Raw genomic sequence first — 42,632 nt, 5'->3', positions numbered from 1 at the left:
ATGTTCAAAGTAAACATTTAAAAAGCACGGTTAAAGACCACCGTCAATTTCCCTTGGTAATTAGCGACTACGACAGAATCGCTTGGTAATTAAGATACGACAAAGTCGTTTGGTGTTCACACTCATTGTTATAACGACCTAGATATGACCACGCACCATTGGTCAATATTTGCCCATCGATGGAAACCACGCCATTTTCATAAGTCGACTCTAGATGCAGATTCCCCACCGTCACTTTGGCTTTTTTGGTTAACTTCAGTGCGCTGCCAGAAAAGGTTTTAAAACTCACGTCAGATTGACGGTCGCTGTAACGGAACGCATTATCTCCCGCAATGATCTGCACATCACCGTTTGATACCTCCAACGTGCCTGCTGGGTCAATTTCTTTGCGCTCTCTGTTAGCACGGGTCACTACGCGACCCTTCATATTAGTATCAAATGGACCATCAATCACGACTTGACTAGCGGCAATATCAACTAAACTACTTTGATTGGCTGAGAAGCCTTGTCCGGTAATGGTGATGACTCCTGACGCCATGGTAACTTGAGTTAGTTCACCGCTTTCATAAATGCCTTCGCCCGCCGCCAACGTGACACGCTCAGCATTCGTCACCGAACAACCGTCACAACGAATGCCTTTAGGAGCCAGCAAAACCACGTCCGCTGCTCGCCCTTCAACGCGAATTTCTTTAATGTCTGCCTGATGACGATTGTCCAACGCCAACACAATCGTTTGAGCTGGCGCCCCAGAGAGTTTTGGGTTGATTTGGTAAGAATTGGTTAAGACCAGCACTTTCCCTCGAGTATCTAGCTCACTCAGGCGGTTGATCGAAATACCATAGTCATTCGCTTTAGCAATATTCAGCAAATATTTACTCTGCGTCTTAATCACCTTGGGTTTATCTGCCCCACTGCCAAGTAAAGCACCTTTGACATCGGCCTGTGCATTAGATATGACCAGTCCAATAGACAAAGGCAGGAGAAAAATATGGAGCGAACGGCGGACCGCGGCCCGACTTATCGATAAGAATTGGATGTTCATTAGCCAGTTTTCGTTGTTTTAACAGACAATACGACATCAGCAGGAGACGGCCACTAAATTAACCGCGCTGATAAATCAATAGTTAAGTTAAGTATTAAAAGTGGCATGTATGATATGTAATTATTACATTTATTTAAACTATTTTTTAATCAAAAGGCAAGCGGACGCAATTATCGACTAAGCTTATGATTACAATAAAATAATACCCTCCAGATATACACTATAATCACAAGGCCATCTTGGCAGGGCGACCGCACGTGTGTTTAATATTTGAGCTAATAGATTAGCTTTCTTTTTAACGGTTCGACAAAAGAGATTACGGTGTTCAAATACCACTCACCCATTGATCAATATTTACACTCTAATTGAGCAAATAACGTTCATGCGTTCGCCCTGGCCATCTTGGCCCTTGAAATAGGTCACATTAGCAATGACTAAATTTATTGATTAACACTAAATTAACCCATTTCTTTATAAAGATAGTGTTTAACACCTACACATTGATTAAATTTATCATTAGAATCACCGCCCTTAGAAACATTCAGGATTAAAATAAAATAATGAAACTAAAACACATCGCAGTGGCGTGTCTTTCAGCGTTAGCTTTGAGCGCTTGCCAAACCACCAGTCTTCAAGAACTTAAGCCGACCGCCAGCCAAGAAACCATTGAGACTGCCAAACAAAACTTTGCTGACATTGAGAACTTCTCGATCTTAGACAGCGGTGTCATCTACTACTCCGATTACCTTTCTGGTCGTTACCGATGGAATAGAGTGCATATCAATGAGTTGAGTTATCGTTATGCCTGTGAAGACCTGCGCTGGTATGTGGATCGTGGCATGATTGTGCGGCTTGCTTTCCGGGGTAGAGACGGCGCCACCTACGATTACGATATGAATCGCTGTGAAACTGAAATTCCCACCAATATTTACGAATAAAAAAACCGCCACATTGTGTGGCGGTTTTTTTATTATGTTTATAGTCTGATGTTGTGCCTAGCCCTATTTACGACGACGCCACAGCCCTAGACCAAATAAAGAACCGAGTGCCATAAAGCCCAATGAACCTGCCATATTGAGCTCTAGTACCGCTGGATCGTGATCCGACGAGCGGTAGTGATCTTGGTATTTCGGCAAATCTCCGGAATATTGCTGGCTATAATCCATCAAGGTGGATTCGCCCCCATTGATGTGCCAATCGGTCGCGTCAACCACGTGATTCTTGAGGCTCGGGCTGATCAATAGGTGGTCAAGCGCACCGACTTCATCATTGTAAGAGAAGCTCCAGCTATCTGGGTGCTTTGCCGCCACCACATTAATATAGTTGTAGCTATGGTTAATGAGCTTGCCATTATCACCAAACTGCTCCACGCCATTAATATAGGTATTGCGCGCCGCTTTGATGGACTTGCCGTATTTCTTCTGCGAGTAGTCCGTCAATATCAGCATCGGATCTTCTTTACCGTAGGCGTTTAAATCACCCAAGATAATTTTGTGGCCTTTCATGTCTTTTAGAGCGTCACCCAACGCTACCGCCGCCGCCACTCGGAAGTTTTCACAAGCACCTTGTTGATCACTATCTTCGCCGTTTTGTCCCCCTTGCTCAATCGATGCCGCATCTTCCCAACACTTTGAGCCTTTTGATTTAAGGTGGTTAACTGCAACCGTCAGACTCTGTTTAGTTCCTTTGACCTTGAAGGTTGGAGCCAATGAATCTCGCTGGTAGTTCTTACCATCTTCAATCACCTTGCCTTGATCGTCGAACACCTCTGGCGCCTGCTGGCTCGGCATCGCAATCACACGATTTTGGGTCAACTTCACGACTTTTGGTCGATACAGAACACCTGTCGTGATCGCATCTGTGCCAATGTAGTCGTTTTCATCAATAACCTTATCGCCATTGCTGTCGACAGCGACAAACTCATAACGGTCTTTGGCTTTAGCTATACCGTGATTGAGTTGTTCGACAAGCTGACGGATCGCGCCACTACTGCCAAAGCCGTTGTTTTCAATTTCCATCAAACCAATGATGTCAGCATCAAGACGTAGGATGGCGTTCACAATCTTGGCTTGCTGTACTTCAAATTCTTCATAACTCTTGGCGCCGCGATTGCTGCCATGAGGGTTAGTGTCGCCACCAAAAGGAGAATTGAAGTAGTTGAGTACGTTGAAGGTCGCCACACGCAAATCACCTTTCTTAATCTTGATGGTGTCGGTGCGAGGATCGTTATGAATAAAGTTTTCGTTGGTCAGTGTATTGGTGGTAATCAGACGGTAATCACCGTAACTGTAACTCAGTACCCCTTCCAGACCCACCACGGTATCATCAATGCGGATGTAATCTTCTGTTGAACCATTCTGATCGATATCGGTGCGAGCAAACTGCGGGTAATAAGGGATAGAGCCATCGGGCGCTTTGACATCCGATTCTACAAATAGTCGACGCTGGGCGTTGTCTGTACTTTGTTGCTTGGCTTGTTCGGAGCCTGCGGCAAACTTTTGGTTAGGGTGCATATTGATGCGGCCCTGTGAAAGCACCATGTTGTTGCGACGCGCGGCATAGTCGCGGCCAAAGGTACGAGTCACTCGCATATCCAAGGCTTGTACGGTTTTCACTAACATGCCTTCGTAACGTTCTAATGTTTGGTCAAAATTAGCATCGCTCGCATGTATTTCGATCGCCGTTGCGGCTGGCGCAGCTTGTTCCCCTTGCTTGATCCACTGATTGTTTTCGACTTTCAGTTGTGTCAGGTTGTAGCTTTCTTCCACTTTGCCTTTGACGCACACCACATCACCGGGCTTGAGGTCCGAGCTTGACTGGCGAGTCGAAATAAACAGACCTTCTGAGGTGTTCGGGTTACCATCGTCGCTGAGCGCCTGAAGGTAAAAACCTTGGGTGAGATCGGTGGTCACCGCACTGACCACACCCTTGACGAAAAAGTCTTGCTCTGTGATGTAAGGGTAGCCATCAATATAAGGTGAAGTGTCTCCCTCTCCCTGAATCTCTTGAATCGAGGTAAACACGGGCTCTTGGCCATTTTGTTGGCACGCAAACGGCTCGGGTGCTTGTCCACCGTCAATCATGCCTAACCCTTCGATGTTGTCTTTCTCTAGCGATCCCCATTGACTCGGATTAAAGGTCGCAGAAGGAGTCATTGCATTGGCATGGCGAACCAAGGTGGTGTCTTTGGCAAAGTTTGATCCTCCCATGCTACCCAATACATCCTGAACGTTGCCGTCTTTGAGTAGGGCCAATGGGTCGTTGCCATTAAAGTTGGTGACCGAGTCATCCGGTATGTCAGTGACGGCTTTAATACCGTCATTGGCATTGGTGTGGCCCACAACCAGAACACTGTTGGCGGCAAGAACACGGCCATCCAGTGGTAGCTGGCTGGCCCACTCGCCAGCGCCATTGGCGGATTTAGCCAGCGCATAACCATCCAGTGACACAGCCGAGTCACTCGTATTGGCCAGCTCAATCGCTTTGTTGTAGCTGCTGCCTTCAACGTACTGAGAAATCACGATCTCCGCCGTAGCCGGCACAGATAGAACACTTGCGACCACTGCTGCAAGTAAAGTTGGAGTGAGTTTTTTTTTCATTATATCCACCTTGCCTCGCTTTCCATGTATGTAGGTTTTAGAAAGCGCGTTCAAAATCACCTTTCTTGTTGAGAAAAGACTTATAAAGCACGACAAGTGTTTATCTTTTTTGTGAAACAAAAAATAACATTCAATGACAATGAGATTTACATCTCATAGCTATGATGAATACTTAGAGGAAAATCAAAGTTTAAACATAAGATGAAACGGATTTTTCACGATTGAGCTTAATACTTTGATCTTATTTGAGTTTAAATAACCATGAGAAATAGTAGAAAACAATGAAATATCGTTCAAAAAAAGCGCTGTTTAGCGCCTTAAGAACGGAGGATTTTCACTCGACATAACTAGTTAAGACGATGGTCATCATCTTTGTCGTCTTTGTCGTCTGTGCGGTGGTATTCACCTTCAAAGGTGTTGTCACCGGACGGGTCAAAGTGACGCCCACCAAACTGCCCTCCTAAGGCCACTTTACGCATCAGAAGCGCTGCCAGAGCCGCACGTGGTGCAGGTAATAAAACCAACATCCCAAGCACATCGGTCATAAAGCCGGGCACCAACAGTAACACGCCAGCGGCGGCAAGCATGACGCCTTCAACGATTTGCTGAGCGGGTAATTCGCCTTGCTGTAAGCGATCTTGTACCGACATCAGGGTTTGTAAACCCTGACTTCGGACCAAAGACGCCCCAACAATCGCAGTGAGTAGCACCAAGCCAATGGTTGACCACACGCCAAGATACCCCCCAACAGAAATAAACAGACCTATTTCAATCAGGGGAATACAAATAAACATCAATAATATGATCAAAAACACACGCGCTCCTTTGTTTGGTTTAGTGTAAAGCCAAAGCTTGGTGAAGCTCAAACGAAAGCGTGAAAAAAGCACAACGCCCTCATGAGCGCCCCACTAGCCAGAGTCCTTTCTGCGCGTATTAATAACTTGCAAAACTTTCACCGTTCAAAAACAAAAAAGTTGATCAAGCTACTATTTTTATCCACGAAGTCACGTATTATGGGGCGCATAAGTCAGGACGGATTTTACAGCCAAAAATTCTGACGAATGGATTCTTACAATACAGAATGGCTAGCACTTTACTTTATCATCAGAATAATTATCTAAGGATCCTGTGATGGCTACCCTAACTGATACCCTAACTACAGTTACCTCTGCTACGCGTATCGAACATGACTTGCTTGGCGAGCGCCACGTGCCCGTCGACGCTTATTACGGCATTCACACTCTGCGTGCCGTTGAAAACTTTAATATTTCCAATGTGACCATCTCCGACGTACCTGAATTTGTTCGTGGTATGGTGATGACCAAAAAAGCCGCCACATTAGCAAACAAAGAATTGGGTGTTGTGCCTAAAGACGTCGCCAACTACATTGTGCAAGCTTGTGATTTGATCCTGGAAACAGGTAAATGTATGGACCAATTCCCTTCCGATGTTTTTCAGGGCGGCGCCGGTACTTCCGTTAATATGAATACCAATGAAGTGATCGCGAACGTTGCATTGGAGCTGATGGGCAAAGAAAAAGGCCAGTACGAATTTATTAACCCAAATGACCACGTCAACAAAAGCCAATCGACCAACTGTGCTTACCCAACCGGTTTTCGGATTGCGGTTTACAACAGTATCCATACGCTGATTGAATCGATTGAGTACTTAAAAGGGGCTTTTAAACTCAAGAGTCAGGAATTCAAAGATATTCTGAAAATGGGCCGTACCCAACTTCAGGACGCCGTACCTATGACGGTAGGTCAGGAGTTTCATGCTTGGTCGGTGACGCTCAATGAGGAAATTCGCGCGCTTGAGTACACGTCAAAGCTGTTACTTGAGATAAACCTAGGGGCGACTGCCATCGGTACAGGGCTCAATGCCGCACAAGGTTACCAGCAACTGGCGGTCAAACATCTCGCTGAAGTCACTGGTTTGGACGTCGTGGCTGCCGAAGATCTCATTGAAGCGACCTCTGACTGTGGTGCTTACGTGATGGCCCATGGTGCCCTCAAGCGACTGGCAGTCAAGTTGTCTAAGATTTGTAATGATCTGCGCTTACTGTCTTCTGGGCCCCGTTCGGGTCTAAATGAACTCAACTTACCTGAGTTGCAGGCGGGTTCGTCTATTATGCCCGCGAAAGTGAACCCAGTGATCCCAGAAGTGGTCAATCAGGTTTGTTTTAAAGTACTCGGCAACGACAATACGATTTCATTTGCTGCCGAAGGCGGCCAGTTACAGCTTAATGTAATGGAGCCTGTGATCGCGCAAAGCATGTTTGAGTCGATTTCGTTACTGTCGAATGCCTGTATTAACCTGCGTGACAAGTGTATTGATGGCATCACGGTGAATAAGGAAACCTGTGAGAACTATGTGTACAATTCGATCGGTATCGTCACGTATCTGAATCCGTACATTGGCCACCATGAGGGCGATATCGTCGGCAAAATTTGTGCTGAGACTGGCAAAAGTGTTCGCGAAGTGGTTCTTGAACGCGGCTTGCTTACCGAGGCGCAACTCGATGACATCCTCAACGCCGATAACTTTATGCATCCGCAATACAAAGCAAAACGTTACCAATAATAAAAGAGGCCCCAAGGGGCCTTTTTTTGGCCGCCAAACCATTAACCACGTTATCAATATGGCCTTATCCGTCTTTCAAAAAGCCACCTAGATATGTCCATCACTAAAGTTAACATTAAGAGGTCTCCATCATGCTTGTCGTTGAACTGGTCGTCGTACTGCTGTTTATATTTATTGGTGCAAGGATTGGAGGCATCGGCATCGGGTTGGCGGGTGGTGCCGGTGTCATGGTGTTGTCTCTCGTCCTCAGCGTACCCACCAGTCAAGCATTCATTCCTATTGATGTTATTTTGATTATTATGTCGGTGATCACCGCCATCGCAGCGATGCAAGTCGCTGGAGGAATGGATTGGCTGGTTCAGCTCGCCGAAGATTTTTTACGTAAACACCCTGAACGGATTACTTTCTATGCCCCGATCGTCACCTTTGTGATGACCTTGATGGCAGGCACTGGCCATACCGCCTTTTCGACCTTACCTGTCATTGCAGAAGTGGCGAAAGGCCAAGGCGTGAGACCCTCTCGGCCCTTATCGATTGCTGTGGTCGCATCGCAAATTGCCATTACTGCGTCGCCGATTTCTGCGGCAGTCGTCGCATTTTCAGCGATGTTGGCGCCGATGGGCGTCGATTATCTGACCCTGCTCGCGGTGTGCATCCCCACCTCGTTCATTGCATGTATGATAGGCGCTTTGGTGGCCAATTTTATCGGGCCCGAGCTCAGCCAAGATCCGGTTTATCAGCAACGATTGGAAAAAGGTCTCGTTACGCAGAGATCTCCCATGCAACGCACGCTGTTGCCCACCGCGAAAACCGCTACCTATTTATTTCTGGCGGCCATCGTGTTCGTTGTTGGCTACGCTGCTGCCATTTCGTCGTCTGTCGGTCTCATTACCGATCCCGCTCTGGGCCGAAATGAAGCCATCATGACAGTGATGCTGACCGCGGCCGCCGCCATTGTGGTGATCACAAAAATCGACGCCTCAGCCATTGCTAATGCCACCACCTTTCGATCCGGCATGACCGCCTGTATCTGTGTGTTGGGGGTCGCTTGGCTCGGGTCTACCTTCGTCAATGCCCATGTCGAAGAGATCAAGCAAGTCGCGGGTTCTTTGCTGACAGATTACCCTTGGATGCTGGCGATTATTCTATTTTTTGCTTCGATGCTGTTGTATTCACAAGGCGCAACGACCGTGGCTCTCATGCCAGCCGCTTTAGCCATTGGCGTTGCCCCTTTAACCGCAGTGGCGTCGTTTGCTGCCGTGAGTGCCTTGTTTGTTCTCCCCACGTACCCGACTTTACTCGCCGCCGTCGAAATGGATGACACCGGCTCCACCCGTATTGGTCAGTATGTGTTTAACCATCCATTCTTTATCCCGGGAGTGGTCACGATTGTATCGGCCGTCGCACTCGGCTTTACCTTTGGCGGTTTACTGATTTAAACACACGCCGTTCAGTGAGCCCACAAGAGGAAGTAGGTGTCGCCATTGCTTGCAATACTCACAATGTTTTGCCTGATCAACCTCGGCAGCCTGATCTGACCTTCCGTTTTAATAAACCGCCGTCGGCGGTTTTTTTATACCCACCAATCCTCATCCTCTCACACTCTCTTTGCTCAACGTCAATGTACTGCCTTGTTCAATTCCATCAGGGACACTGCTTCGCGAGCAAAATCTGTCTATACCAAGATAATCAACATATTCTCAAGTGGCCTCGTCCCGAAAACCCGCGCACCTTTTTCCACAACACTTGGCCTAAATCGATTCGGATATTTATGCTTAACTTTGGATAAATAACCAATAAAATTCAATATAAATAGAATTATCATCTGATTATTGACTAAATATGTGGTTTTTTATTTGGTGATTAGGCTCAAAAAGGCATATCTTATTTGCTGCTAATATATTCGACGAATCCAATCACTGAGGTTGTCCAAAGTGATGATTTTACGCTTTTCTGGGGCGGATAGAACATCGCTCCCCAGTGGTCAATATGAATGGTCTGTCGACCACGTTTTTTAGGAGTTTGCATGAGTGAGACTTTCAGCTCTACTTCGGTGAGTTACCCCAAAGATATTACCCTTACTTTAGCGTGTAAGCGCTTGCTGCAAAAACAGAGCTTCAGTACTCAAAACGACCTACGTGAAGCCTTAATCGGCATGGGCTTTCTCGGAGTCAGCCAGTCAACCGTTTCCCGATTGCTGTCTCAGCTTGGCGTCATTAAGGTACAAAATGGCTGCGGAAAAAAAGTCTATTGCATTACGGTAGAGACGGCACCCGTTCGGATAGAATCATCCATCTCGTCTCAGATTGAATTCATTACTCACAATCAGTCTATGGTCGTCGTCAAAACCCACCCAGGCAGTGCACAGCTGGTCGCTAGGCTGGTTGACATCGACCCTCATTCAGACATTCTTGCCACAGTAGGCGGCAATGATACCGTGTTGATCATTCCAGCCAATACTGATCATATCAACCAGTGTGAGCAGGTGGTTCGCTCACGCTTAGGGGTCTCGTAAATCACGTGACAGGCACGCCAGTAATTTGTGTGTTAGGTCTAACTTAACATTCTGAAGACACGATATTTGTCAGAGGGTGAAACTTATTCCCCCTTTCCCGTGTCTGATTGAGTTAAAATGACCCAAACTTAATTCAAGTGACTTTTCTATGCGTGCCATTTTTTCACTGTTGTTACTCTGTTTAGCCGTGAGCTCTGGGCCTGCGATGGCGTTGTTTGAACAATCAAGCACGACGCCAAGCTTCGCCCCGCAAGACAATAGCTTTGTTCCGGTGGATCAAGCCTTTGCATTCAATGCTTACCAAAGCAAGGATCGCGTTTATCTCGACTGGCAAGTCAAGCCAGGTTATTACCTCTATCAACATCGCTTGTCTGTCACTGGGGAACAAGTGACGGTCGGAAAACTTGATAAGGTTGATGGCCAGCCTTATCGCGATGAGTTCTTTGGCGATGTGAATATTTATACCGACCCGTTATTTGTCGAAGTGCCCATCGCAGATTACCGCCAAGGCGCTCGCTTAAAAGTTCAGTATCAAGGGTGCGCTAAAGCTGGCTTTTGTTATCCACCCGAAACACGCTTTGTCGAGTTAGCGCCTTTCGAAACCGATAAACCGTTCAATTCGGCATCGACCAATCAAGTTCAACAACAAGATACCGCTCCCTCGCCTCTGACTTCAGAGGATGCCAGTCTTGCCTCTAGACTCAGTGAAAGTGGTTGGACTCCGCTGTTGTTTCTTGCGCTTGGTGTGGGCCTCGCCTTTACCCCATGTGTCTTGCCCATGTACCCAATTCTTACCAGTATTGTACTTGGCAGCGGTAAGCTCAGTCACGCAAGAGCGCTGGGGCTTGCCTTTATTTATGTTCAAGGCATGGCGCTCACTTACACCTTACTCGGTTTGGTGGTCGCTTCCGCAGGTTTACAATTTCAGGCCGCGATGCAACATCCCTACGTTCTGATGGGGCTGAGTGTCTTATTTGTCTTGCTGGCCCTCTCGATGTTTGGCCTGTATACCATCCAATTGCCCAACACCCTACAAACTTGGCTCAATAACTTAAGCAATCAACAACGAAGCGGTAATACGTTTGGTGTGTTTGCGATGGGGGCGATCTCTGGACTGGTCTGTTCACCTTGCACCACCGCTCCCCTGTCGGGAGCGCTGCTTTATGTCGCTCAAAGTGGTGACTTACTGACCGGCGGTGTCGCGCTGTATGCTTTAGCCCTTGGCATGGGTATTCCCTTGATTCTGGTCGCGGTTTTTGGCAACAAGCTGCTCCCCAAAGCTGGCCACTGGATGGAACGTGTCAAAACCTTGTTTGGTTTTGTGTTACTGGCCGCACCCATTTTTTTACTTGAGCGTATCCTACCGGAAAGCTGGGCCATGGGTCTGTGGTCGGCGCTTGGCATTGCTGCATTTGGGTGGCTCTACCATGTCAAAAATGCACTCACGTTTGGCGGATGGAAACAGAGTATGTTGGGCATTATTGCGGTGCTGGGCTTACTCGGCTCGGCCCAACCCGCTCTGAATTATTGGTTAGACAACAATAAAGCACAGTCCAGTCCGCGTATCGAGTTTACACGCATCTCTGATGCCGCAGATCTTACCCACCAACTGGCGCTAGCCAAACAGGCAGGTAAACCGGTGATGCTTGATTTTTACGCCGATTGGTGTGTCGCGTGCAAAGAATTTGAAAAGTACACCTTTCATCAGCCTGATGTCGAAAACAAGCTTAAAAACTTTGTCCTGCTGCAAGCGGATGTGACCAAAAACCTGCCCGAAGATATCGCGTTACTCAAGCAAATGAAGGTACTGGGGTTGCCGACCATTGAGTTTTGGGATGCCAATGGCGAACCTGTGCCTAATGCCAGAGTCACGGGTTTTATGAAAGCGGAACCCTTTCTAGAGCACCTTAAGGCTCACAACCTTTGAGGGTAACATTCTCCAGCCTAAAGCCAGTCTCATGACTGGCTTTTTATTCGCTGAGATAGCACTAATTTAACGATAAAATACGATATAGTTCAGACTTTTATCCTGTAGACGTTGTCCATAATCTCAAAGGTGACAATAATTCGACTAACGTATGTTCAATCGCAGTAAACGTCATGGAATCGACCTACACCATCATAATCGCAGATGATCACCCTTTGTTTCGTAACGCCCTGTTTCAATCTGTACATATGGCGGTCAGTGGGGCCAATTTACTGGAGGCCGATTCTCTCGAGGCACTTTTTAGTGTGCTTGATAAAGAGATGGAACCTGATCTGCTGCTTCTCGACCTCAAGATGCCAGGAGCCAATGGTATGTCGGGCCTTATCCATCTTCGCGCACAGTATCCTGATTTGCCCATTGTGGTTGTCTCCGCTAGCGAGGAACCCGCCGTGGTGTCATTGGTCAAAAGCCATGGTGCTTTTGGCTTTATCCCCAAGTCGAGTGACATGCGAGAACTGATTGGCGCTTTGAATCAAGTATTAAACGGTGACCCTTTTTTCCCGATTGGTTCGATTACGAACAACGCAGCGTGTAATGATTTATCAGGAAAAATTTCCACTTTGACACCACAGCAGTACAAAGTCCTTGGAATGCTATCTGATGGTTTGCTAAATAAACAGATTGCCTATGAGTTAAGTGTATCTGAAGCGACGATAAAGGCACATATGACGGCAATCTTTAGAAAGTTAGATGTAAAAAGCCGTACTCAAGCGGTTATTTTACTTCAGCAGCTAGAATCTGAGACTTAATTTTCATTTTTTCCCCTAATTGACTCATTTCTCTGCTAAGATAGGTGAGTCCGCCAACAGATTGGCGTACTCAATCCCTCTGTTTCACTAACTCTGGGAGTCATACCATTGCTTAGCGTATTGATCACTCAATTTGTCGTTCTCTGGGCCGTTATCGACCCCATCGGGTCCGTTCCTGTCTACTTGTCTCAGACTCAGCACTTAACCGCTAAACAGCGCCGTTTAGTCGCCTTAAAAGCGGTCGGAATTTCAACGGGCGTCTTGCTGTTTTTCTTAATTGCGGGTCAAATTCTTCTTGATGCTATGCAGATCCCTCTGCCGGCCTTTCAAGCCGCCGGTGGTTTAGTGCTTCTGCTGTTTGCACTGACCATGATTTTTGGCGAGTCTAAGCCAGAGCAGGAAACGAAGATTTGTCGCGAAGTCACCCACTCTGATCTCGCAGACTTGGCTGTCTACCCGCTAGCGATACCATCTATCGCCTCGCCTGGGGCCATGATGGCAGTCGTCATGCTGACGGATAACCATCGCTATTCTCTCGTAGATCAAGGTATGACGGCGGCTGTCATGGTCGGTGTACTTGTCATTACTTTATTATTGTTGCTTGGAGCGACGCACATCCAGAAATGGATCGGCAACGTCGGAGCGGCTATTATCAGTCGCGTAATGGGCTTGATCCTTTCCGCTGTCGCTCTAAATAATTTGCTACTCGGGATTAAAGATTTTTATATTAGTTAAACACATTGAAAGATAAATCCTCTCTCTTAGACTTTTGGCTAATTTAACAGCCAACTAACATCACAAAAATCTATCAAAATGCCACTAAGCGCCTTATTAAGAGGCGCTTTTTGCGTCTTCTACCCGACTAAAGTTGAAAAGAGTTCTCGCCAACACCTTGCTACTGTAATTAACGGACCCTTCTATTTATCCAACACCGTTGATCAAGGAGGCGGCAATGGCATTTGAAAATCAAGAGCGCGCCAAGGCCTACTGGAACAAAAATGTAAAACTCATGATAAGCCTACTTGCAGTTTGGTTTTTCGTTTCTTTTGGCTGCGGCATTTTATTTGTCGACGTACTCAACCAATTCCGGATTGGTGGCTATAAATTGGGCTTTTGGTTCGCTCAACAAGGCTCTATCTATTCCTTTCTGGTGATTATTTTTTTCTACGCTTGGAAAATGCGACAGATTGATCGCGAATTTAACGTCGATGAGTAAGGAGTAGCCAGATGGATTTGAAAACAATTACCTACCTTGTTGTGGGGTCCACGTTTGCCCTTTACATCGGCATTGCGATTTGGGCTCGAGCAGGAACGACAAAAGAATTCTATGTCGCTGGCGGGGGGGTGAACCCGATCGCAAACGGGATGGCAACGGCCGCTGACTGGATGTCCGCGGCTTCTTTTATCTCCATGGCTGGCCTCATCGCCTTCATGGGGTATGGTGGCTCGGTCTTCTTGATGGGCTGGACCGGTGGCTATGTGTTGTTGGCCCTGTTGTTGGCCCCGTATTTGAGAAAGTTTGGGAAATTTACCGTCCCTGAATTTGTGGGTGAGCGCTTCTACTCAAACACAGCACGCGTGGTCGCCGTTGTGTGTCTTATTATTGCGTCCGTCACCTATGTTATCGGCCAGATGAAAGGCGTGGGAGTGGCATTTGGTCGCTTTTTGGAAGTCGATTACTCAACTGGTCTATTTGTGGGGATGTTTATCGTCTTTATCTATGCCGTCATGGGGGGCATGAAGGGCATCACCTACACCCAGATTGCCCAGTATTGTGTCCTCATTCTCGCTTACACCATTCCCGCGATTTTTATCTCCTTGCAACTGACCGGAAACCCTCTTCCTCAGATCGGACTAGGGACCACCCTTGTCGGTACTGATGTCTATCTGCTTGATCGGCTTGATCAGGTGGTCACCGAACTCGGCTTCACCGAGTACACGACAGCGGTGAGGGGCGATACGTTAAATATGTTTGTCTACACCATGTCTTTAATGATCGGGACCGCGGGCTTGCCTCACGTCATCATTCGTTTCTTCACCGTACCTAAAGTGAGAGACGCACGAACCTCCGCAGGCTGGGCGTTAGTCTTCATTGCTATTTTGTATACCACCGCACCCGCGGTATCGGCAATGGCTCGCCTGAACCTAATGGACACCGTGAACCCCGATCCAGGGCAGAACCTTGCCTACGATCAGCGTCCAGATTGGTTCAAGAACTGGGAAAAAACGGGGCTGCTTGGCTTCGATGACAAAAATGGCGACGGTAATATCCAGTACACCTCTAATCCAGACACTAACGAACTTAGGGTGGACCGAGACATCATGGTACTTGCCAACCCTGAGATCGCGAGACTGCCTAACTGGGTGATCGCTCTGGTGGCGGCAGGTGGCCTTGCCGCGGCACTTTCAACGGCTGCAGGTCTGCTATTGGCGATATCCTCGGCCATCTCCCATGATTTAATCAAAGGCGTCATAAACCCTGCGATTTCGGAGAAAAAAGAACTGCTGGCGAGCCGAATATCCATGGCCGTTGCGATATTGGTCGCGGGCTATCTGGGGCTCAACCCGCCAGGTTTTGCCGCTGGTACGGTCGCCCTAGCCTTTGGCCTCGCGGCGTCATCGATATTCCCAGCGTTAATGATGGGTATCTTTAGTAAGAACATCAATAAAGAAGGGGCGATAGCCGGCATGATTGCGGGTATTACCATTACCTTGTTCTACGTGTTCCAACACAAAGGGATTTTGTTCATCGCCGACTGGAAGTACCTCCAAAGCTGGGGCAGCAACTGGTTCCTTGGTATCGAACCCAATGCCTTTGGTGCCATCGGTGCCCTATTTAACTTTATTGTCGCCTTCGCCGTCTCCAAAGTGACCGCAGAGACGCCTCAAGAGGTGAAAGACTTGGTGGAACATGTTCGTGTTCCAGCCGGTGCCAGTGATGCTGTTGACCACTAGTAGTTAGTCGAAACACCTAGCCCCTCACGGTATTGCCGTCTGGGGCTTTTTTATTGTTGAAAACTCCGTTATCGTCTTTGGGAAACGTTGTCGCAAGGAAGCCAAGATGTTCAAAAACAAGCACTTTGTTGTCGCTCTTTTGATTGCTCCAATTTTATCGATTCTCGCCTATGTTGCGACAGACATGGCCGTCAGTGAACCCCCTCAGGTCGCGAAGGAAGGTGAAACCTATCAACTGGTTAGCCAATCTAACTGCCGTTATACCAGTGGCTTGTGCGACATGAAAAACGGCGATTTTAAAATCAAATTCCGTTCCGAAAAACTGACCGCTACCGATCTAGAACTCTCGCTGCACGCCGCGTATCCTTTGCAAGGGGTTAAAGTCTCACTCGTCGACCAACAGGGGGATGATCAACACCCCATAGATATGCAACCTCGTAACCCATCAGAACAAGATTGGCATGTCAGGCTACCAGCACCACTGTCATCTGAAAGTTGGCTTAGGGTAGCCGTCCAGTCACAAGGCACCCTCTATTACGGCCAAACACAGACAACGTTTGTCAAGTATGAAACCTTACTCAGCGACCAATAAGCCCTGCCCAAAAACCAGCAGGGTATTTCCTGCCGACCCTGCTTAGCCGACGAACATCTCGATGTTACGCAGAGCAAACTCGGTTCAACAACGCTCGCAATTTTAATGGTTTGACGGGTTTCGCAATCAAATCAAATCCACTGTATTGAATGCCTTCCATCATCTCCTTGGTACGGTCAGCACTGATGATCACACCGGTGAAACTGTCCCCCAAGCGCAAACGACACTGCTGAAGCACCTCTAAACCGGTGCGTCCATTATCCAACCGATAGTCAGATAACACGATGTCAGGCACCCAATCCTGATCAATACATTGCAAACTGGCGACAATATCGGTGGCCGTTCTTACATGACATCCCCATCGTTCAAGCAGGGTTTCCATACCGAGCAATATATCCGGTTCATTGTCGACACACAGCACATTGAGGTGGCTGAGTTCGGATACCATCGTCTCCTCGATCCGCTTCGGTTCCAGTATCGACGCTGAACTGCGCTTCATCGTGATAGAAAAAACACTGCCTTCATCAGGCCAAGAGCGCATCGATATTTGGTGACCTAACACATGAGCAATTCCTTTGGAGATCGCCAAACCTAGACCCAAACCCTGATCAGAGCGCACCTGACTGCCTCGCGTAAATTCATCAAAAATTTCCTGCTGCTTATCTTGGTCAATACCGATGCCGTTATCCCACACCTCAATTCTGGCCTCGCCGTTGACTCGCCTCACCCCCATCAAAACCCGCCCCTTCGGGTTATAACGAAACGCGTTGGTCAGAAAGTTCTGAATCACACGCCGCAACAATTTAGGATCGGACTTCACCACGAGCTGGCTGGGCACCATATTAAATTCAACCCCTTGTTGTTTCGCTAGGGCACTGAACTCAGCATGCAAATTCGTCAGGACGTCTTTAATCGCAAACCCGTGTATGTTGATGTCTAGCTTGCCCGATTCAAGCCGCGATATGTCCAATAAATCACCAATAAGATCTTCGGCCGCTTCCAACGAACTTTCAATATGGCGTGAAAGGCGTTTGATTTCATGATCTTGGGCTATTTCAGACAACGATGAAGCGAAAAGACGGGCCGCATTCAAGGGTTGCATCAAATCATGACTGACCGCCGCAAGAAAACGTGATTTCGATTGTGACTCGTGATCTGAACGCTGCGTTGCTGTCACCAACTGCTTATTGAGTTTTTCAAGTTCACGAGTACGTTCGTGTACCCGCTCTTCCAAGGTTTCATTCGCCTCTTGCAAAGCCTGCTCTGTTTGCCGAAACACGGTAATATCGGTAAAACTCATAACAAAGCCACCACCGGGCATAGGATTGCCTTGTACCTCAATCACCCTTCCATCAGGTCGAATCCGAGAGGAAGTGTGGCGAGAGCCCTGTTCCAAATGGTGTATTCGCCGCTGAACATGCTGTTCTGGGTCCCCCGGACCACAAAGCCCCTGCTTAGCATTATGCCTAATGACGTCTGAGATTGGACGGCCAACTTGAATCAGCCCTTGGGGAAATTCAAACAACTCTAGATATCGCTGGTTCCAAGCCACTAGCCTGAGTTTTTTATCGACCACCGCAATACCTTGCCCAATATGTTCAATCGCACCTTGCAGCAGACTGCGGCTAAAGTCATACAGCTCAGAAGCTTCATCGACGATCGCCGCAACCTCTTCAAGCTGCATGTTCTTCCCTTGCAGCGCAGAGGTCAAAACCAGCTTTGCCGAAGACGCACCAAACACGCCAGCAAGGACACGTTCAGTATGCCGTATCAAGCTCGCTGGCGCCTGATGATTGGGCAGCAGTGCTTGGTGCTGGAGCCAATATTGCTGATAGGCATTTTGCACTCTTTTCTGGCCAACAAACCGAGAAGCCAGCATTTCCAGTTCACTGACGGTGACCCGACTCTGATACAAACTGAGGTTTTCATTTTCCGGCATCGGCGTCCCAACAAACGCAGCAGACTGTAAACGTTCACTGAGGCTTGGTCGCGTTATCAAAGAAATCAGGATATAACACAGGCTATTCACGGTAAGGCTGAGAATAATGCCCCAATCTGGGCTTTCGATGCCAATAGAAGCAAACATTGAGGGTGGCGAGACAAGCCAAAGCAAGACATTGTTGCTGGCATCGCCAGCAAGAAGATCCGTTTGACTCATTAACGTAATCAGCCAAATCGTAAAGCCGGAGATTAACCCAACGTACGCCCCCTTGCGATTGCCTTGGCGCCAGTAAAGCCCACCCAGTAATACTGGGGCAAACTGAGTAATTGCCGCAAAAGAGAGAAAACCAATCGCCGCCAGTGAATGGATGGAACCCAAAACTTGATAAACGCCTAAAGCCCCGATTAACAACAGAAGGATCAACCCACGTCTGATCACCAACAACAAACCGGAAATTTGGCGATGATCTTGTTGTGTCCAGCGCATACGACGCAAAATCAGAGGCATCACTAAATCATTAGAGACCATAATCGCCAACGCGATTGTGGAAACGATCACCATTCCACTCGCCGCGGACGTTCCGCCAAGAAACGCCAGCAAAGCGATATCATTAACGCCGACGGCCATCGGCAGGCTAATCACAAAAGTATCTGGACTTGCGCCCCCCAGCACACTGTGTCCAACCCAAGCAATGGGCAAGACAAACAACCCCATCAACACCAGATAAGCCGGAAACAACCAACGAGCAGTATGTAAATCCTGAGCTCTTTCATTCTCAACGACCATGGTATGAAATTGACGGGGCAGACAGATGATGGCCATCATTGTCAGTAACGTGTGGATGACAAGGCTAGGAAAATTAGGGGGTTCATAAGTATTCTTCGCAATGGACATCAATTCAATGTCGTTGCGGCTAAGGGCGAGATAGACAACAAAAATGCCGACCGCCAAAAACGCGATCAACTTGATCAGAGACTCAAAAGCGATCGCCATCATCATGCCACGGTGATGCTCGGTATTGTCGATGTGCCGTGTCCCAAATAGCATCGTAAAAATGGCCAGAGCGCCAATCACAAACCATGTGACATCTAATCCCTTGCTTGAAAACAACACCGGCAATTCAGGGGAGATGATCTCCAGCCCCATGGTGATGCCACGCAATTGCAAGGCAATGTAAGGCAAAATACCCGCAACGGCCATAACGGTGACAATCACCGCCAAACCTTGCGATTTGCCATAACGGGCCGCAATAAAATCAGCAATTGAGGTAATGTGTTCGCGTTTGGCGGTAATGATCAGACGGGCAAGCACTCTCCAGCCGAAAGTAAAAACAATGATTGGCGCGAGATAAATAGGCAGGAATGACCAAGGGTTGCTACTGGCTTGACCAACCGTGCCATAAAACGTCCAAGATGTGCAATATACGGCAATGGATAAGCTGTATATCCAGGGACGCCATCCAGCCAGCCAGCGTTTCTGTTTGTCCCCAAACCAAGCAATGAGAAACAGCAACCCGAGATACATCAGTGATACACTGATCACCAACCAGCCTTGCATTCGATATCCTTATCATCTTCGTGAACAGCGGCCTTAACCCGACAGGGTTATCACTGCCCCTCTATGGTTCCATTTAACTAAGGATCAAAGTCAAACTCAAATACTTGCGATCAATTCTGTGTCTTATCCCTGATCCGCTGTAGCGATTGTCGACCTTTCGTCGACCCGAATAAACACAGCCAACCCCCCCATCAAAGCCATCACCCAAAATACGTTGGCGCCCCAATGTTCGTAACCCCAACCACTTAACGCCGTCATCAGTGCAATAACCGCCCCCAGAGGGATGGCGTTGTATAATGCTTGTAAGGCCACCATTTTGCTGGGCGCTGAATGTTGGATGTACTGGATCGCCGCAATATGCGCCACCGCGAAGGTAATACCGTGTAATAACTGAATAAGTATCAGGCCAACCAGCTCAGTCGTCGATGCCGTCAAACCCCAACGCACGACCACACCTAAACTTGCCACCAAAAACAATTGACGCAATGACCAACCGATAAAAAGCCGTTTACTCAAAGCAAAAACGGCCACTTCCGCAACAACACCAAGGCTCCACAGGTAACCAATTATGTCTTCTGAATGTCCTACCTCTTTCCAGTAGATGGCGCTAAAGCTGTAATAAGCGGCATGACTTCCCTGAATCAAAGCAACCAAGACGAGAAATTTGATCACAGAAGTTTCATTAATTAACTCGGTCAGTTTGGGACGCGGGGATCGATCGTGTGTCATCGTCGTTGGCATCGGGCGAGTATCACGCATACTCGCAACAAGCGAAAATAAAAGCCCAGCCAGTGCAGTATACAAAATCATATCTGAGCCAAATGTCGTCACCAGATAACCCACGACGGTCGAGCCGACAATAAACGCCACTGAGCCCCATAAGCGTGTGCGACCATAGTCGAGTACTTTTAGGCGGGCGTAATAATTGGCCATGGCATCAGACAAGGGCACGATCGGGCCGCAGCATAGGTTAAACAACACCGTCGCGACCGCCATCATCACAAAGCTCCCCCCAGTGAAAAAGTGAAAGGCGACGAAAATCAAAGCAGCGAAACTCAACCAACGCAACGCCGGCATCAGGTGTTCCACTTTATGAAGACGCGGTGTCAGCAGCATGTTTGCCACGCAACGTGTCGCAAAGCCAATCCCAATCAATAACCCGATATCGGTCGCTGAAACCCCTTGTTCTTCAAACCAGAGTGCCCAGAAAGGCAGGTACACTCCGTAGGCAAAAAAGAAACCAGCAAAGTATTGGGATATCCATCCATAAGGGGAAGGTGTCTGCATTACGTCCTCGAAATAAACCTATAATAGTCAATGCATTATCCATAGTTTACCCAATAATAAAAGAGGAAGATCTTTCCCATCCCTTTACCGCATGGCAACTAAAACCAATAGGACACCGCCACAAAAAGTTCGACCAAAGTCGTCTGGCACTTACCAATACATTTGTCACAATAAGACGATGATCGTTTTACCTGTGGGTAGATGATGCCAGACAAATTTAATATGAACTCGCCACCTTTTAGTCATCTTGACCCGCATCAGCAAGCAAAGCTGCGTGCTGCTCTTGATGTCGCCTACTATCGTGAGAGGGAAGCGGTTCTGCTTTCAGGGGACCAGAGCGAGTACCTCAACATTCTCATCAAAGGGGTGGTAGAAGAACGGAGTAAAGATGGTCAGGAAGTGTTCGCCCATTACGCCAACGACGATTTATTTGATGTAAGGGCATTGTTTGAAGGTCACATACGCCATGGCTACGTTGCGCTGGAGGACACCTTATCCTACCTGTTACCCAAAGCCGTTTTTCTTGAGCTCTACCACAGTAATCGTCAGTTTGCGGCTTACTTTGATAATAACCTCGCCAAGCGCCAACAACTGCTCGAAACCGCCAAACGACAGCAAAATCTAGCGGAGTTCATTCTAACCAAAGTCGACCGAGCGGTTTATCATCCACCCTTAATTGTTGCTTCCCACTTACCACTCAATGAAGTCACTCTTTGCCTTAAAGAACATGATACCGATGCCGCTTTAGTCAAATTAGATGACAACGATATCAGGCTCACCCAGAACCCCGGACAGCAGCCATACAGTATCGTGACACAAACCAACATACTTCATGCAGTTCTGCTCGATGGCTATTCTCACGATGCTCAGGTCGGTGGCATTGCCAGCTTTCCAGTGGTCTCGATTGATGACGGAGATTTTCTCTTCAACGCAATGATAAAAATGACGCGTCAACGTCTCAAACGCGTGATGGTTTCTGATGGTCGAGAGGCCGTAGGCATGTTAGATATGACTCAGATCCTCAGTGCCTTTTCCACTCACTCGCATGTCCTCACACTGAGCATCGCTCGAGCCACAACCATAGACGAATTAATGCTGGCCTCAAATCGACAAAACCAGTTGGTCGATAATTTACTCAGCAATGGTATCCGCACGCGGTTCATCATGGCGCTGATTTCTGCCATCAACGAACAGATCATCGAAAAAGCCTTCGAGTTGATTGTTCCTCCTGCTTTGCAGGATCAATGTTGTTTTGTCGTACTGGGTTCAGAGGGTCGTGGTGAACAAATCCTGAAAACCGATCAAGACAATGCGCTCATTATCAAAGATGGTTTGCTGTGGCATCAATGTGACGTGATCATGAATAAACTGACTCAAACATTACAGCAACTGGGCTACCCTCTTTGTCCCGGTCAGGTCATGGTGAATAATACTAAGTGGGTCAAAAGCCAGACCGATTGGAAAAACACTCTGACCCTTTGGTCCCAATCAAACTCAGCACAAGATATTATGGATCTGGCTATATTTTCAGATGCCCACGCCGTAGCAGGTGACAAGCAGCTTTTAGACCCCGTGCGCCATCACCTTAAACAACGAATGTTAAATAATATGCTGGCGTTGCAAGACTTCACCCGGCCCGCTCTCCAGTTTGCCCTACCGCTGACCTTGTTTGGAAAGGTGAAATCCGACAAAAAAGGCATTGACCTGAAAAGTGGCGGTATTTTCCCCATCGTTCACGGTATTCGCGCATTAGCGCTAGAGCATGGCGTGGATGAAAATAACACGTTTGAACGTATTGAAGCCCTGCATCACAAACGTATCCTTGAGTCAGACACCGCCGATAACCTCAACGAAGCGCTGAAACTGTTGTTTAAATTGCGCCTTAGCCAACAAGTGGCCAATCAGCATAGCCATAACCGTATCGATCTAAAACAGTTGGATCGCGCAGAGCGAGACTTGCTCCGACACAGCCTACATGTGATTAAGAAATTCAAACAGTTTCTTGCTTATCATTATCAAATCAGAGAGTAAGGTTATGATATGAATCTGCTTCTTCGTCGCTATTGGTATTATAAGTTGAAGGATTCACCTTATCAGCCTTTGTTTTCTTCGGTCAAAAAAGGGGAATTTGTATCGCTTGATTGTGAAACCACCAGCTTGGATCCAAAAAGGGCTGAGTTGGTGACCATCGCCGCAACCAAGATCATCGACAACCGCATCCTTACCAGCCAGCCATTTGAAGTACGCTTATGCGCTCCGAGCTCCCTGAATTCAGATTCTGTCAAAGTGCACCAGATCCGGCATTCAGATTTGGAAGATGGCATTGAAGAGAAACAAGCATTACAGCAGTTGATTGCGTTTATCGGAAATCGTCCCCTTGTCGGCTACCATATTCGTTACGACAAGAAGATTCTTGATCTTGCTTGCTTGCGTCATCTTGGCTTTCCATTGCCCAACCCAGTGATTGAAGTCAGCCAAATTTATCATGATAAATTAGAGAAACACTTGCCCAACGCTTACTTCGATCTCAGTTTAGAGGCGATTTGCCAACACCTCGACTTACCCCTACAAAATAAACATGATGCCCTCCAAGATGCCATTACTGCCGCATTAGTGTTTGTCCGCTTAACCAGAGGCAGTTCGCCCAATTTCCATTTCCCTTATCGCCGCTAAGGCTCAACCTTAATTGAACAATAAACCACCACCTACTCAGCTCTCATCCTAAAGTCTAATTGTCGAATCATCCTGCGTGCTAGAAAGTGTCTGGTAGAAGGATTGTCATTAGCGTGAGATACGTTTCAAACGGACACTTGCTCAATTCATTTTGAATTAAGCAACAGGAGAAAAGCAATGAGTGAAGCCCATATCTATCCGGTGCAAGAAAATATCAAATCAAACACCCATGCAGATAACCAAACCTACTTAAATATGTACCAACAATCGGTGTCAGACCCAGTAGCCTTCTGGAAAGAGCATGGTCAAATCATTGATTGGATCAAACCCTTTACCAAAGTCAAAAGTACCTCCTTTGATACAGGTCATGTGGATATCCGCTGGTTCGAAGATGGCACACTCAACGTGAGTGCAAACTGTATTGATCGCCATCTCGCCGAACGCGGTGATGACACTGCGATCATCTGGGAAGGCGATGACCCAGCGGATGATAAAACATTGACTTTTCGTGAACTCCATAGAGAAGTCTGCCGCGTCTCCAATGCCTTGAAAGAACAAGGCGTACGCAAAGGCGATGTCGTTTGCCTGTATATGCCGATGGTGCCAGAAGCAGCCATCGCAATGCTGGCCTGTACTCGTATTGGTGCCGTGCATACCGTTGTTTTTGGCGGTTTCTCCCCTGAGGCACTTTCTGGCCGAATGATAGACTCAGACGCTAAAATGGTCATCACCGCCGATGAAGGTATCCGCGGTGGCCGTGCCGTTCCTCTCAAAAGAAATGTTGATGACGCTTTAAAAAATCCCGACGTAACAACGGTGAGTAAGGTCATGGTCTTTAAACGGACGGGGGCCAATATCGATTGGCACAGCCAGCGGGATGTGTGGTGGCACGAAGCAGTAGCGTCCGTTTCTGATGACTGCCCGCCAGAGGAAATGAACGCCGAAGATCCTTTGTTTATCCTCTATACCTCAGGCTCAACCGGCAAACCCAAAGGCGTCCTACATACAACTGGCGGCTATTTGGTGTATGCCACCATGACATTTAAATACGTCTTTGATTATCAACCCGGTGAGACCTTCTGGTGTACTGCTGACGTCGGGTGGATCACAGGACATACATATCTGGTTTATGGCCCACTCGCTAACGGTGCCAAGACTATCCTGTTCGAAGGCGTACCAAATTACCCCAACACCAGTCGGATGAGTGAAGTGGTCGACAAGCATCAGGTCAATATCCTTTATACCGCGCCAACCGCAATTCGCGCACTGATGGCAAAAGGCAATGAGGCCATTTCAGGTACCAAACGTGATAGCCTAAGAATTATGGGCTCAGTCGGAGAGCCGATTAACCCTGAAGCGTGGGAGTGGTACTATAAAACGATAGGCAATCAACAATCGCCTATCGTTGATACGTGGTGGCAAACCGAAACTGGCGGGATTTTGATTACTCCGCTTCCTGGGGCAACAGATCTCAAACCCGGCTCAGCAACACGGCCATTCTTTGGCGTTCAACCAGGGCTAGTCGATAATCTTGGCAACCTTGTCGAGGGCGCAGCGGAAGGTAATTTGGTCATCCTTGATTCTTGGCCGGGGCAAATGCGCACCGTTTATGGCGATCATCAGCGCTTCGAACAAACGTATTTCTCAACCTTTCAGGGAATGTACTTTACGGGCGACGGAGCTCGACGTGATGAAGATGGGTATTACTGGATTACTGGGCGAGTGGATGACGTGTTAAATGTTTCTGGTCATCGGATGGGCACCGCCGAGATAGAGTCGGCCTTGGTGTCCTTTGATAAAATTGCCGAGGCCGCGATCGTTGGCATCCCTCACGATATAAAAGGCCAAGCCATTTATGCCTACATCACCCTCAATGATGGCGAATACCCCAGCACTGAACTCCACAAAGAAGTTAAAGACTGGGTGCGTAAAGAAATTGGCCCCATTGCCACACCCGATGTTCTGCATTGGACCGATTCTTTACCGAAGACACGCTCAGGCAAAATCATGCGCCGAATTTTACGTAAGATAGCCACTGGGGATACCAGTAACTTAGGCGATACGTCCACGTTGGCTGACCCTAGCGTCGTCGATAAGCTCATCGCCGAGAAGTCCCAACAAGCCTAACACTCACGACTCACAACATAGCCGCCACGACAATGGCGGCTTTTTTCTGTCTAGGCCCACCCGCCACCAACCGCGCATAAGTGCTATGTGGGTTTTATGATCTTGCTTACAAAATATTTGACCCTCGACAGGAGATTAGACCAGTAATTTGCTGCTAAATGTGCTGAATTAGCTATAATCTGGGTCTATTTTAAAGATCTGGGTGATTCTTGACAAAAAAATCATACAGAATCGACAATAGTGTGGGTATATTCTAGTTCATAACACGAAGTAGGAAGATGGCAACATAATGACAGCTAAATCACGTATTCTTGTCTTAAATGGACCAAATTTAAATCTGTTAGGGCAACGCGAACCCGGTCACTATGGTTCCCAGACCTTACAACAAATTATCGACACGTTAACAGAGCAGGCCCGCCAGGAAGGCGTGGAGCTTGAACATCTCCAGTCAAATCGCGAATACGAGTTGATCGAGAAAATTCATGCTTCACTCGGTAAGGTGGATTTTATTGTCATCAATCCGGCCGCTTTAACTCATACCAGCGTTGCATTACGCGATGCCTTACTCGGCGTGTCGATCCCATTTATTGAAGTGCATTTATCCAATGTACATGCCCGAGAACCTTTTCGTCACCACTCTTTTTTGTCTGATAAGGCAGAGGGCGTGATTTGTGGCTTGGGTGCACAAGGCTACCAATTCGCTTTGTCGGCGGCAATAACCCAATTGCGGGCAAAGTAAATAAACACTCTGCAGCTCTAAGAGAGCTGTCTTATTCACGAGATAAAGAGACAGAAAGATGGATATCCGTAAAATCAAGAAGCTTATCGAGTTAGTTGAAGAATCTGGCATCGCTGAACTGGAAATCGCTGAAGGCGAAGAATCCGTACGCATCAGCCGTCATGGTGCAGCTGCACCCGCTCCTATCCACTATGCAGCACCCGCACCACTTATGGCACCAGCACCTGTAGCACCCGCGGCACCAGCAGCCGCAAGCGAGCCGGCTGCACCTGCCGTACCCGCTGGTCATCATGTTCTTTCTCCAATGGTCGGTACTTTCTATCGCTCTCCAAGTCCAGATGCAAAATCATTCATCGAAGTCGGACAAAGCGTTAGCGCCGGCGATACCCTATGTATTGTTGAAGCCATGAAAATGATGAACCAAATCGAGGCTGACAAGTCAGGTGTTGTAACGGCTATCCTAGTTGAAGACGGCAATCCCGTCGAATTCGACCAACCACTTGTTATTATCGAATAACAGAGGCTCTCTCTTATGCTAGATAAATTAGTCATCGCGAACCGAGGTGAAATTGCACTTCGCATTCTTCGTGCATGTAAAGAACTGGGCATCAAAACCGTCGCCGTGCACTCTACTGCCGACCGAGACCTAAAACACGTACTGTTGGCTGATGAAGCGATTTGTATTGGTCCTGCCCGTGGTATTGATAGCTACTTGAATATTCCGCGTATTATTTCAGCCGCAGAAGTCACTGGGGCGGTCGCTATCCACCCAGGTTACGGGTTCCTATCGGAAAATGCTGATTTTGCCGAGCAAGTAGAACGCAGCGGCTTTATCTTTGTTGGCCCTAAGGCGGACACCATCCGCATCATGGGTGACAAGGTTTCGGCGATCACCTCAATGAAAAAAGCAGGCGTCCCTTGTGTGCCTGGCTCTGATGGACCTCTGGACAACGATGAGCAAAAGAATAAAGCCCACGCAAAACGTATTGGCTACCCAGTCATTATTAAAGCGTCTGGTGGTGGTGGTGGACGCGGTATGCGCGTTGTACGCTCGGAAGCTGATTTAGTCGAAGCCATCGCTATGACACGTGCCGAAGCGAAAGCTGCCTTTAACAACGACATGGTTTACATGGAGAAATTCCTAGAAAACCCTCGTCACGTTGAAGTTCAGATTATTGCCGACGGTCAAGGGGGGGCTATCCACCTTGGTGAGCGTGACTGTTCGATGCAACGTCGCCACCAGAAAGTGGTCGAGGAAGCGCCAGCTCCAGGTATTACCGAAGAGATGCGTAAATACATCGGTGAACGCTGTACTCGCGCATGTTTGGAAATAGGTTACCGCGGTGCGGGCACCTTTGAGTTCCTCTATGAGAATGGCGAATTCTACTTCATTGAGATGAATACACGTATTCAGGTTGAACATCCAGTAACAGAAATGGTCACTGGCGTCGACCTTATCAAAGAGCAGCTTCGAGTAGCAGCAGGTCAACCTTTGTCCTTCACACAGGATGACATCAAGATCCGTGGCCACGCAATTGAGTGTCGTATTAACGCCGAGGACCCAGAACGTTTTCTTCCTTCACCAGGTAAAATCGAACGTTTCCACGCACCAGGCGGTATGGGTGTGCGCTGGGAATCTCACATTTACTCTGGTTACACCGTGCCTCCTCATTATGATTCAATGGTCGGCAAGCTCATCACCTTTGGTGAAAATAGAGATGTCGCGATTGCACGCATGAAAAACGCACTCGGTGAGATGATTGTTGAAGGTATCAAAACCAATGTGACTTTGCAGGAATCGATCATGAATGATGAGAACTTCCAGCATGGTGGTGCCAACATTCATTACTTAGAAAAGAAACTCGGCCTACAATAAGCACAGAGTAAGTCTCTAGTTCTTGATATAGGCAGCATCCGCTGCCTATTTTTATTTCTTCTTTGCTTGGTGGAACTCCACTGCCAGTTTTGCCACAATACCGCTTCTGTATAGTGCTTTAACAAGCAACTTATACTCAAATTCTTAGCGTAAATTGCTAGCACGACTGGATTAAAACGATGAAAACCTTGTCTGAACGCTACCAACAAGCTTACAGAGAAGCCAGATGGGCTGTGTATCTTGCCCTAGCTTATTTTGTTTGGTGGTACGCATCTGCCTATCTCATATTTCCTAATCTCCCTAGAGAAACACTTCCAACTCTCTACTTTGGGCTACCTTTGTGGTTTCTATTTTCTTGTGTCATCGGGCCACTCATTTTTACTGTATTGTGCGCATTGATGGTTAGGTATATCTATCAAGATATGTCTTTTAGTACAGAAGAAGAGGAAAACCATGAACAGTGAGCTGATTCTCCCACTAGTCATCTATCTTGTTAGCGTTTTTGCTCTTGCGTTCTATAGCCAGTCCCAGAGCAACAACAAACAGAACTTTCTCAGCAACTACTTTCTTGGCAATCGCAGTATGGGTGGCTTTGTCCTAGCCATGACTCTCGCGGCAACCTACGCAAGTGCAAGTTCATTTATTGGTGGGCCGGGAGCCGCTTATAAAATGGGACTTGGCTGGGTTTTACTCGCCATGATCCAACTGCCCGCAGCATGGCTAACATTGGGCGTGTTGGGTAAGAAATTTGCTATTGAAGCAAGGCGTCACAATGCGCTAACTCTTAACGATATGTTGTATGCTCGTTATCGTAATCGTGCTGTGGTTATATTCGCCTCATTGACACTATTACTCGCTTTTTTTGCCATCATGGTGGTGCAGTTTATTGGCGCGGCCCGCTTACTTCAAACCGTTACAGGCCTGAGTTACTTACAAGGTTTGACCATCTTTGCAATCACTGTAGGTTTATATACAACGATTGGAGGTTTTCGTGCCGTAGCAATGACGGATGCCGTGCAAGGGATCATAATGATCATCGGTACTATCGCTTTACTTGTAGGGATTATCCACGCAGGAGGTGGCTTAGGTGAGTTGATCACTGATTTACACCACATCGATCCTAGCCTTATCACCCCTTATGGACCCGATAATTTTCTCAGCCAGCCTTTTATGCTCAGCTTCTGGATATTGGTGTGTTTTGGCGTTATCGGTTTACCACATGCGGCAGTAAGATGCATGTCGTATAGTTCCAGCCAATCCCTTCATCGTGGCATGGTAATCAGCACGGCCATGGTCGCATTTCTTATGCTTGGGATGCACCTTTCAGGAGCGCTTGGCAGAGCTTTAGTGCCTCATATTGCAAGCCCTGATCAAATTATGCCAACCTTGATGATAACGGTATTACCTCCAGTCGTTGCCGGTATTTTCTTAGCCGGCCCTATGGCCGCCATCATGTCAACTATTGACTCTCAATTGATTCAGGCTTCAGCAACTTTGCTAAAAGATTTGTATCTCAATTACATCAATCCTAAGCTTGCTCAAAGGTCAGATTCAGACAGAAAGCTTTCTAAACTATCATTGTGGATCACAGGTATTTTTTCGACCTTGGTGTTTGTTGCTGCCACCAATCCACCGGAGATGATCATCTGGCTCAATCTACTTGCATTTGGTGGCCTGCAAGCGGTCTTCCTGTGGCCCTTAATACTTGGCTTATATTGGAAAAAAGCGTCAGCTCGAGGTGCTCTTTTTTCCATGGTAAGTGGCTTGACCTGCTACATCAGCTTATCTGTATTCAAACCCAACCTATTTGGTGTTCACGCTATCGTACCTACATTAATAGTCGGTTTCGTCACGTTCGTGCTAGGCAGCCTATCCGATCCAAACAAAAGCAATCAAAGAGCTTATTGAAGACTCCCTTTTTATACCAAGGGAAGATCGTGATAGACTCCGTCTTCTTAGACCACAGCCAATCATACCGGACAGCCCATGCCTTGGATTCAAATTAAGCTCAACGCAACCAACCTCAATGCTTTACAGATCGGTGATATGCTGATGGAGGAAACTGGAGCGCTGTCAGTGACGTTTTTAGATGCTCACGATACGCCAGTGTTCGAACCACTTCCGGGTGAAACTCGCCTGTGGGGAGATACCGACATTTTGGCCCTGTACGATGCACAAGCCGATACGTCATTCATCCTCGAACAAATCAAGCTGAGCACACTGCTCCCCAACGATTTTGCTCATAAAGTCGAGCAGCTTGAAGACAAAGATTGGGAACGAGAGTGGATGGACAATTTCCATCCAATGAAATTTGGTGAGCGCCTCTGGATTTGTCCGAGCTGGCGTGACGTACCGGATCCCGATGCAATCAACGTTATGCTTGATCCTGGGCTGGCATTTGGTACTGGGACCCACCCCACCACCGCTCTATGTTTGGAGTGGCTAGAAAGCACTGATCTATCCGGTAAAACCGTCATCGACTTCGGCTGTGGCTCAGGCATTCTTGCGATCGCGGCAATCAAGCTTGGCGCAGAGAAAGTGATTGGAATCGATATTGATCCACAAGCTCTTCTTGCATCGAAAGACAATGCTGAACGCAACGGCGTCGCAGAAAAATTGCATGTGTATCTTCCCCAAGACCAGCCGGAAGGGCTTTTAGCTGATGTACTGATCGCGAATATCTTGGCGGCTCCATTACGCGCGCTCTCTCCAGCGATTAAGTCTCTGATAAAGAAAGATGGCGCACTGGCCATGTCCGGCGTTTTGGACACACAAGCCGAAGATGTCGCCAATCACTATCGTGATGAGTTTCATATTGGCCCCATTAAAGAGCAAAATGAGTGGTGTCTAATATCTGGTAACAAACAGGGTGAGGCTGTACTTTAAGCGCTAATTGTCTGAAAATAATACTAATTGCAAAAACAATTTGTAAATGCTCAAATATTAGTCTTTTCACAGCGTTAAAAAATGCGTAAAATGCGCGCCCTTGCTGGTACTAAGCTGTGAAGACGTTTTGAGAATCGGAAATCATCAACTTAAGAATAAACTTATCCTTGCACCCATGGCGGGTGTGACCGATAGACCGTTTCGTGAGTTATGCCTCCGCTACGGAGCCGGGATGGCGGTCAGTGAAATGATGTCCTCTAACCCGAAGCTGTGGAAAACGTCAAAGTCCATGCAACGTATGGTTCATGAAGGTGAATCAGGCATTCGCTCTGTACAAATAGCGGGAGCCGATCCCCAACTGATGGCCGACGCTGCTCAGTTTAGTGTTGAGAACGGTGCGCAAATCATCGATATCAATATGGGCTGTCCAGCAAAAAAGGTGAATAAAAAGCTTGCCGGTTCTGCACTGCTTCGTTTTCCAGATATGATCGAAGATATTCTGAAAGCCGTTGTCAATGCAGTCGATGTCCCCGTGACGTTAAAAACTCGAACAGGCTGGGATACAGACAACAAGAACTGTGTCCAAATCGCTAAATTAGCCGAAGACTGCGGCATACAAGCACTGGCACTGCATGGCAGGACAAAAGCGTGTATGTACAAGGGTGAGGCCGAATATGACAGTATCAAAGCGGCTAAGCAGGCCATTTCAATACCGGTAATCGCTAACGGCGATATCGATAGCCCGGAAAAGGCCAAACGTGTACTTGAGTTTACAGGTGCCGACGCTTTGATGATTGGACGCCCAGCGCAAGGTCGTCCGTGGATTTTTAACGAAATCCAACACTTTTTGGAAAACGGCACCACTATGCCTGATCTTCCATTAGCGCAAGTGAAAGACATACTGCTTGGTCATGTCAACGCTCTCCATGATTTCTATGGAGAGTTTCTGGGACCTCGTATCGCGCGTAAGCACGTAGGTTGGTACCTAAAAGAACATGAGCAAGCCAGTGAGTTTCGCCGTACCTTCAATGCTCTCGATGCAGCCGCGCTGCAGATTGAAGCACTTGAGGGGTATTTTGATAACGTTGCACCATAATTAAGAGAAGAGCTAGACCGAATATGTTCGAACAAAATCTGACTTCAGAAGCATTAACAGTAACTACCGTAACGTCACAAGACCAGATCACTCAGAAGCCTTTACGTGACTCCGTTAAAGCCTCTCTTAAAAACTATCTGGCTCAATTAAACGGTCAGGAAGTCACTGAACTATACGAATTAGTTCTGGCTGAAGTTGAACAGCCTTTGCTGGACACAATTATGCAGTACACACGTGGTAACCAGACTCGTGCTGCAACTATGATGGGAATCAACCGCGGTACACTTCGTAAAAAACTTAAAAAATACGGCATGAACTAATCGTTTAGTCGAATTTTTGTGACAAAAAACCAGACAGCTCCCCAGCGTCTGGTTTTTTTTATTTAGACAAGCTAACCATTGGCTTTATCATTTTATCTCTGTTTTTTGTCTTAACCCTGAGACAATTTCACGATATAAAACCTAATCTCAACGTTATGTCGCGATTGGTTGTATTAAACGCAGATACAGTCGAAAAACTGTGATCTTCTACGATTGCCTTAAGAAATTCTGTCGATATAATGCTCAATTAATTTAACCTTGAGTAGCAATTTTATGCTTGATAAGCACAGGGAAGAATGGCTTAGCCTGATTCTAAATGAACTTCCTGACCGACTTTTTGTATTAGAACCGTCGGGGCGCTTTGTCGAAGGCTTTGGGGGAACATTCCATACCGTTCGCCTAGAAAAAAATAGTTACATCAACCGAACACTGCACGACCTGCTACCTCAGGAAAAAGCCGATCAATTGCAGGGGTACATTAACAGCGTCACTGAGTCTGTGCAGCCTTTGGTCGTTCAGTACAGTGTCAGTCCAATGGAATGCCTCCAATTATCCATCGATGAGATCGAAACCTTAGATGGCACCGAAAACATGTGGTTTGAGGCGACAATTAAGCCTTTACTCTCTCCGGAAGGGCCATCACTGGTACTTTGGCAAGAACGAGATATCACCCGTTATTATCGCCGTCAGGAAGAACTCAAGCGCTTGTCTGAAACCGATGAGTTAACCGGCATCTTTAACCGCAGAGCATTTATAGATATGCTCCAAGAGGCGTTAAAGCAGCATGCCGACCCTCAGCTAAGTCTCTCGTGTCTGATGATCGATATCGACCATTTCAAAGAGATTAACGATCAGGTGGGTCACTTGTCTGGAGATGAAGTCATTACACAAGTCGCCCACGTTTGTCAGGAGCAAATTCGTGGCAGTGATGCCATTGGCCGCCTCGGCGGCGAAGAGTTTGGAATCATGCTGCCTAACACCAATGCCATTCAGGCCTATGAAATTGCCGAACGTATTCGTCAATCTGTCCAAGACTCCCCCTGTACCGTCGATGGTCATATCATACACCCAACGGTCAGTATTGGCATTGCAGAGGTCAACGCTAAAGTCAGCCACTATAAAGAACTGTTGATTCAAGCAGACAAGGCGATGTACTACTCCAAGCAAACCGGACGTAACCAAGTCACGCTATACCATTCCCATTTACCAGACATGAAAATTAAGTCAACGATCAAAGCAAATATACAACAAGCCAGTTGATCACGGTTTCTTAGGTAAACCGTTGCCTAATGCACCCAGTATTGAACAATGACTCGCATCGTCATCAACATGCCCGCAGCACGCATCATTAATCTTCTTCAATGCGGCACGTATTTGGCTAAGCTCGCTAATTTTTTCATCAATCAAGGCCAATTTCGCACTGGTGATGGCTTTGACCTCCGCACAACTGTGCTCGGTTGCCTCTAACTTAATACCCAGTAACTCACGAATTTCATCCAAGCTTAACCCCAAGTCCTTCGCTTTAAGGATGAAATGAACTTGCTGTTGGTTCTCTTCACTATATAGACGATATCCAGACTCACTGCGTCCCGCGGGGGTAATTAACTGGTTTTTTTCATAAAAACGCAGCGTGTCTGACGTCACTTTGCAGCGTTTAGCCAGTTCTCCAATCTGAAACATAACTTTCCTTATTAACTATCTCGTTACTTTTAAGCCAAAAAGTACGGATTTTCACAATTAATTTTGCAATGCCAAACGTTTGCGCGAGCTTTTTTGTCACAAATTGGTTAGAATGCCCTCCATCAAAACAGAGGGGATTATATCCGCACTATTGACTGAAAAGGTCTTTGCCAAAACTGACTGTATTCAATCGACTGATTGAGTTAATACAAGCCTATTTTTGGCAAATATCTTTATCTTAACTCTGTGACTTTGAGGAAATGGAAGCATGACTAACGCTCGTCCTATTCGCCGCGCTTTAATCAGCGTATCAGAAAAAACCGGTATTGTTGAGTTTGCACAAGCACTTACTGACCGTGGCGTGGATATTCTATCAACGGGTGGAACGGCTCGTCTACTGGCAGAAAAAGGTATCTCTGTCACGGAAGTCTCTGATTACACGGGTTTCCCTGAAATGATGGACGGCCGTGTTAAGACACTTCACCCTAAGGTTCATGGTGGTGTCCTAGGGCGCCGTGGTCAGGACGATCAAGTCATGGAAGCCCACGGTATAAAACCTATCGACATCGTGGTCGTCAACTTATACCCATTTGCGCAAACGGTCGCCAATCAAGGCTGTACTCTTGCCGACGCCGTTGAAAACATTGATATTGGCGGACCAACAATGGTTCGTTCTGCGGCCAAAAACCACAAAGATGTTGCTATTGTTGTCAATAACTGTGACTACGAGCGAGTGATCACCGAAATGGATCAAAACGAGAAATCTCTCACATTGGAGACGCGTTTCGATCTTGCGATTGCCGCATTTGAACACACAGCTTCTTACGACGGTATGATAGCGAACTACTTTGGCACCATGGTTCCTTCTCACGGTTCTTGTGCTCAAGCTGACCGTAAAGCCTCTCCGTTCCCTCGTACTTTCAATCAGCAGTATATAAAGAAACAAGCGATGCGTTACGGAGAAAACAGCCATCAGGCTGCCGCCTTCTACGCTGAATCGTGCCCAGAAGAAGCCTCTGTCGCTACCGCTCAACAAATACAAGGCAAAGACCTCTCATACAACAACATCGCGGACACAGACGCCGCGCTGGAATGTGTCAAAGAATTTGATGAACCCGCCTGTGTGATCGTTAAACACGCTAACCCATGTGGCGTGGCTCTGGGGAAAGACATTACGGAGGCCTACAACCGTGCCTACCAAACAGACCCAACCTCTGCGTTTGGCGGCATCATCGCCTTTAACCGAACACTCGATGCAGAAACCGCTACCGCCATCGTGGAACGTCAGTTCGTCGAAGTGATCATTGCACCGAAAGTGTCACAAAAAGCGATCGACATTGTCGCAGCAAAGAAAAACATTCGTCTGCTCGAGTGTGGTGTTTGGAGCACTAAAACCACAGGCTTTGATCTGAAGCGCGTCAACGGCGGACTTTTGGTTCAGGAAAGAGATCAAGGCATGGTGAACGCATCTGATCTTAAGGTCGTCTCACAGCGTCAACCATCAGCAACCGAGCTGAAAGACGCCTTGTTCTGCTGGAAAGTGGCCAAGTACGTAAAATCGAATGCCATCGTGTATTCGAAAGGGGACAGAACCGTTGGCGTTGGCGCAGGCCAAATGAGCCGTGTTTACTCGGCAAAAATTGCGGGGATCAAGGCGGCGGACGAGGGCCTGAAAGTTGAAGGTTGTGTCATGGCCTCTGACGCATTTTTTCCTTTCCGAGATGGTATCGATGCTGCCGCTGAAGCCGGCATCAAATGCGTAATTCAACCGGGCGGTTCAATGCGTGATGATGAGGTGATAGCCGCCGCTGACGAACACGGTATGGCGATGATCTTCACAGGTATGCGCCATTTCCGCCATTAATTCTCTTTTCACGATTGGGGCGTTGACCCTGTGACACCGTTCGCTTACCCACATTGGACAACTGGGTAAGCTGACGAGCAGGTAATGCGACCAATAATGTTGAGACCTGATTGTAAAATTAAGGATTTTAAGATGAAAGTATTAGTCATCGGTGCTGGCGGTCGCGAGCACGCATTAGGCTGGAAAGCAGCACAAAACCCTGAAGTTGAAACCGTTTTCATCGCACCAGGCAACGCAGGCACCGCACTTGAACCTAAACTCAAAAATATCAGTATAGACGTCGAAAACATTGCTGATCTGGTCGAATTCGCCACAAAAAACAATGTTGAACTCACCATTGTTGGCCCTGAAGCGCCTTTGGTTATCGGTGTAGTGGATGCATTCCGACAAGCCGGCCTGCCTATTTTTGGTCCCACTCAAGCCGCGGCTCAGTTAGAAGGCTCAAAAGCCTTCACCAAAGATTTTCTGCACCGCCATCAAATCCCCACCGCCGCTTACGCTAATTTCACTGAAATTGAGCCGGCGATCACCTATGTACGCCAACAAGGTGCTCCGATCGTTGTCAAAGCGGACGGCCTCGCCGCAGGTAAAGGTGTGATTGTCGCCATGACCATTGAGCAGGCAGAGGAAGCCATCAAAGATATGCTGTCTGGCAACGTCTTTGGTGACGCTGGAAGCTGTGTGGTCATTGAGGAATTCTTAGAAGGTGAAGAAGCAAGCTTTATCGTCATGGTCGATGGAGCTAACGTGCTCCCTATGGCCACCAGCCAAGATCACAAAAGAGTCGGTGACCGAGATACAGGCCCAAACACAGGTGGAATGGGGGCTTATTCCCCTGCGCCTGTTGTCACTCCGGACATCCACCAACGAATCCTTGATGAAGTCATCTACCCAACAGTGCGTGGTATGGAAGCAGAAGGAGCGCCCTATACTGGATTTCTTTATGCTGGATTAATGATTGCCGACGACGGGACACCGAAAGTTATTGAATACAACTGCCGTTTCGGTGATCCTGAAACCCAGCCAATTATGATGCGAATGGAATCTGATCTTGTTGAACTTTGTCTGATGGCGATTGATGAGCGGTTAGATCAAGCAGAGTCAAAATGGGATCCTCGCGCGTCTATTGGTATCGTCCTCGCCGCCGGCGGCTACCCAGCAGAGTACGCCAAAGGTGATGTTATTTCTCTGCCGAGCAATCCAGCCAACGATCAGAAAATTTTCCACGCTGGTACGACGAACAACGTCAATGGTGAGATCATTACCAATGGTGGTCGTGTCTTATGTGCAACTGCGCTAGGAAACAGTGTCTCAGAGGCTCAGGAACGTGCCTATAAGCTTGCTAAACAAGTGAGCTGGGATGGTGCATTCTATCGCAATGACATCGGCTATAGAGCGATTGAGCGCGAGAATAGGTCTTAATCTTTCATTCAAACAAAAAGGCAACCTAGGTTGCCTTTTTGCTTCGATTAGTCTGAGAGTAAATTTGGCCGTTCAATGCAAGCATGGTCTTCGTCGGCCAACATCAGTAAATCTTCAACAATCACTCGGTGCGTCCGCGTTGAACCAAGAAAGGCAACGTAGTTATCCACCCCCGCTAATCGGCTTACCACAAACGAAGGTAAGGTCTGATTAAATTCTAGACGAGAGTAGTCTTGGCCAGAGCAGGTTTCAAATGTTGCTCCATTCCAGTAACCTTGGATCAGCTCACGCCCTTTTTTGTCCTGCTGTTTGGTCAACCTTGCTACCGTATAAGCATCATTTTTGTAGCGTTCCAACTCATCCGCTTTTACAGGCAACACTTTCCCATCAACACGATATTGTTGGTAAACCGCCTCTCCACCTTTATTAAATCGAACATGAACACGGTAGTCCACTAAACCGAATTCACCTTTTAGCTTTTCGCCCTCACGAATCAACTCTCTCAGTTCGCCTTCAGACCAACGATAATCCGTTTTGTACCAGCCATAATCACCTGCGGTCACATAATCAGCAGCACTCATCGGAGAGGCTAACTTTTCCGTATACCAATAAAGACTGGTGGCATCGCCCATGCTTTTCCCACCAGAGTAATAGGCGAATTGTTCTAAATTAGGCTTTGGGGCACTGGAGCTACACCCGAAGAGTGAAGAAATGATTAGTGAAGAGAATAAGATTTTTTTCATAATGGTAATGCGCCAAGAAAACAGGTTCCCTTGGCGCAGTATAAATTACTTCACTGCATCTTTCAGTGCTTTGCCTGATACAAACGCAGGAACGTTTGCAGCCGCAATTTGGATCTCTGCGCCAGTTTTTGGGTTACGTCCAGTGCGGGCTGCACGATGGTTCACTTTAAATGTACCAAAACCAATTAGTTGAACTTGGTCACCCTCTTTCAGTGCTTCAGTCACACCTTCAAGAGTTGCTTCAAGAGCAGTCTTCGCTTGCGCTTTAGATAGGTCTGCTTTCTCTGCGATAAAGTCGATTAATTGGGTCTTGTTCATTAGGTTTCCCTTCTCATATGTTATGGAATTCAACTCACTCTAAAACATAAATGCCCCATCTGGCAAAGGTTTGTAAGCGATCTTTGGCTTTTATGACGTACTTTTAACCATAATCTGAGTATTAACTCACAATTTGTTACTTAGTCATCCTGTTAGAGGGCTTGTTTTAGCGCATAATATACCCAACTTATAAAAGTACCAGAATCGCTGTAAGCCTGTTATTAAGGGGGCTGAGGCATATCCAAAATGCGTATCTCAATACGAAAGGCGCATCAATGTTCATCTCAAATCCAAGCCGATTTTACGCAAGAGACTGCATTCGGTATCGGTACGAAATGATGATAAGGCTCCTATGTTACTGTTAACTCTCTACGTCTCGATCGCCGTTGGCGTATCCTTCATCTGCTCTGTTCTAGAAGCCGTCCTTTTAAGCATTACTCCGAGTTACATTGCTCAATTACGTCAGCAAGAACACCCCGCCTCCAATAGGCTCTCTAAATTAAAGGCGGATATTGATCGCCCGCTCGCTTCTATTCTGACTTTAAATACTATCGCTCATACGATTGGTGCCGCCAGCGCTGGTGCTCAAGCTGCGGTGGTGTTTGGCAATCAATGGCTGGGCGTGTTCTCCGCTGTCTTAACGTTGGCTATTTTGGTGCTCTCTGAAATCGTTCCAAAAACAATCGGGGCAACCTATTGGCGGCAACTTGCGCCAATATCGGCGTTAATTTTGCGTTGGATGGTATGGGCTTTGACGCCTTTCGTGTGGTTTTCACAGCAGATTACTCAACGTCTTTCTCGTGGTCACAAACCGCCGAGAATGAGAGATGAATTATCCGCTATGGCCATCCTAGCCAAGGAAAGCGGCGAATTTGCCGAAGGTGAGACAAAAATCCTGAATAATTTGCTCGGTATTCAGAATGTACCTGTCACACAGGTGATGACACCTCGGCCGGTAGTTTTTCGGGTTAGTGCGGAGATCTCAATTGACCAATTTCTCTTAGACCACAAGGACACCCCTTTTTCACGTCCTTTGGTCTTTAGCCACTCAACTGACAACGTGATTGGTTTTGTCCATCGTTTGGAGCTGTTTAGATTACAACAAGCAGGTTGGGGTAAACAACAACTCGGGGCCGTCATGCGCCCTATCTATGTACTGCTTAATACGATGACTTTACCCAAAGCCTTTGAGCAAATGGTCGCCAAACGCTTGCAGTTAGCAATGGTGGTGGACGAATACGGAACCATACAAGGTATTCTTACGTTAGAAGATATCTTTGAACACTTAGTCGGAGAAGAAATCGTAGATGAAGCCGATGTCGCCACGGACATGCAGGTATTGGCGTTTGAACGTTGGGAAAAGTGGAAAAAAGTCCACGGTGTCATCGAAAATCGTGACGAAGAGGATGGAAAATAAGCATCAGCCCCTATTGAGAAAACATTATGGGAGCAAAATGCTCCCATTGCGGCCTACATGGAAACACCGAGATTACTGATCCCTTCTTCTCTGAGCTCATGACGGAGATCTTTAATCAGCTCAATATCACGCTCCTGAGCGTCTTTAAGTGGGCGAAAAATCGCCCATTGAACATCCCACTCCTCACACACCGCTTCATTGTCTTTCTGGTTATCGTTGGTTATCTCCGAGCCTAGCTGCACAAACTCAAGCTGTGCCACCGTCGACACCGACTGTTGACTGACTTTTTGCATACTTTCAAATAAATCGTCTCTATCAAGTAAACCATGCAGTAGTGTAGAAAGCGCAATACAAGCATCGATCGCCGGATAGACACCATAGAAATCAAAATCTTCGGAACTAGGAATGATCTCCTCCAGTTTCTCCAACTGATGTTCATAGTTCACCTTGGCGCTTTTGACGGTCAGCGACTCCCAGACACTATCCAAAATATCACGATAAATGCGAGCTTCAGAAAATTCAGTACTCTCACAAAACATCGCATAATTAGGATACATTCGTTCACACAGACAAGCCATAAAGGTAATCTGTTTCCATGGTTCTAACTTCTCTAAACGAAGCTGGAGAGGGTTCTGTAACATAGGGACTCATTGGTTCAAAGAAAGACAGCAGAAGTGTACTTGATAACCAAAATGGAAAACAGTAAGCCGATGAACAATTTTACCCATAAGGTCTATTTAATGACCGAAGACAACGCATCGTACAGTGACCTGTTAAACGCCGCGATGCTGCCTGATTTAGACATTACAGAAGACACAAATTTGGCCACGATCTTACTAGCCTCGCCAACACAGGCAGCCGATAAAATCAGTCAGTTCCCCCAAATCGAATGGATCCAATCTATCTATGCTGGGGTCGATGCCTTAGTCCCCTTTGTCGCCCCAAACTGCATCCTAACCAATGTGAAGGGCATATTTGGCCAGCCGATCGCAGAGTATGTACTTGGCTATCTCATTCAGTATCAACGGCATCATCTCTACTACCATGATGCGCAGCAACACGCTGAATGGCGTCCAAAGCCCTATAAGCCCCTCAGTTCGCTTTGCATGTTAATATTGGGCACGGGTTCAGTTGGTAGCCATTTGGCTTTGTCAGCAAAAACCATGGGAATGAAGGTCATTGGCATTAATCGTAGTGGCATTCCCCCGTTAAACTCAGCCTTTGACGAGACATTTCATATTCAAGAACTCGACAGTGTTATCGGTCAGGTCGATGTGCTCGTCAATACTCTGCCAAGCACCCGCGACACGGACCTACTTCTCAATGGTGAATCCTTGTCGAAGTGCCAATCTGCTTTGCTGTTTAATGTCGGTCGAGGAAACGCCCTTTGTGAGAATAGTCTCTTAAAAGCCCTCAATGATGGCAACATCAAACATGCGTTCTTGGATGTGTTCAAACAAGAACCGCTTCCTCCTGAGCACTTTGCTTGGAAAAACCCAGCCATAACCATCACACCGCACATTGCAGGTCTGAGCTTCCCTCCACAAGTTGTTGATATTTTCACCGACAACTATCACCGCTGGCGCGATGGGTTTGCTCTGTTAAATGAAATCGATGTGGACCAAGGTTATTAATGCTCGAGAATCTATTGCATCAAATACACCAATGTCGCCTTTGTGAACCCCATTTACCACTCGGTGCAAACCCTGTCATTCAGGCCAATTCAAACGCAAAGTTGCTCATTATTGGCCAAGCTCCAGGAACACGGGTCCACAACACCTCTATCCCTTGGAACGATCCAAGTGGCGAACGTTTAAGGGGGTGGCTGCAACTGAGTAGCGATGAGTTTTACGACCCAGAAAAAATCGCCATTATGCCGATCGGATTCTGTTATCCCGGTAAAGGGAAAAATGGCGATCTGCCACCCAGAAAAGAGTGCGCCCCTCTATGGCACGATAAAGTATTGGCCGAATTACCCAATATCACTATGACTCTCTTAGTCGGGCAGTATGCACAAAACTATTATCTGGCAGATAAGCCCAAAACCTTGACGGAAACGGTTTTCGAATGGCGACGTTGGGCGCCACGCTACCTACCTCTGCCACATCCATCACCACGTAACACTCTTTGGATCAAGCGCAATCCTTGGTTTGAGGCGCAAGTCGTGCCTTTTATCCGCGAACACGTTCATTCTCATCTAGGAATTAAAAAAGGGGGATAGAGTGGTGGTGTTGAGTAGAATAACAAAAATTTAAAGAAAAGCGACGGTAAACAAAGACAAGGAAAGATGCGAGCAATACCAATCTAAGTAACAGTCTCGCGTTTACTCGCTCTGACGCATTTCAAAGATGGGGAATCACGCACACAGAGTGCCAAATCCCTCAAAATGAGCCGCACTCGCGTCAATAAATGGGCTCAACCTTTTTTAGAGGAAGGACTTGAAGGTCTTCAAGAAAAACGAGAACAGGGCGGCCCGCATTCCTTACTCCAAAGCAGCAGCCAATGGATTAAGCATAGAGCGTCTGACTCTTCTGGTAGACGACTATCAGGTAGCGATATTCACGCCTACATCATCAAAGAGTTCGGCAAACATTATCACCCGTCAGAGTTGAACCCTATAGAACAAGTATGACGTTGACTACGACCACGCTACCTAGCCAACC

37 protein-coding genes are annotated in these 42,632 nt (G+C 47.2%); 28 read left to right on the top strand and 9 right to left on the bottom strand.

Annotated elements, in window-relative coordinates; all coding sequences use genetic code 11:
* Positions 1-67: 67 nt before the first annotated feature.
* Positions 68-1,042 carry a two-partner secretion domain-containing protein gene (locus HLM86_RS19715; protein WP_170883770.1) on the bottom strand — a complete coding sequence of 325 codons (975 nt, stop codon included), beginning with the start codon at positions 1,040-1,042 and terminating at the stop codon, positions 68-70.
* 560 nt (positions 1,043-1,602) lie between these two features.
* Between HLM86_RS19715 and HLM86_RS19710 the strand changes: the two genes are divergently transcribed.
* Positions 1,603-1,980: a hypothetical protein gene (locus HLM86_RS19710; protein ID WP_076589855.1), complete on the top strand. Its 378-nt coding sequence runs from the start codon at positions 1,603-1,605 to the stop codon at positions 1,978-1,980.
* Between the two features lie 63 nt (positions 1,981-2,043).
* Here HLM86_RS19710 and HLM86_RS19705 read toward each other — a convergent pair whose 3' ends face one another.
* Together HLM86_RS19705 and HLM86_RS19700 are read right to left on the bottom strand one after the other, a co-directional pair.
* Positions 2,044-4,641, bottom strand: a complete 2,598-nt coding sequence (locus tag HLM86_RS19705; protein WP_170883771.1) for an ExeM/NucH family extracellular endonuclease — start codon at positions 4,639-4,641, stop codon at positions 2,044-2,046.
* A gap of 347 nt (positions 4,642-4,988) precedes the next feature.
* Positions 4,989-5,456, bottom strand: a complete 468-nt coding sequence (locus HLM86_RS19700) for an FxsA family protein (protein ID WP_076589927.1) — start codon at positions 5,454-5,456, stop codon at positions 4,989-4,991.
* A gap of 316 nt (positions 5,457-5,772) precedes the next feature.
* On the opposite strand from HLM86_RS19700, the gene aspA reads away from it, so the two are divergent.
* From aspA to HLM86_RS19655, 9 genes are all read left to right on the top strand, one after another.
* Entirely contained in the window at positions 5,773-7,224 is a 1,452-nt protein-coding gene (gene aspA, locus HLM86_RS19695; RefSeq protein ID WP_076589859.1) for an aspartate ammonia-lyase, read from the top strand.
* A gap of 131 nt (positions 7,225-7,355) precedes the next feature.
* Positions 7,356-8,663, top strand: a complete 1,308-nt coding sequence (locus HLM86_RS19690; RefSeq protein WP_170883772.1) for an anaerobic C4-dicarboxylate transporter — start codon at positions 7,356-7,358, stop codon at positions 8,661-8,663.
* Between the two features lie 587 nt (positions 8,664-9,250).
* Positions 9,251-9,739 (top strand): arginine repressor, encoded by a 489-nt coding sequence (locus HLM86_RS19685; RefSeq protein ID WP_076589861.1) that lies wholly within the window; start codon positions 9,251-9,253, stop codon positions 9,737-9,739.
* Positions 9,740-9,887: 148 nt separating this feature from the next.
* Positions 9,888-11,666 carry a protein-disulfide reductase DsbD gene (locus HLM86_RS19680; RefSeq protein ID WP_170883773.1) on the top strand — a complete coding sequence of 593 codons (1,779 nt, stop codon included), beginning with the start codon at positions 9,888-9,890 and terminating at the stop codon, positions 11,664-11,666.
* 173 nt (positions 11,667-11,839) lie between these two features.
* Positions 11,840-12,475 carry a response regulator gene (locus HLM86_RS19675; RefSeq protein WP_076589863.1) on the top strand — a complete coding sequence of 212 codons (636 nt, stop codon included), beginning with the start codon at positions 11,840-11,842 and terminating at the stop codon, positions 12,473-12,475.
* A 108-nt stretch (positions 12,476-12,583) separates the two neighbouring features.
* Complete coding sequence (locus HLM86_RS19670) at positions 12,584-13,210, top strand: MarC family protein (protein ID WP_076589866.1); 627 nt, start codon at positions 12,584-12,586, stop codon at positions 13,208-13,210.
* Between the two features lie 217 nt (positions 13,211-13,427).
* Complete coding sequence (locus tag HLM86_RS19665) at positions 13,428-13,691, top strand: DUF4212 domain-containing protein (protein WP_076589868.1); 264 nt, start codon at positions 13,428-13,430, stop codon at positions 13,689-13,691.
* Positions 13,692-13,702: 11 nt separating this feature from the next.
* Entirely contained in the window at positions 13,703-15,430 is a 1,728-nt protein-coding gene (locus HLM86_RS19660; RefSeq protein ID WP_076589870.1) for a sodium:solute symporter family protein, read from the top strand.
* A gap of 106 nt (positions 15,431-15,536) precedes the next feature.
* Positions 15,537-16,022, top strand: coding sequence for a hypothetical protein (locus tag HLM86_RS19655; protein ID WP_170883774.1), 486 nt, complete (start codon positions 15,537-15,539; stop codon positions 16,020-16,022).
* Between the two features lie 64 nt (positions 16,023-16,086).
* Here HLM86_RS19655 and HLM86_RS19650 read toward each other — a convergent pair whose 3' ends face one another.
* Both HLM86_RS19650 and HLM86_RS19645 read right to left on the bottom strand, forming a co-directional pair.
* Positions 16,087-19,521 carry a PAS domain-containing hybrid sensor histidine kinase/response regulator gene (locus HLM86_RS19650; protein WP_170883775.1) on the bottom strand — a complete coding sequence of 1,145 codons (3,435 nt, stop codon included), beginning with the start codon at positions 19,519-19,521 and terminating at the stop codon, positions 16,087-16,089.
* A gap of 123 nt (positions 19,522-19,644) precedes the next feature.
* The gene (locus HLM86_RS19645) at positions 19,645-20,808 is read right to left on the bottom strand and encodes a 3-phenylpropionate MFS transporter (RefSeq protein WP_076589878.1); all 1,164 of its coding nucleotides are present in this window, start codon (positions 20,806-20,808) and stop codon (positions 19,645-19,647) included.
* Positions 20,809-21,012: 204 nt separating this feature from the next.
* Here HLM86_RS19645 and HLM86_RS19640 point away from each other — a divergent pair, with 204 nt between their 5' ends.
* The 12 genes from HLM86_RS19640 to HLM86_RS19585 all read left to right on the top strand — a co-directional run bounded on the left by HLM86_RS19640 (position 21,013) and on the right by HLM86_RS19585 (position 33,785).
* The gene (locus tag HLM86_RS19640) at positions 21,013-22,839 is read left to right on the top strand and encodes a putative nucleotidyltransferase substrate binding domain-containing protein (RefSeq protein ID WP_076589928.1); all 1,827 of its coding nucleotides are present in this window, start codon (positions 21,013-21,015) and stop codon (positions 22,837-22,839) included.
* 9 nt (positions 22,840-22,848) lie between these two features.
* Positions 22,849-23,481 carry a 3'-5' exonuclease gene (locus HLM86_RS19635; protein WP_076589880.1) on the top strand — a complete coding sequence of 211 codons (633 nt, stop codon included), beginning with the start codon at positions 22,849-22,851 and terminating at the stop codon, positions 23,479-23,481.
* Between the two features lie 177 nt (positions 23,482-23,658).
* Entirely contained in the window at positions 23,659-25,608 is a 1,950-nt protein-coding gene (gene acs, locus HLM86_RS19630; protein ID WP_076589883.1) for an acetate--CoA ligase, read from the top strand.
* 289 nt (positions 25,609-25,897) lie between these two features.
* Positions 25,898-26,347, top strand: a complete 450-nt coding sequence (gene aroQ, locus HLM86_RS19625; protein ID WP_170883776.1) for a type II 3-dehydroquinate dehydratase — start codon at positions 25,898-25,900, stop codon at positions 26,345-26,347.
* A gap of 58 nt (positions 26,348-26,405) precedes the next feature.
* Complete coding sequence (gene accB / locus HLM86_RS19620; RefSeq protein WP_170883777.1) at positions 26,406-26,864, top strand: acetyl-CoA carboxylase biotin carboxyl carrier protein; 459 nt, start codon at positions 26,406-26,408, stop codon at positions 26,862-26,864.
* A 15-nt stretch (positions 26,865-26,879) separates the two neighbouring features.
* Positions 26,880-28,223, top strand: coding sequence for an acetyl-CoA carboxylase biotin carboxylase subunit (accC, locus tag HLM86_RS19615; RefSeq protein WP_076589890.1), 1,344 nt, complete (start codon positions 26,880-26,882; stop codon positions 28,221-28,223).
* 179 nt (positions 28,224-28,402) lie between these two features.
* Entirely contained in the window at positions 28,403-28,687 is a 285-nt protein-coding gene (locus HLM86_RS19610) for a YhdT family protein (RefSeq protein WP_170883778.1), read from the top strand.
* Positions 28,677-30,131: a sodium/pantothenate symporter gene (gene panF / locus HLM86_RS19605; protein ID WP_170883779.1), complete on the top strand. Its 1,455-nt coding sequence runs from the start codon at positions 28,677-28,679 to the stop codon at positions 30,129-30,131. Before HLM86_RS19610 ends, panF begins: the two co-directional genes overlap by 11 nt.
* Before the next feature lie 78 nt (positions 30,132-30,209).
* Positions 30,210-31,109, top strand: coding sequence for a 50S ribosomal protein L11 methyltransferase (prmA, locus tag HLM86_RS19600; protein ID WP_076589897.1), 900 nt, complete (start codon positions 30,210-30,212; stop codon positions 31,107-31,109).
* A 127-nt stretch (positions 31,110-31,236) separates the two neighbouring features.
* Complete coding sequence (gene dusB / locus HLM86_RS19595) at positions 31,237-32,205, top strand: tRNA dihydrouridine synthase DusB (protein WP_076589930.1); 969 nt, start codon at positions 31,237-31,239, stop codon at positions 32,203-32,205.
* Positions 32,206-32,228: 23 nt separating this feature from the next.
* Positions 32,229-32,525, top strand: coding sequence for a DNA-binding transcriptional regulator Fis (gene fis, locus HLM86_RS19590; protein ID WP_000462885.1), 297 nt, complete (start codon positions 32,229-32,231; stop codon positions 32,523-32,525).
* 273 nt (positions 32,526-32,798) lie between these two features.
* On the top strand, positions 32,799-33,785 hold the full coding sequence (locus HLM86_RS19585) for a sensor domain-containing diguanylate cyclase (RefSeq protein ID WP_076589898.1): 987 nt from the start codon (positions 32,799-32,801) through the stop codon (positions 33,783-33,785).
* Here HLM86_RS19585 and zntR read toward each other — a convergent pair whose 3' ends face one another.
* Positions 33,786-34,205, bottom strand: a complete 420-nt coding sequence (gene zntR / locus HLM86_RS19580) for a Zn(2+)-responsive transcriptional regulator (protein WP_076589901.1) — start codon at positions 34,203-34,205, stop codon at positions 33,786-33,788.
* Between the two features lie 268 nt (positions 34,206-34,473).
* On the opposite strand from zntR, the gene purH reads away from it, so the two are divergent.
* Entirely contained in the window at positions 34,474-36,069 is a 1,596-nt protein-coding gene (gene purH, locus HLM86_RS19575; RefSeq protein WP_170883780.1) for a bifunctional phosphoribosylaminoimidazolecarboxamide formyltransferase/IMP cyclohydrolase, read from the top strand.
* A 132-nt stretch (positions 36,070-36,201) separates the two neighbouring features.
* Positions 36,202-37,491 carry a phosphoribosylamine--glycine ligase gene (gene purD, locus HLM86_RS19570; protein WP_170883781.1) on the top strand — a complete coding sequence of 430 codons (1,290 nt, stop codon included), beginning with the start codon at positions 36,202-36,204 and terminating at the stop codon, positions 37,489-37,491.
* Positions 37,492-37,538: 47 nt separating this feature from the next.
* Here the strand turns inward: purD and HLM86_RS19565 are convergent, their stop codons facing one another.
* On the bottom strand, positions 37,539-38,234 hold the full coding sequence (locus HLM86_RS19565) for a DUF1481 domain-containing protein (RefSeq protein WP_076589908.1): 696 nt from the start codon (positions 38,232-38,234) through the stop codon (positions 37,539-37,541).
* A gap of 45 nt (positions 38,235-38,279) precedes the next feature.
* Positions 38,280-38,552: a nucleoid-associated protein HU-alpha gene (hupA, locus tag HLM86_RS19560; protein WP_076589910.1), complete on the bottom strand. Its 273-nt coding sequence runs from the start codon at positions 38,550-38,552 to the stop codon at positions 38,280-38,282.
* Between the two features lie 352 nt (positions 38,553-38,904).
* Here hupA and HLM86_RS19555 point away from each other — a divergent pair, with 352 nt between their 5' ends.
* Positions 38,905-39,969: a CNNM domain-containing protein gene (locus HLM86_RS19555; RefSeq protein ID WP_076589912.1), complete on the top strand. Its 1,065-nt coding sequence runs from the start codon at positions 38,905-38,907 to the stop codon at positions 39,967-39,969.
* A 53-nt stretch (positions 39,970-40,022) separates the two neighbouring features.
* Here the strand turns inward: HLM86_RS19555 and HLM86_RS19550 are convergent, their stop codons facing one another.
* Positions 40,023-40,610: a YjaG family protein gene (locus tag HLM86_RS19550; RefSeq protein WP_076589914.1), complete on the bottom strand. Its 588-nt coding sequence runs from the start codon at positions 40,608-40,610 to the stop codon at positions 40,023-40,025.
* A gap of 69 nt (positions 40,611-40,679) precedes the next feature.
* Here HLM86_RS19550 and HLM86_RS19545 point away from each other — a divergent pair, with 69 nt between their 5' ends.
* The 3 genes from HLM86_RS19545 to HLM86_RS19535 all read left to right on the top strand — a co-directional run bounded on the left by HLM86_RS19545 (position 40,680) and on the right by HLM86_RS19535 (position 42,601).
* Positions 40,680-41,603 (top strand): D-2-hydroxyacid dehydrogenase, encoded by a 924-nt coding sequence (locus tag HLM86_RS19545; protein ID WP_170883782.1) that lies wholly within the window; start codon positions 40,680-40,682, stop codon positions 41,601-41,603.
* Positions 41,603-42,190: a uracil-DNA glycosylase family protein gene (locus HLM86_RS19540; protein WP_076589916.1), complete on the top strand. Its 588-nt coding sequence runs from the start codon at positions 41,603-41,605 to the stop codon at positions 42,188-42,190. Before HLM86_RS19545 ends, HLM86_RS19540 begins: the two co-directional genes overlap by 1 nt.
* Before the next feature lie 111 nt (positions 42,191-42,301).
* Entirely contained in the window at positions 42,302-42,601 is a 300-nt protein-coding gene (locus tag HLM86_RS19535; RefSeq protein ID WP_170883783.1) for a helix-turn-helix domain-containing protein, read from the top strand.
* Positions 42,602-42,632: the final 31 nt, after the last annotated feature.

The organism is Vibrio ostreicida (genome assembly GCF_013074385.2).
Classification (GTDB): domain Bacteria; phylum Pseudomonadota; class Gammaproteobacteria; order Enterobacterales; family Vibrionaceae; genus Vibrio; species Vibrio ostreicida.
The sequence above is the reverse complement of the archived record's forward strand: the minus strand, read 5'-3'. Positions and strand labels throughout refer to the sequence as shown.

Coding starts and splice junctions, on each gene's coding strand:
- HLM86_RS19715 (WP_170883770.1), bottom strand. CDS start 1,042: ATGAACATCCAATTCTTATCGATAAGTCGGGCCGCGGTCCGCCGTTCG.
- HLM86_RS19710 (WP_076589855.1), top strand. CDS start 1,603: ATGAAACTAAAACACATCGCAGTGGCGTGTCTTTCAGCGTTAGCTTTG.
- HLM86_RS19705 (WP_170883771.1), bottom strand. CDS start 4,641: ATGAAAAAAAAACTCACTCCAACTTTACTTGCAGCAGTGGTCGCAAGT.
- aspA (WP_076589859.1), top strand. CDS start 5,773: ATGGCTACCCTAACTGATACCCTAACTACAGTTACCTCTGCTACGCGT.
- HLM86_RS19690 (WP_170883772.1), top strand. CDS start 7,356: ATGCTTGTCGTTGAACTGGTCGTCGTACTGCTGTTTATATTTATTGGT.
- HLM86_RS19685 (WP_076589861.1), top strand. CDS start 9,251: ATGAGTGAGACTTTCAGCTCTACTTCGGTGAGTTACCCCAAAGATATT.
- HLM86_RS19680 (WP_170883773.1), top strand. CDS start 9,888: ATGCGTGCCATTTTTTCACTGTTGTTACTCTGTTTAGCCGTGAGCTCT.
- HLM86_RS19675 (WP_076589863.1), top strand. CDS start 11,840: ATGGAATCGACCTACACCATCATAATCGCAGATGATCACCCTTTGTTT.
- HLM86_RS19665 (WP_076589868.1), top strand. CDS start 13,428: ATGGCATTTGAAAATCAAGAGCGCGCCAAGGCCTACTGGAACAAAAAT.
- HLM86_RS19660 (WP_076589870.1), top strand. CDS start 13,703: ATGGATTTGAAAACAATTACCTACCTTGTTGTGGGGTCCACGTTTGCC.
- HLM86_RS19655 (WP_170883774.1), top strand. CDS start 15,537: ATGTTCAAAAACAAGCACTTTGTTGTCGCTCTTTTGATTGCTCCAATT.
- HLM86_RS19650 (WP_170883775.1), bottom strand. CDS start 19,521: ATGCAAGGCTGGTTGGTGATCAGTGTATCACTGATGTATCTCGGGTTG.
- HLM86_RS19645 (WP_076589878.1), bottom strand. CDS start 20,808: ATGCAGACACCTTCCCCTTATGGATGGATATCCCAATACTTTGCTGGT.
- HLM86_RS19640 (WP_076589928.1), top strand. CDS start 21,013: ATGCCAGACAAATTTAATATGAACTCGCCACCTTTTAGTCATCTTGAC.
- HLM86_RS19635 (WP_076589880.1), top strand. CDS start 22,849: ATGAATCTGCTTCTTCGTCGCTATTGGTATTATAAGTTGAAGGATTCA.
- acs (WP_076589883.1), top strand. CDS start 23,659: ATGAGTGAAGCCCATATCTATCCGGTGCAAGAAAATATCAAATCAAAC.
- aroQ (WP_170883776.1), top strand. CDS start 25,898: ATGACAGCTAAATCACGTATTCTTGTCTTAAATGGACCAAATTTAAAT.
- accB (WP_170883777.1), top strand. CDS start 26,406: ATGGATATCCGTAAAATCAAGAAGCTTATCGAGTTAGTTGAAGAATCT.
- accC (WP_076589890.1), top strand. CDS start 26,880: ATGCTAGATAAATTAGTCATCGCGAACCGAGGTGAAATTGCACTTCGC.
- HLM86_RS19610 (WP_170883778.1), top strand. CDS start 28,403: ATGAAAACCTTGTCTGAACGCTACCAACAAGCTTACAGAGAAGCCAGA.
- panF (WP_170883779.1), top strand. CDS start 28,677: ATGAACAGTGAGCTGATTCTCCCACTAGTCATCTATCTTGTTAGCGTT.
- prmA (WP_076589897.1), top strand. CDS start 30,210: ATGCCTTGGATTCAAATTAAGCTCAACGCAACCAACCTCAATGCTTTA.
- fis (WP_000462885.1), top strand. CDS start 32,229: ATGTTCGAACAAAATCTGACTTCAGAAGCATTAACAGTAACTACCGTA.
- HLM86_RS19585 (WP_076589898.1), top strand. CDS start 32,799: ATGCTTGATAAGCACAGGGAAGAATGGCTTAGCCTGATTCTAAATGAA.
- zntR (WP_076589901.1), bottom strand. CDS start 34,205: ATGTTTCAGATTGGAGAACTGGCTAAACGCTGCAAAGTGACGTCAGAC.
- purH (WP_170883780.1), top strand. CDS start 34,474: ATGACTAACGCTCGTCCTATTCGCCGCGCTTTAATCAGCGTATCAGAA.
- purD (WP_170883781.1), top strand. CDS start 36,202: ATGAAAGTATTAGTCATCGGTGCTGGCGGTCGCGAGCACGCATTAGGC.
- HLM86_RS19565 (WP_076589908.1), bottom strand. CDS start 38,234: ATGAAAAAAATCTTATTCTCTTCACTAATCATTTCTTCACTCTTCGGG.
- hupA (WP_076589910.1), bottom strand. CDS start 38,552: ATGAACAAGACCCAATTAATCGACTTTATCGCAGAGAAAGCAGACCTA.
- HLM86_RS19555 (WP_076589912.1), top strand. CDS start 38,905: ATGTTACTGTTAACTCTCTACGTCTCGATCGCCGTTGGCGTATCCTTC.
- HLM86_RS19550 (WP_076589914.1), bottom strand. CDS start 40,610: ATGTTACAGAACCCTCTCCAGCTTCGTTTAGAGAAGTTAGAACCATGG.
- HLM86_RS19545 (WP_170883782.1), top strand. CDS start 40,680: ATGAACAATTTTACCCATAAGGTCTATTTAATGACCGAAGACAACGCA.
- HLM86_RS19540 (WP_076589916.1), top strand. CDS start 41,603: ATGCTCGAGAATCTATTGCATCAAATACACCAATGTCGCCTTTGTGAA.